This window comes from Deltaproteobacteria bacterium (genome assembly GCA_016709225.1).
GTDB lineage: Bacteria > Myxococcota_A > Polyangia > Nannocystales > Nannocystaceae > Xiheibacterium > Xiheibacterium phototrophicum.
In genome coordinates, this window is record JADJEE010000012.1 from 1,380,391 (window position 1) to 1,438,061 (window position 57,671).

Genomic DNA, 57,671 nt, shown 5'->3' on the forward strand with positions numbered 1-57,671 from the left:
GGCAGGATCCGCTTGAGCACGACGAGCTTCTGGAAGCCCTCGAGGCCGGCGGCCCGCGCGAGGTGGACCTCGGCCATGCCGCCCGAGCCCAGCCGTCGCAACAGCTCGTAGCGGCCGAGCCGATCACCGCCGCCGGGCGCCGGTGGCGGCGCGAGACCTCGTCGGTCGGCTGCGGTGTCGAGCGCCATCGTCCGCCTGCCATCGTAGTGGCGCGGCGACGTGATCTGCAAGCGCTGTGGCGCGCGCACGCCGGGCCGGCCACGAACGCGCGCAAGCCGGCCCTCGCGTGGATCCGATCGCGAAGGGTCGGCTGGTCGCGATCGGTGATAGTCTGACGCCCTTGGCGACGGCGATGCCCGCACCACGCACGTACGCATGGGGTTTCGCGTTGACGGCCGGTGTCCTGTGCGGCGCGTGCCTGCGGTTCACGTCGTTTTCGTGCAGCGACGACGCCGCGTGCAACGCCCACGACGGGGGCGTGTGCGCGGCCGACGGGCGCTGTGCCTATCCCGATGCAGCGTGCCCGGGGGGCCTGCGCTACGACGAGCTCGCGGATCCCGATGTCGCCGGTGAGTGCGTCGTCGGGGACACCGGCAGCTCGAGTGGGGTCGCCAGCAGCGCAACCACCGTGACGACCCTCGACACCACCGCCGACACCGGGCCGCAGGACTCCAGCGGCCCGGCGACCGGCGACGAGAGCAGCAGCGGCGGCGGCCCCAGCTGCGGCGGCGCCGGCGAGGCGTGCTGCGCATCCGGGCCCGCCTGCGGCGAAGGGCTCGAGTGCATGGGCAGCGCCTGCGGCTGCGTGCGCCAGATCGAAGCCGGCGATCGCCACACCTGCGCGGTGCTGGTCGACGGCAGCGTGCAGTGCTGGGGCGCCAACGACGTCGGTCAGCTCGGCGGCAGCGCGGCGCCCTTCGAGACCACGCCGATCGAAGCGCTCGCGGTGCGTCCGACCGATCCGATCCGCCAGATCAGCGCGACCACGCACACGTGCGTGCGCTCCGAGCAGGGCAACGTGCGCTGCTTCGGCGCCAACGACAGCGGCCAGGTCGATCCGGCCCTGCTGCAACCGATCGCGCCGGCAACCCCGGCGGCGATCGTCTCGGCGGATGGGATCGGCACCGGTGCCTCACACACCTGCGCGACCGATGGCCTGTCGCTGTCGTGCTGGGGTGCCAACGGGCAGAACCAACTCACCGGTGGCGCGGCTGGCCCCGGGCCGGTGTCGTTCGGGACCGGGCCGGTCGCGCAGCTCGAGACCGGCGGCGCCTTCGGTTGCATCGTGCAGGGTGGCGCGCTGTCGTGCTGGGGCGCCAACGACTTCGGTCAGCTCGCGACCGACCCCGCGCTGACGCCGACGATCGCAACGCCGACCTCGATGCCGATCGCCGACGTCGCCGACGTCGCGCTCGGTCGCACGCACACCTGCGCGCTCACCCATGCGGGCGCCATCGGTTGCTGGGGTCGCAACAATCTCGGTCAGCTCGGCGACGGCTCGGGCGTCGAGCAGATCACCCCGGTGGCCGTCGCCTGGCCGCCGGAGGCGGGTACGCCCACGGCGATCGCCAGCGGCGACCAGCACACCTGCGCCATCGACGACGCCGCGGCGCTGTGGTGCTGGGGCAGCAACCTCGGCGGCCAGCTCATGCTCGAGCCCGACATGGGCGGCAACGACATGTTCACGCTCACGCCGGTCGCGATCGACGTCGGCGCCGGCGTGTTGGCCGTCAGCGGCGGCCGCGACCACACCTGCGTGCGCACCGACGCCGGCGAGGTGCTCTGCTGGGGCACGAACACCGAGGGACAGATCGGCGACGGCACCACCAACTACGCCTTCGATCCCCAAGCGGTCATGGTGGGCTGTCCGTGAGTTCGCGACGCGAACCGGCGCTCTGTGCGGCTTTCGAGCCTTCGACCCGCGGGGCCGCCATGCCGGCGCGGTTGCGATAACATCCGCGCCGCCAGCAGGACCCCTCGATGTCGACATCCGAAGCATGCACCCGCGGAATCGAGGTGCGGGTTCGATCCCGCTACGTGCCGGAGCAGTCCGATCCGGAGCGCGGCGGTTGGTTGTTCGCGTACACCGTCCACATCGCCAACGCCAGCAGCGAGACCGTGCAGCTGATGAGCCGCCACTGGATCATCACCGACGCCAACGGCGAGGTCGAAGAGGTGCGTGGACCCGGCGTCGTCGGAGCGCAGCCGATCCTCAAGCCCGGCGAGTCGTTCGAGTACACCTCGGCGTGTCCGCTGGGGACGGCCTTCGGGACGATGCACGGCAGCTACCAGATGGTCACCGATCGCGGTGAGCACTTCGACGCCGAGATCGCAGCGTTCTCGCTCAGCACTCCGTACGCGCTGAACTGAAGTCGCGTCTGCGCGCGTGACCAGCCGCGCGGGCGCTGCCCCGCGCGTCTGCGGGTGCTACGATCGGGCTGGGCGCGCGATCGCGACCCGTCAGGCGCGATGCCCGACAACATCATCCCGCTCCTGGTCCCGTTCTTCATCCTCGGCATCATCGTCGAGGCCGCGATCGCGCGCCGACGCGGCGCGCGGGTCTACCACCTGGGCACCATGATGTCGGACCTGAGCGCCGGCATCATCTCGCAGGTCTTCGAGCTGTTCTTCAAGCTGCTGGCGCTGCTCGCCTACGCGTGGCTGTACGAGCACGCGCGCCTGGTCGAGTTCGCGCCCGGGAGCCCGTGGCCGTGGCTGGTGGCGTTCGTGGGCATCGACCTCGCGTTCTACTGGTGGCACCGGCTCAGCCACGTCGTCAACTTCATGTGGGGCGTGCGTCGTGCACCACCACAGCGAGGATTTCAACCTCTCGGTCGCGCTGCGGCAGCCCGCGTTCGAGCTGCTGACCGCGTTCGTGTTCTACGCACCGCTCGCCCTGCTCGGGGTGCCCGCGCACGTGTGGGTCACGATGTACGCCCTCAATCTCTTCTACCAGTTCTGGACCCATACCGAGCTGGTCGGGGATCTCGGTCGCTACGAGGCGGTGTTCAACACGCCGTCGCACCACCGCGTGCACCACGGCATCAACCCAGAGTACCTCGACAAGAACTACGGCGGCATCTTCATCCTCTGGGACCGTCTGTTCGGCACGCTCGCGCCCGAGCAGCAACCCGTCGTGTTCGGCGTGACCAAGCCGCTGCACAGCTACAACCCGCTGTGGGCCAATCTCGAGTACTACGCGCAGGTGCACCGCGATGCCCGGCGATTCCCGCGGTGGTGGGACCGCGTGCGCGTGTGGTGGAAGCACCCCGGGTGGCAGCCCGCCGAGCTGGGCGCCGGCAAGCCACCGCCAGCGGTCGACCGTGCGCACTACGTGAAGTACGCGCCGGCCGCGACGCGACGACTGCAGCGCTACGCGCTGCTGCACTTCTGGCTCGCCTTCGTCGGTAGCGGCATCGTGCTCTCGCTCGCCGAGACGACCACTCGCACGGCGGCGATCGGACCCGGCGTGGTCGTGCTCGCGACCCTCGTGGCGCTGGTCGGTCGGCTCGAGCGCAAGCGTTGGGCCGCGCCCCTCGATGTCGCGCGACAGCTGGCGACCGTGGGCTTGTTGCTGTGGTACGCCCCGCAGGCGATGGCGACCCCCATGGCGTTCGGCCTCGCCGGTGGCGTGGCGGCGACCTTCATCGGGCTGGCGGCGTGGCTGCGACCGGGCGCGGAGGCCGATGACTGAGCAGAGCGAACCCGTGCGGCTGCACGACATCGTGGTCGTCAGCGACCTGCACATCGGCCGCGGCAAGAACCGCGAGTCGGGTCGGTACTACGAGCTCGAGACCTTCTTCTACGACGACGACTTCCGACGCTTCTGCGGCTGGCTGTGCGACGACGCGCGCGCCAACGACCGCCGCTTCAAGCTCATCTTCAACGGCGACGCCTTCGATCTCTTGCGGCTCGATCCGGTGCCGCTCGAGGGCGACACGCCCGAGCGCCGCTCGGGCTTCGCCCCGGTGCTGACGCCGTCGCGCGCCGCCGCCGAGCTCTCGCGCATCCTCGACGGCCACCCCCGCTTCTGCGCCGCCATGGGGCTGGTGCTGCGCGAGGGCCACGAGATCATCATGCTGCCCGGCAACCACGACATCGAGCTGCAGTGGGCGCCGGTGCAACAGGCACTGCGCGAGGCGCTGCTGCAGCACGGCGAACTCGGCAGCGCGCGCGAGGCCACCGAGGCGCTCGCGCGACTGCGCTTCGAGCCGTGGTTCTACCACGAGCCGGGCCGCGCCTGGATCGAGCACGGTTGCCAGTACGATCCGGAGAACGCGTTCCGCTATCCGCTGCGCCGCGGCTTGGTCGATCTTCCCGACGCCGTGCACGAGGCCGAGCTCGACAACCCGCTGGGCAACTTCTTCCAGCGCTACCTCTACAACGCGTTCGGCCACATCACGTTCATCGTGCCGAGCACGCGCGCGAACAGCCGCTATCTCAAGTGGCTCGCGTTCAACAACCCACAGCTGCTGCTCGGGGTCGTGCGCAGCCACTGGCGCTTCTGGTGGCAGGTCGTCAAGCGCGTGCTGAAGTACCCCTCGCGGGCGCGCACCCGCATCGCCGACAACCATGCCCGTGAGCTCGCCGAGCTGGCAGCGCGCAGCGGATTGGGCGAGCGGCTCTACGCGATCGATCGCCTCAAGGACACCCACACCGACCTCGTGCAGGCGATCCGCGGCCTCGGCCTACAGACCTTCAAGCTCGCGGGCGCCTTCTTGCTGGTCAGCATGCTGGTGCTCGGCATCTGGTTCGCCGGCAACCACGCGATCGATCAGGTCCAGCTGGGCCTGCTCGGCAAGGCCACGTTGTTCCTGGCGTTCAGCTTCGTGTTCCTGCTGATGTTGTTCGGCGCGCTGGCGTTCACGGTGTTGCGAGGCGGCCGCACCGTGCCACCCGAGCCCATGCGCCGCGCGGCGGCCGAGCTCGCCACCATCGTCGACGTGCCGGTCGTCAGCTTCGGACACAGCCACGACGAGGTGCTGTGGCGCATCGGCGGCAGCGTCGAGCGCCCCGCGTGGTACTTCAACACCGGCACCTGGATCGCCGTGTTCACCCACGACGTGCTGCTGCCGCGCGAGCGGGTGCAGTTCACGTTCCTGCGCGTGCGCGACCACGAGGGCGAGCTGCTGCACTGGAGTCCGGGTCGACGCGAGCCGCTGCCGGTGATCCTGCTCGACGAGGAAGACCCGCGCCGCGACGTCGCCCGGCCCGGCGCACCGAGCTAGCCGACCCTGCTGGCGCTGGCCGGTCGGCCGTTCTCGTCGCCGTTCGCCCACCGAACGCAGATCGGAGCCCGAACACGGGTTTCCGGCCCGATCTTCGCGCTTTACATCATCGGCAATTGCTGTACCATGGATTACTTCTTTTCCTCGAGGTGAACTCCATGGCGGACTCGACGACGGATCAAGTGTTGGTGCTCGGCTGCGCCAAGGATGCGCGCCACCTGTTGGGTCCTGCGTTGGAACAGCTCGCCGCGCGCGGACTCGCGGTCGAGGTCGTCAGCGGCATCGAGACCCGCGACGACGGCCTGCTCGCGAGCGCGTCGCGTCGTGGCGACGCGGGCTACCTGCTGTTCCCCGACCTCGAGCTCACCAGCGCGCGACTCGAACGTCTCCGCACGCGGTTGCTCGAGGCGGGCGTGCAGCCCCATCGCGTGGTCGTGATGCCGCCCGAGTGGCGCGGTGCGATCGAGATCATCGAGCGTGCGCAACGCATGGGCCTGCGGGTCGGACCGCGCCGCGCGACGCTGGTGACCTCCGTGCCCGATCATCCCGGCGCGCCGTCACCGGCGGTCGAGCTGCCGCACCCCGGCGCGACGGTGGCCGCGTTCGCGGGTTCGCCATCGGGTACGGTGCCGGTCGATCGCGGGCCACACACCGACGCGCATCCGCTGGTGGTCGCCCGCGCGCTGACGCGTCGGCCCGTGCAGCTGGCGGCGTTGGTCGCCGCCGGGGTCGCCTTGCTGGTGACCACGGTCGCGATCGCCAGCGGCCCCAGCCAGACCGCACAGACCGCGGCGCCGCTGCTGAGCCACCTCGCCGAGCACATCCCGACGACGGCCGCCCCCGCCGCGCCCGTCCCCGTGGCGGCATCTGTGGCCGCACCCGTCGCGGCCCCGACGGTGCTGGCCATGCCGGTGCCCGCGCCGCCGACCATGCTGCCGCCACCACCGCCCGCGACCGCGGCGGTGCCCGAGGAGCCGACCATCATCGCCGCCGATGCGCCCGCCGAGCCGGTCATCGACGAGGCCGAGATGCAGGCGATCTACGGCGGACTGGTCGCTCGCAAGTTCCGCGCGCTCGACATCCTGCTGGTGTCGGCCGAGCCACCCAAGAAGAAGGGCAAGCGCATCCTCAAGGGCAGCGCGCGCATGACCTTCGCGCAGGCGAAGGCCTACTGCGACGCGCTCGACGTGGGCGGCGTCGCGCAGTGGCGACTGCCGCGGGTCGGCGAGCTCGGCTCGCTCACCGCCAACTCGATGCTCGCCGACGGCAAGTTCTGGTCGGCGACCGAAGGCGACACCTTCGGCAGCATGCGCGTGGTGTGGAACTCCGATCACGCGCGCATGGGCACGGCACCGCAGCGCTGGAAGGGCGGGCGCGTGGTCTGCGTGCGCACGCTGGCCAAGCCACCGACCCCAGCCGCGGCGCCGTGATCCCTCACGGGTACGCGCAGTAGTTCGGACACAGGTTCACATCGACGAAGTCGTTCACGCAGTTCGCCGCCGAGTTCGGCGTGCAGCGGTTGTTGAACGGCGTGACGGTGCGGCATAGCTGGCCCAGCGGGCAATCGGCGTTGGCGCCGTCGCAGGTGCAGCGACCACTGGTGTTGGCCGGCGCGGGATCGCAGGTCGAGGTTACTGACACGCTCTCGCAGATGTCGTCGGCGTCGCAGCCGACCCCGCAGCCGCCGCAGTTGTCCTCGTCGCTGGAGATGTCGACACAGTCACCGCCGCAACAGCGGGCCGAGTCCGCGGCGCCGCACGAGCTGCCATCGGTGACCGGCGCGAACACGCAGGTGCCACCGCTGCAGCTCGCGGTCTCGCAGGGGTTGTTGCTCGTGCACGACTCGCCGCCACCGCAGACGCCGGCGGCATCGCAGCGCTCGCCGGTGGTGCAGCCGTCGTCGTCGTCGCAGGGGCTGTTGGCGGGCTTGAGCGCGTAGCTGCAGGTGCCATCGCGCTCGCAGGTCCCGCGCGACTCGTGGCAGCTGTCGGGCGGGACGTTGCACTGCATGCCGCCGGTCACGACGCACTGGCCGGCGCCATCGCACTGCGCCGCTGTGACGCAAGGGTCGTCGATCACGCAGCGCAGCCCCGAGGACAGCGGCGTATAGATGCAGCCGTCGTCGCCGCACGCGCCCAGCGGCTCGAAGCACGGTCCCGGCGGATCGTCGCACACCGTGCAGCCGCCGCTACCGGAGCCCTCGATCGCCCCGGTGCTGGTGACCACCGCGGTGGTGCTGGAGCTGCCGTCGGTGTCACCGCCGGTGGCCACGAACGCATGGGAATCACCGTCGGACGCAACCCCGACCGGCACGCACTCGAACCTGCGATCGGCGGCCGGCCCGTAGCGCAGCTGCGATGGGCAGCGACCATCGGGGTAGGCGCAGAAGCCCGAGCTCTGGCACGAGCCCTGGACGCCTTCGACCACGCACTCGAGGTCGCCGGTGCACGGATAGATCGTCTCGCCGAGACATGCCTGGAGCGCGAGTGCCGTGAACACCGCGCCGAGCACCGACCCACGTCGTCGCGCGTGCACCTCGGTCACCATCATCGCCGACCGTCGTGGTTTTTCGAAGCGCTTAAGTTCCGCGCGCATGCGCGGGCCGGCAACGGCCCCCCTCGCAAGACCTTGGCGCCGTCGCAGCCGCGAGCGCCGTGGATGCCGCGCCGTCCGCTGTGGTCACGCACAGCCCGGCACCCCACCGACCTCGACGCAGGTCTGCGGCAGCACGCAGGCGGTGCCACAGCCGCCGCAGTTGGCGGGATCGCTGCCGAGGTCGACGCAGGTGCCCGCGCAGCAGGCCCCGACGTCGCACGCGGTGCCATCGATCGCGGCAAAGTAGCTGCACTGCTGCGAGGCGCCGCAGCTGCCGATCGCACAGGGATTCTCGCTGGGACACACCGCCCCCGGCACGCACGCGCCCGCGCCGTCGCACTGATCGCCGTAGGTGCAGGCGTGGCCGTCCTCGCACGGCGAGCCGCCCTCGCGCGGCGCGTAGTCGCAGCGACCATCGGGGCCACAGCTGCCGATCGCCTCGTGGCACCCCGAGGGCGGATCGTCGCACGGCGGATCGACCGGCACGCACAGCCCGCTGCCGTCGCAGCGACCGACGCCGATGCAGGGATCGTCGGCGCCGCAGCTGCCACCTGCCTCGCGCGGGGGATAGCTGCACTCGCCATCGATGCAGGTACCCATCGCGTCGAGGCACTCGTCAGGCGGCGCATTGCAGACGCCGCAGTCGATGTTCGAGACCGGCGTGGTGGAGTCCGACGACGCATCACCGCCGCGATCGAAGCAGCGATCGGCGAGCCCCTCGCCCGCGGCGGGCCCGTAGCGCAGCCCGTCTTCGCAAGCGTCGTCGGGGTAGGCGCAGTAGCCCGGATCGACGCACTGCCCCGCTCGCGAGCCCAACACGCAGTCGCCCGCCGACGTACAGGGGAACGCGCGCGGCTGCAGGCACGCGGCCACCAGCAGCGTCACGCCACCCACGCCCATCGCCGCTCGGAACCCACGCACGCCGCGTCCTCGCCGACAAGCGTGACACGGTCACGCGCCGGGACCCAAGCCGTGCTGCCGTGGCTGCGTCCGGCGCACGCGCGCTCGTCAGAAGCGCAGCGCGAACGTGACCGACACGCCACGGGCACCCGGCACCACAGCGGCGGCCGCACGCGCGCGCCGCTTCTGCCGTGAGGCCAGCACGCCCCAGCGGATCGCACCCGCCACCAGCAGCGCGCCACCCACCGAGAGCACCGCGATGCCTGCGCGCTGCGGCGGCTTCGCGGCGTCCTTCTCGTCGACGTAGTCGCCCTCGTTCGCGGCCCGGTCGGCGCGTCGGTCCTTGCCCAGTGCGAAGCCGAGCACGCTGGCACCGATGATGGCGGCGACCCCTCCGGTCGCGACCAGGGCACCACCCACCGGGTCGCGGTACCACGGCGCTGGCGGCTTGGCCGGCGGGCGATCGGCCGCGCTCGGCGACGCGGAGCCGTCGAGCTCACCGACCGGATCGCCGGCGTCCGCGCCCTCGAGGCAGCGGGCCCGTGCCTGCCGGGCGCGCTCGACCTCGGCCTTCGATGGCGCCGAGGCCAGGAACTGCTCGTACAGCGGCACCGCGACGTTGCACCGGCCGGCCAGGCGCTCGGCCTGCGCCCGCGCGAACAGGTACTTCGGCACCGGCTCGAGCGCATAGGCGTCGGCGAAGGCTCGACTCGCGACGTCGTAGTCCTTCGCGCCAAAGGCCGCCTCGGCCTTCGCGATCAGCTCGTCGAAGCCCTCGTGCGGTGGCTCGGCGGCCAGCAGCAGCGCGAACCGAAGCGGCAGTGAGGCGATCAACCGCCGGAAGGATACATCGCGTCGACGTCGTCTTGCGCACCGGTGTGCTTCGCGGCGGAGGCGTGCCCGGACTTGCGCTTGCGGGCGCTGGCGGCCCGCCGCTTCGCCTTCGTGCGACCCGCCGCTGCACCGGCCTCCGCGATGCCCGCGTCGGCGACGTGTACGGCCTGCGCCACCTCACTCGGCTCGCTCGGCGCACCGGGCTCCGACGGCTCGCCGACCTGGGGCAGCTCGTCACCGGGCTCGATCTCGATCACATCGTCGGTGGGCTCCACCGCGGGTAGCACCAGCGGCGCCTCGGTCGGTGTGACCGCCCGATCGACCGCCGAGCTCGGCAGCGCCACCGCGCGCGTACCGGCCGGGGCCAGCCGCGGCGGACCGAGTGTCGGGGCCGCAGGGCTCGGATCGGCGACCACCGGGGCCTGGGCCACCGGCGCGGGCGCGACGTCCTGCGCGGCGGCCTCGTCGGCGACCCCGAGCTCGACCGCAGCCCACGCGCCGATCGTCAAGCACGGCACGCCGAGTCCCAGCGCGAGCGCGAGCGCGACCGTGCGGCGCCGGGGCGGCGCAGCGACCCGCGAGAGCTGCCGCGGTGCCATCAACACGTCGGTCGGCGCCGTCAGGTTGGCGACCGCCGCACTGTCGACGCTCTGCGACACGTGCAGGACCGTGGGGTTCGACTCTTCTTCGTCGTCCTCGAAGTTCGGCAGCGGCGCCTCGCCGAACATGTCGTGCATGGTCTCGACCAACACGCGCGACGACAGCGTGAGACCGGCCGTCCGGGCGTAGGCCTCGATGTCGACCTGCAGCGCCTGCGCCGACACGTAGCGCTCGTTCGGCTCGCGGGCCAGCGCACGCATCACGATGCGCTCGAGCTCCGGCGGATACGCCGGATCGACCTCGCGGGGCCGCGCGAACACGCCACGGACGATCCGCGACATCACGTAGTAGTCGTTGGTGCCGGTGAAGAGCGGCCGGCCAGTGGTCATCTCGTAGAGCAGGATGCCGAGCGCGAACACGTCGGTGCGACGATCGAGCGCGAGCCCCTCGCACTGCTCCGGCGCCATGTAGTGCACCTTGCCCTTGAGCACCCCGGTGCGCGTGGCGTGGCGCATCTCGGTGGCCTTGGCGATGCCGAAGTCGACCAGCTTCACGGTGCCGTCGAAGCTGACCATCACATTCGACGGCGACACGTCGCGATGCACCAGGCCGAGGAAACGGCCGGTCGGATCGCGCCGCTCGTGCACGTAGTGGAGGCCCTCTGCGGCCTCGTGCACGATCGTCAACGCAGCCGCCAGCGGCAGCGTGCCGGGGTTGGACGCCCGCAACAGCGCACGCACGTCGCGACCGTGCATGTACTCCATCACGAAGAAGTACTCGCCATCGATCTCGCCGATGTCGATGACGTGCACGACGTTCGGATGATCGAGCGTCGCCGCCAGGCGGGCCTCGCCGAGGAACATCTCCACGAACGACGCGTCGTCGGTCAGGTGCGGCAGCACCAGCTTGAGCACACAGGGCTTCTCGAAGCCGCCGATGCCGACCGCCTTCGCGAGGTAGAGCTCGGCCATGCCGCCCTTGGCGAGTCGGCGGCCCAGGACATAGCGCCCGATGCGACTGCCGGCTGCCAGGGTGCCGCGCGAACGCGACCGCTGCGCCGTCCCCTCCACGACGCCATCATACGTTGTGAGGCCTTCGGGCCTCAACGACCGTGACGGCTCGGATCCGCGCTGGCCGAGGCGCCCGCGCAGCGTGAAGCCGTGTGCACGGTGGATCGCGTGCGGTCAGCCACGCAAGCGACGGCGGGAGATCGGATCGTTGGTCTGTCCGTCCGATCGGCGCCGCTGGAGCACGGCGCGCCCGCGGCACGCCGGCGCACTCACGGGTGGCGGACGGTCAAGCTCACCGAGCCGCCCTTGGGCACGGTGAGCACACCCTTGGCGATCACCGTGGCGCCGTCGCGCACCTGCACGTCGTTGCGACCGCCTGGCACGGGCACGCCCGAGAGCGGCGCGGTGCCGGCGTAGCGCCCGTTCACGAACAAGCTGCCGCGGCCGCCGTCGATGGCGAGCGACACCGTCGCCGGCGACTTGTCGCTGCGCTTCTTCTTGTCCTTGGCGGTGACCGTCTTGTCGGCCTCCCACTTGGCACCGCCCGAGTCCACGCAGAGGTTGCTCGGATCATCGCACGCCATCGCGATGGCGGCGGCATGGTTGGCGGCGATCGCCGGCGTGCCTGCGTACGTGCCGAGCCCGATGAACAGCGACAACGACGGCACCAGCACCAGGAACTTGTTGCGGCTCGGCATGGCTAGAATCTCCCCGAGATCGAGACGCCGTTCAAGGCCGGCGCGACGCGAACTGTCTTCTTCTGCGTAGCTTTTTCGTCGGGGGCGCGGCCTTGTCGCTTCTGCACGACCTTACCGGCGATCATCATCGCAACGCCGCCCAACACCAGTGCACCGCCGACCCCCAGCCCGACGCCGGCGATCAGGTTGCCTCGCTCGCCCTTGGTCGCGACCTGGTCGTAGGCGCTGCCATAGACCTTCGGGTCCTCGGCCCGGTTCTGGTTCACGGCGCCGATGATCAGCCCCACGGCCCCCACACCCAACACGGCGCCCCCGAGCCCCGTGACCGCCGCGCCGCTGAGGAACAGCGCCCGGGCGTTGATGGGCTTGCGCTCTCGCTTGGGCTTCGCGGTCGCGTCGCCTTCGCCCTCGCCCTCGTCGCCGCGCGCGATGTCCTCGGTGACGGTCTGGGCCTTGGCGATCACGTCGTTGGCGCGCGCGATCAGATCGGGCACCGCGCTGGTGTCGATGATGCGGAAGTTCGGATCGGCGGTGGAGTCGAGCGCGAAGTAGAGGAGGTCGAGCGCAATGCGACCGCGCTCGATCGCCGCCTCGGCCATCGCGACGTCGCGATCCTTCTCGGCGGCTGCGATGTACGCATCGGCGGCGTCGAGGTACAGCACCGGATCGCCCCACTCCGACGCGCGAGCGTCGTAGTGCATGCCGGCGGCCGCCGGATCGGCCCCGAGCAGATCGCGACCCATCACCTGCGCCTCGGCACGCTTGCGTGCGCCGTCCTCGGGCGTCACGCGCGGTGCTGCAGACGCGGCCGCGGGCAGCGACGCGATCGGCAGCGCGAGCGCGAGGGCACACGCGAGCGATGCACGTTGCGAGATGATCGATCGAGCCAGCATCGATCCGCACGCTATCGGTGTCGCGGTTGCGTTGTCAAACGCTCCGTCGTCGGCGGCGCGAGCGACCGCCCGCGCGACCCGCAGCTGTGCGCGCGATCGCGGGACGCGATGCTTCGAATTGCGTAGCGACTGCAGAACACTGGCGCGGGGCCGCGCACCGAGGACCACGCCGTACGTGGGTCGAGCCCACGTTGGTTTCTTCGTGCGTCGTGGCGACGCGCGAGCGCTTGGCAGTTTGCCCAGGCATTTCGCCCAGCCGAGCTCGAGCGGCATGCACGAGCTCCGCAGCGGCGGCGCGACGCCGGCGGTCGCCGACGACGAGTTTTTCACCGCACCACCGGCGTGGGGGTTCTGCTATCGTGCGAACGCGAGAGCAGTCGACGATGTCACGCACGTTCGGAGTCCTCCTCGGTTTGGTGTTTGCGGCGACCGCCACCGCGTGCTTTCACGGGGCCGATCGCGAGAAGGACGCGCCGCCCGGGAACCTCGGCGGCCTGTGCCTGGCGCCCGACGGCCACTGCGACGAGGGCGTCTGCAACCAGGACAAGAACTACTGCTTCAGCGCGAAGGATCCCTGCGAAGGCTTCTTCTGCGGCGGCAGTGAGCGCGGCGCCTGCATCCTCGATCAGCAACAGCAGCCGTCGTGCACCTGCAACCCCGGCTTCAACAACGAGACCTTCGCGTTGTACTGCTGCCCCGACGATCCCAACTTCGATCCCGATCCCAACTGCGTCCCCACCGGCCCCGCCAGTGACGCGAGCAGTGGCTGAGCCCGACCGTGCCGCCGTGGTGCTGACCAGCGGCGGCCTCGACTCCACGACGCTGCTCGCCCTCGCCGATGCCGAGGGTCGCCGCATCCACGCGCTGAGCTTTCGCTACGGCCAGCGGCACGCCGTCGAGCTGCAGTGCGCCGCGCGGCAGGCCGAGCGCTTCGCCGCAGTCGCGCACGAGACCGTCGATCTCGCGCACCTCGGGCGTCTGCTCGCGCCCGCGACGTCGCTGGTCGCGAGCAGTGCGCTCGACGTCCCCAAGCACGGCGCGCCGAGCAGCGACACCGCGATCCCGAGCACGTATGTCCCGGCGCGCAATCTCTTGTTCCTCTCCTACGGCCTGGCGTGGGCCGAGGCGCTGGGCGCCGACGAGCTGTGGATCGGCGTGAACGCGCTCGACTACTCCGGCTACCCCGACTGCCGACCGCAGTTCATCGCCGCCTTCGCGACCGTCGCCGCGCTCGCGACCCGCCGCGGTGTCGAAGGGGAGGCGATCGCGATCCGTTCGCCGCTGGCGGCCCTGCGCAAGCACGAGATCATCGCGCTCGGACTGCGACACGGCGTCGACTATGCCGACACCGTGAGCTGCTACGATCCGGTCGTCGACGGCGAGCGGGTCCTGGCCTGCGGTGCCTGCGAGAGCTGCGGCCTGCGCCGTGAGGGCTTCGCACTCGCCGGCGCATCCGACCCGACCCGCTACGTCACATGATGAGCGGCAACAACGTCGCGCCGAGCACCAGCAGCCACCCCAACCCCGCGAGATCGAGCCTCGTGCCCAGGGCCAGCATCGACTCGATGCGGATCATGCGGGTGCCGTAGGCCATCGCGTTGGGTGGCGTCGACACCGGCAGCATGAACGCGAAGCTGGCGGCGATGGTCGCCAGCACGGCGACCGGCAGGGGCGACAGCCCGGCGGCCTGCGCGACCCCCAGGAACACCGGCAGCATCATGCTGGTGACCGCGGTGTTGCTGGTCACCTCGGTCAGCACGAGCATCAACACGACCGCGCACGTCAGCAGCCCGAACGGATGACTGGCGAGGCCGCCGACGTTGGCCAGCACGCCGCGTCCGATCGCCTCGGCCAGCCCGGTTTCGAAGGTGAGCTTGCCGAGCGAGAGCCCACCGCCGAGCAGCAGCAGGGTGCCCCAGTCGAGCCGCTGCGCGTCCTCCCACGAGAGCAGGTGCGGACGCCCCGGATCACTGCGGCCGCTGGGCAGCACGAACAACGCGCTCGCGCACACGATCGCGACGACGCCTTCGTCGAGCACATCGCCGGCCCACGACGCCCACGGGTGCGCCCCGCCGAGCGCCAGCTGCAACAGCGACGGCGTCAGCCAGCCCAGCACTGCGACGCCGAACACCGCGACCGCGCGACGCTCGGCCACGCTCACGGGACCGAGCGCCCGCAGCTGTCGCGCGACCTCGTCGGCGAGGCCCGGCAGCCGAGTCATCGGCGGTCGGAACCGCCGCACCGCCAGCACCGTCGCGGTCGCCATCATCGCCGCCGACAGCGGCAGTGCGAACGCCATCCAGCGCGTGAAGCCGAAGTGCTCGCCGAGCTGCTCCTCGAGCATGCCGATCGCGATGACGTTGGGCCCGGTGCCGATCGGCGTGGCGACCCCACCGATCGAGGCCGCGTAGGCGAGCAGCAGGCACATGCCGCCGCCAAAGTGATCGAGCGCGCGGCGTTGCTGCGGGTCGTCGCCGATGACCTCGCGCATGGTTGCGTGCAGACCCAACGCGACCGGCAGCAGCATCGCGCACGTCGCCGTGTTGGAGATCCACATCGAGAAGGCCCACGCGATGAGACCGATCGCCACCATCGCACGGCTCGGTGAGCCCGCGACCTGCGGCCGCGCGATCAGCCACAGCGCGATGCGGCGGTCGACGCCCTGCCGTGCCAGACCCTCGGCGAGCACGAAGCCACCCAAGAAGAGGTAGATCAGCGGATCCGACAGCGGCGCGAAGGCCTGCTTCGCGGGCGCGACCCCGGTGAGCACCGCGAGCGCGGGGCCCAACAGCGCCGCCACCGGCAGCGGCACCGCCTCGGTGATCCACAGCGCCACCGTCGCGGCTGCGACCGCGGCCAGCGCGTGGGCCGAGGGCGACAGGCCCGGCAGCGGCGCCAGCCACAGCGCCACGAACAACGCAGGCGCGAGCACGCGGCCGAGTGCGCGCCGGCGTCGGTCGAAGCGCGCCTCGGCCTCGGTCATCGCCTCGCGCACCGTCACCCGCGGTACGATGACACACCGCGGCCAGCCGTGGACACTCCGGAGCGCGCACCGCCACGATGACCGCACCCGCTTCGACCGGCCGCCGCTGGCCGCGACGTCTCGCCCTGGTGGCGCTGTGGCTGCTGTGGGTCGCGATCGGTCGTGGCTTCGTGAGCAGCAACGACGGCTCCCACGTCGCGCTCGCACGCGCGCTGGCACTGCGTCACGAGACATCGATCGATCCCGACGTCGCGCTCACGCTATGGGTCGACCGCGCCGAGCGCGATGGCCACCACTACTCCGACCGACCGCCGGGCACCGCGTTCGCGGCCCTGCCCGCGGTGTGGCTGGGCGCGCAGCTCGACCCGGTGCTGCGCGACCGCGCCCTCGCCCACGGCCAGATGGTCGTGCGCCCAGCCGGCGACGCGTTCGCCGAGACCTACGTGGCACGCGCGCGTCGGCACGGTCGCGCGCCCGCGCTGGTGCAGTACCAGGGCACGGCGCTGTTGGTCGTGATGCACGCAGCCGCGATGGGCCTGCTGGGCCTGCTCGCGCTCGAGCGTTGGCTCGTCGATCGCGGCATGTCGAAAGGCGCCCGCGCGTTCGCGATGATCACCGTCGCGCTCGCGACCTCGTGGGGCCCCTACTCGACCACGTTGTTCTCCCACGTCACCAGCGGCACGTTGTGGTGCATCGCGCTGCTCGCCGCCGCCCGCGGCCGCGCGGGCTCGGATCGCTGGGCCGTGATCGCGGGGCTCGCCGGCGCGTGGGCCGTCGCCAGCGACTACGTGCTGGTGGTGCCCATCGGGCTGCAGCTCGCGCTCGCGATGCCCCCGCGCCGCTGGGGCCTGCTGCTGCTGGGCGCGGCGGCGCCTGCGATCGCGACGGCCGCGTATCACCACGCCGCCTTCGGCGCGTGGTGGTCGATCGGCTACGACCACCACGCCGCCTTCGCGTTCGCGCGCGAGCGTGGCAGCACCTTTGCCGGCAACCCCGTCACGGGAGCGTGGACGCTGCTCGGCCTCGGCGAGGGCGCGGGTGTGCTGGCCATCGCACCGGTGATGGCGCTGGGCGTCGCCGCGTTGCCGTCACTGCGGGAGCCGCGGCTGCTGCTTCCGCTGCTGCCGTGGCTGTTGTTGCTCTGCCTGCATCGCACGCCGTCGGGCGGTGCCACCTTGGACCATCGCTACCTCGTGCCCGCGGTGCCGATCGTCGGGCTCGGCCTCGCGGTGGCGTGGCAGCGGTGGATCGCCGAGCCCCAGGCGCACCTGCAGCACCCGTGGCGTGCCCGCGCGGTGCTGTGGCTGTGCCTGCTCGTCGCGGTCGCGTCGTGCGTCCTGGTGTGGTCGCACTTCGTGTCGTGGCGGGGCTGAAGCGCCGCATGCTCGCCCCCACGGCGGATCACGGGTGTATACGTCGGAGGCCCGATCGATGACTGCGCCGAACGAACCCACGCCGGCAACCACGCCGACGCGGCGCATGCCGCCGCTGACGTGGGTGACGACGCTGTACTACGCCGAGGGCTTCCCCTACGCGTTGGTCAACAACGTCGCCGAGGTGCTCTTCAAGGACCTCGGGGCGAGCGTGCAGGCCATCGGACTCACGTCGGCCTTCCACCTGCCGTGGAACCTCAAGTTCCTGTGGGCACCGGTGCTCGATCGCCACGAGACCAAGCGCCGCTTCATCCTCGGCTGCGAGTGGCTGGTCCTGGCGATCACCGTCGCGCTCGCGCTGCTCGGAGCGACCATGCCGATGGCCGTCGCGGCGGTCGTCTTCGTCGCGCTGGCGTTCGTCGCGGCGACCCACGACGTCGCAATCGACGGCTACTACCTCGAGGCGCTCGACCGCGACGAGCAGTCCAAGTACGTCGGTCTGCGTGCGGCCGCCTACCGCGGCGCGGTGCTGGTCGCCAGCGGGCCGATGCTCGTGATCGCGGGCTTCGCGGGCTGGCACGCCGCGTGGTGGTTCGCGGTCGCGGTCGCGGTCGCAATGCTGTTCTTCCACCGCCATGCCCTGCCCGACGTCGAGCGCCGCGGCGTGCCCCTGCGCGTGTGGCTGTCGGCGATGGCGCGGCCGCGGCGGCTGATCATGCTCGCGGTGGTCGCGGCCGCGATCGGCCTCGAGCGCACGTCGGGCCTGCTCGACGCTCCGCTCGCGTGGCTGCGCGAGCGCATCGCCGAGGTGCCGCTGGTCGGCTCGCTCGGACTCGGCGAATGGATCGGCGTCGCGCTGCTGCTGGTCGCAATCCCGACCATGATCTTCCTCGGCCGCGTGCAGGCGTTCCTGCGCCGCCGGAACTCCAGCTACGCACGGGCCTTCGTCGACTTCCTCGAGCACCCGCAGATCCCACGGGCGTTGGCGCTGATCCTGTTGTTCCGCACCGGTGAGTCGTTCCTCATGAAGATGAGGCTGCCGTTCTTGCGCGACGCCTGCGGCCTCTCGCTCGAGGCCTACGGTGTCATCAACGGCACGCTCGGCTTCATCGCCACGATGATCGGGACCTTGCTCGGCGGCTACCTCATCGCCAAGCACGGACTGCGGCGCTGGCTGTGGCCGATGGTGTTCGCGCAGAACCTGCCCAACCTGCTCTACGTCCTGCTCGCGGCGGTCGGGGATCCCTCGCAGGTCGCGATCGAGATGATCGCCAGCGTGGTCATCCTCGAGGACTTCGGCGCCGGACTCGGCACCTCGGTGTTCATGATCTACATCATGCGCTGCTGCGACCCCCGCCACAAAGCCACGCACATGGCCGTGCTCACCGCCGTCATGAGCATCGGCTTCACGGTCGCCGGCATGGGCAGCGGCTACTTGGTCGCGCGCATGGGCTTCACGAACTTCTTCCTGCTCAGCTTCGTGGCCACGATTCCCAGCATGCTGGTGCTGCCGTTCGCGCCCTTCCTCGATCGAGGGCGCGGTGACGAAGCGGCCCACGACGCGCCACCGCGGCCCGCCGACGGCCACCCTACAAACCCGTAGGCGATCCGGCGATGGGTCGGGCATGACGTTCACCGTCGATGCGCTCGGCCTCGAGATGTTGTGCGACAGCCTGAGCGACGGGGTCATCGTGTTCCGCAACGAGTGCGCCGCGATCGTCAGCGAAGGCGCGTGCGAGCTGCTGGCGACCCCCCGCGCGCAACTCCTGGGGGCCGACGCCGATCACGTGCTCGCAATCCTCGGTCTGCCACCGGTGTGGAACCTGCGACTGCGAGCTGGCGACGCGGTCTCGACCGCGCCGGCCCAGGGACGCGCGCTGCGACTGCGGTGGCTGATGCTGCCGGACCCCGAGGGCTCGAGCTACGCGCTGGTCGTGCAAGACATGCGACTGTCCCGGGCGCTGCGGGTCACCGAAGAGGAGCTGGCCCTGCGCGCACACGGCAACGAGTTCGGCCGACCCCGTCACGCACTCGGCGGTGGCGCGGTGTTGCGGTACCTCGCCCGCGAGGTCCGTCGCAGCCACCTCGACTTCGAAGAGCTCTCGGTGTTGGTCGCGGCCGCGGGCAACCCCGAGCGTGCGGCCGCGGTGGCCGACGCGATCGCGCGCCATCTGAGCGGCAGCCAGCGCGTCGGTGCCTGCGATCCGCTCGAGCGCGGCGGGCCGGCCGAGGGCGACGTCACCGTGGTCGACTTCCCGCGCAGCGCGATGCCGGTCGACCACGTGCTCGTGGTGCTGCCGTGCACCGCCAGCAGCGGACGCGACGCGATGGCGTTGCGGCTCGCGAGCGCGTGCTCGGGCCGCGGCACACTGGCCTTCGGCGGTGCGACGCTGCAGATCCGGACCGCGGCCCGTCGCAACGGCGGCGAGCCCCGCGACGGCGCCCGCGCGCTGCTCGAGCGAGCCCTGCGGGAGCTCGCGCGCGCACGGGCGGATCTCGCGGACGCCACGCCCCTGCGGCGCGCCGCGTAGTGCCGTCTCACGGCTGGGACCGGCCGCACGGCCGGGGCCCGCCCGGGACGCGGGCGGGGGCGGATGGTTTCGCGGACACCCGGCGCGGGCGTAAGCTGCGGCTGCCGCCCCCGTTTGGGAGTGCCCCGATGCCTTTCTCGTCCGCCTCGACCCTCACGCTCGCCGCCGCGTTGGCGACCGCGCCCGCGACCGACACGCTCGGGGCCGAGGCGACGGCCGCCGAGCCGACCGAGTCCGCGACGGCGCCCGAGGACGGCACGCCGCGCAAGCGCAACCCCGACGAGTACGGGCCCTTCTTCGAGGCCGAGCCACCGTCCGACACCGCGCACCCGGCCGCGTTGGAGGCCCAGCCCAAGAAGCCGCTGCTGTCGGTGGGCAAGGGCGCATTCTGCTTCGTCGACGGCAGCTGGTGCCGCACGTCGCTGCTGATCTCCGCGGGGGTCGCCGTGGGTCTGCGTGCACCGGCGAGCAACGCCGGCCCCGACGTACCGTACGGCCAGTTCAGCGTGCACGGTGGTGTCGTGGTGCGCCCGTTGATGCTGGCCGGGCGGCGCAGCTGGCATCCGTGGGGCCTGGGCCTGGTCGGCAGCTGGAGTCGCGGCACCGGCTCGGTGACGGTGCAGGGCAACGCCGAGAACCAAGAAGTTCGCGGCACGGTGCGCACCGACGCCACACGCATCGCGGTGCTCAACCAGATCTGGCTCAGCAAGAAGGCCCACGGCATCCACCTCGATCTCTCGGTCGGTACGGTGCGCAGCCAGGTGCTCACCAGCGGCGTCGCGTTGTGGGGTACCCACGCGGAGGTGGGCTTCGGCTTCGGTGGCTGGGCGACGCTGTTCGCCGGCGGCGACTTCCTCGATCGCGACTCCCGCGTGACGCTGGGCGTGCGCGCGCACGGCATCGCAGCCGCGCCACTCATCGCGCTCGCGATCGCCGGCATGGCCCTCGGAGGTGCGCTGTGACGATCACCGCCGCGATCGCCCTGCTGGCCGTGATGGCGCCCGATGTGCAGCGTCCGCGCGCGCTCACCGAGGGCCCGACCGAGGTCCCCGCGCCCGCGGACGCGCCTGCAGTGGCCGAGCCCGCCACCACCGAGCCGACCGCCAACACCGAGCCGGCCACCGCCGAGCCCACCGCCGTCGCCGAAGAGGCCGCGCCGCCGGCCGAAGAGGCCGCGCCGCCGATCGATGCGCCCAAGCGCACCGGCGAGACCTTCGTGGTCTCCGCCGGCAACGCGCAGGACAAGGCGCCCTACTACACCGCGCAGGACCTCGACGCGCTGCGCAAGCGCCACGGTCTCGCGCCGGCCCCGGCGCCCGAGACCCGCAAGGTGCGATGGCACTGCCTCATCGGCGATCCACTGTGCGGCTTCAACGTCGAGGTGCAGGCCATGGGTGCCTTCGCGGCGCGCCTACGTCAGGGCGACGTGCGCGAGAAGTCGGCGCACAAGTGGTCGAGCGGCCGCGCGCAGTACGACGTCTGGTTCAACATCCCCGTGCTGGTGGAGACCCGCGGCAAGACCCGCTACACCCGCATGACGCTGGGCCCCAAGGCCGGCGCGATCTTCAGCGATACCGGTGACACCTGGGGGAACATCGGGCTGGTCGGCCGCTACTGGCTCGGTCGCGGCCGCTTCGCACCGGCGATCGAATTCTCCAGCGCGATGGCGTTCAAGCTCGCGCGGCGATCGACCAAGGACCTCGGCGGCGCCGAGCCCAAGTACGAGATGCAGCGCGGCCCTGTCGGCGTGACCGGCGACATCGGCCTCAGCATCGGTGGGTTCGCGGCCCTGGTGGTCGGCGGCCAGTACGACAGCCCGCTGGCGCGCGAGGACGTGCCCGAGTCGTTCCGCACCCAGGCCGCGGGCATGTTCTTCGTGGGCCTGCGCGGAAACATCCTCTGGGGTGCCCCCGCGGCTGCGGCCGTGCTGACCCACGGCATGACCCAGCGATACGGCCGCGAAGCGCGATAGCGTCGCGCGATCCCCCATGCAGCGACCGTCGACCGGTGCGTCAACGCACGGGTCGACGCCTGCCTTTGTCGCAGCAACCAACCGCATCGGCGATCCTCGGCGTGCGTCGATGGGGCGCGGGACGGGGCGGAACCGCGTCCCACCGCGTCGGGCATCCCACGATCGCGGTGGGTGACAACGCCGTGACCAACGGCGTGGAACAATCGAGGGGGTCGTGCGTCTCAAGGCTTCGCCCATGCCGCGCCACCTGCTCGTCGTCTCCACCCTCGCCGCTTCGACCCTGTGCCTCGCCATCGCTGGCGCCAGTGCCCGATCGGTGGCGCGGTCGAAGCAGCCGCACTTCGAGGAGATCGGGCAGTTCGGCATGGTGGGCGGCGGTGCCGAGCTGCCCTTCGCACTGCAGGATCCCCCCCTGGGTGAGACCCAAGCCCCCGCCGCGACCCCGCCCTCCGCGTCGCTCGCGGGCAGCACCATCGCCGCCTTGAAGGACGGCGCGCTCGTGGTGGACGGTGACAGCGGCAAGCTGCTGCGCACCAACGTGCAGGGCGAGTTGGTGGCGGAGCTCGAGATCGGCCGCGATGCCGGCCAGCTGGTGGTCGATGCGAAGCATCGGCGCGCGTTCGTGAGCGACCGTGCGCACGATCGCGTGGTGGTGGTGTCGCTTGCCAAGGGTGGCCTTGCGCAGACCGACGCGTGGCGTACCGGCGCGGAGCCCTTCGGCCTCGCGCTCTCGCCGGACGGCGCCAGCCTGCTGGTGACCCACGTGGCCGATCAGAAGCTGGTGGCGTTCGACACCACGACCGGCTTCGAGAGCTGGTCGCTCGAGCTGGGCCCCGAGCCCCGCGGGGTTGCGATCGCCCCCGATGGCCACGAGGCGCTCGTCACCTTCCTGACCACTGGCGCGGTCGCCCGCGTGGATCTGGGCGGCAAGGGTCACGCGCCGAAGTTGTCGTTCGTCTCGCTCGACCCCGCCAAGGCGAACACCGCCGGCTTCGACAACGCCTTCGGACAGGCCGCGATCCCGGCCCAGACCGGCAATGCGGGCGGCACCGTCAAGACGCCCGCGTTCAACCCCGACAAGGGCAAGAGCTTCGTTCGCAACGCCTTCGCGCCGATGTACGTCGGGCATGGCCTCGCGGTGGTGCCCCACCAGCTGAGCACGCCGCACCTCGCGAGCGGCGACTTCGAGGTGCCGTCGGGCGGATACGGCGGCGGCAATGGCTTCCAGTCGCCCATCACCCACCGGCTCGCGTTCCTCGACACGCCCGATGCCGGCCAGAGCGGCGACATCCGCACCGCGATGGCGACGACCAACCTCCACCAGCCGCGCGCGATGGCGTACGACGGCAACAGCGACACGCTGTACGTCGCCGCCTACGGCTCCGACGACGTGATGGCGGTGGCCAACGTCTCACAGGCGTCGGTGCACCTCGGCTGGCAGCACCACATCGCGAGCAGCGAAGGCTGCGCCCCCGACGGACTCGCGGTCGACGGCGAGAACGGCGAGGTGCTGGTGTTCTGCTCGCTGACCCGTCAGGTCGTCCGCCTCAAGGGCGACGCCAGCGGCGGCACGGCCCCCAGCATGGTCTCGACCAGCAAGGAGCTCGCGAAGAGCAGCTTCTCGAGCTCGGAGCTGCGCGGCAAGAAGCTGTTCCGCGAGGGTCGCAACGGCATGATCTCGACCTTCGGCGCGATGGCGTGCGCGAGCTGCCACGCCGAGGCCCGCTCCGACGGCCTGACCTGGTTCCTGCAGGGCAACATCCTGCAGACCCCGTTCTTGTCGGGCCGCCTCGAGGGCACCCACCCGTTCAAGTGGGATGGCCAGGACGCCAACCTCCAGGTGAGCCTCACGAGCACGGTGAAGCGACTCGGTGGCTCCGGCATCACCAACCGCGACGCGAAGGATCTGCAGGCGTTCCTCACCGCGCTGCCCAAGCCCCGCACGCCCACCGTCGAGGAGCCCGCAGCGGTCGCCCGCGGCAAGCAGCTGTTCGAGAGCAGCACGACCGGCTGCCTCAACTGCCACGACGGCGCGATGACGACCGACGGCAAGCGCCACGACCTCGCGACCGACCTCCCGGCCGTCGACACCCCGTCGCTGATCGGTCTGGCCGCGAGCGCGCCCTACTATCACGACGGCAGCGCGAGCTCGCTGGAGTCGCTGCTGCGCAACAACGGCAGCATCCACGCCATGGGCAAGACCTCGCGGCTCGACGACGCGCAGATCAGCGACCTGGTCGCCTACCTCGAGACGCTGTAGAACGGGACATGCTCCGTCTGTCGTGCTCGGCCCTGGCACTCGCGCTGGGGCTGCTCTCGTCGTGCCACGACGCGCCCAAGCCGACCCGCTCGCCGACCCACGGTGAGAGCCCCGACGGCGGCGCGCGAACCAACCGCCCGGGTGATCCGAACCACCGCGTGAAGACGGTCCGCACCCGTCGCGCGGGCATGGCCCACTCGGGCGCGATCGACATGGTCGCGCTGTCACCCGACGGCATGGGTGCGCTCAGCCGTGACGCCGTCGGCGGGGTCCGACTTTGGCCGGCACTGGACGGCTCGCAGGAGCCCATCGCGATGCCGTCACGCGCACCGCAGGCGATGTCGCTCGCGCGGCTCGGCGACGGCTGGCGGGTGTTGATGGTCGACGCCTCGGGCGGGGCCAAGCTCTACGACGTCGCCGCCAACGGCAAGGTCGTGCCCCACGCCGAGCTGCCGCCGTTCGAGCCACTCATCGAGGGGCACGTGCTGCCGGGCGGCAAGCACGTGCTCGCGCTGTTCCGCGACCACTCGCTGCGCCTGCTCGACGGCGACGCCAAGGAGGTCGCGCGGCTCGAGGAGCGCAAGTTCCGGCCGATGCAGCTGCGCATCTCGAGCGATGGCAAGCGCGCCCTCGCGGTCATCGAAGAGCGCACGTCCAACACCACCAAGCTCGAGCTGCAGCCGATCGCGATCACGACCGGCGCCAAGCCGACGATCCGCCGTGGTGGCACGCCCCGGCTGTTCACGGCCCAGCTGAACCTCCACTCGAGCGGGCTCGCGTTCGCGGCCGACGGCAGCAAGGCCGCGGTGGTCGACAAGTGGAACGGTGCGCAGTGGGACGTGGTGGTGATCGATCTGCTCGCCGATACGCCGGAGCAGCGCTTCGCCGCCGCCGCTCAGGCCCACACGGTGCCCGCGCTCGGCTTCGTGGGGAAGACCGAGCTGCTCGCCGCCGCCAACGACGGCGGCGTCGCGTGGCTGATCGACCTCGAAGGCAAGTCGCTGCACGTCCGCAGCGCTCCTCCGCAGGACTTCAACGGCAACGTGCGCGCGCAGAGCTTCGCGTCGAACCGCCACATCGCCGGCCACGGCAGTTGGCTGTACGTCGCCGACACCAAGTCCGGCCGACACCAGTTCCTCGGCTACCGCAGCCTCACCGCCAACGCCATCGCGATCTCCCCGAGCTCGCGATCGGTGGCGACGGTGTATCCCCAGGGCCCGATCTGGGTCGAGCCGCTCGCGGGCAAGGGCGACGAGTCGGTGTCGATCGCCACCGATCCGACCAGCGGCGTGTTCCGAGTGCGCTTCGCGACCGACGACCGGCTGCTGGTCGTCGACGGCATGGGCGGCGTGCAGCTGATCGACTGGCACACCGGCGACGTCATCGCCACCGCGGGCGTGAACGGCTCGGTGCGCTCGGTCCAGCTCGATGCCCAACAGGGCCTGCTGCTGATCGATCGCCAGAGCGTCGTGAACGACAGTCGCGTGTTCGAGCTCGACGACAGGTTGGGATTCCGCGGCCCGTACATCATCGCCGACACGTCGTACCGTACCGGCCTGCTGCGCGGCGGCGCACCGGGCCACGCGGGCGCGGTGATGTGGTCGCTCGACAGCGGCAACCACGTCCGCTTCTACACCCTCGCGGAGCTGCGCTCCGACCTCAGCGTCGACGAGATCAAGCAGAAGGCCATCGATCTCAAGCCCGGCCAGATCGCGCCGCTCGCAATCGACGCGAAGGGTCGCCAGTACGGCGTGCGCTGGAACGGCAGCCGCATGGAGGTGTTCGTCGACAACGGCGAGCACGTGCGCAGCAAGGCGATCGGCGACGGCTCGGTCAACGAGCTATGGCCGACTGCCGATGGCAAGCGCTTCTTCGCGGTGCACCAACGCACCGGTGGCATCGGCATCACGGTCTACGACAGCGACTCGCTCAAGGAACTGTGGTCGCTCACGACCGGGGCGTTCCACAACGAGGTCAACTGGTCGCCGCAGGGCGACCTGGTGGCGATCGCCTCGCCGACCGGCGCGGTCGTGCGCGACGGCGCGACCGGCGAGTCGGCCTACGACCGCTGTGGTCTCGACTTCGAAGTGCTCGGCACCGCGCCGAACACCGCGTTCTCGACCGCGAATCAGCGCAGCATCTGCGAGCCGTAGCCACCGGCGGCAACCTCCGCGGCCTGCGACGAGCTGCGGCCGAGCCGCCGGCGAGCTTGCGCACGTGCGAGCGCCAAAGCCCCGTCGGCCCGCGGTTTCCTGCGCCCGAACCGCCTGGTGTCGCGCCGCCGTCACCAGGCTGTCACGTGGACCGCGGCAAACCGTGCTACGGGTGATGCCACGGCATGACCGCACAGATCCTCATCGTGGACGACGAGGCTGACCTGGTCTCGACGGTTGCCTACAACCTCGAGCGCGAGGGCTTCCGCACCACGCGCGCCGGCACCGGTGAAGCGGCGCTCGCACTGGCCAGCGCGAGCCCGGCACCGGATCTCGTGCTGCTCGACCTGATGCTCCCCGACATCGCGGGCACCGAGGTTTGCCGACGCCTCAAGCAGTCGGAATCGACCCGTGACATCCCGGTGCTGATGCTGACCGCGAAGGCCGACCAGGTCGATCGCGTGGTCGGCTTCGAGCTCGGCGCCGATGACTACGTCACCAAGCCGTTCAGCGTGCGGGAGCTGACCCTGCGCGTGAAGGCGATCCTCCGCCGCACCGAGGGTGCCACCGAGCCCGGCGCGCGGCTGCGTTTCGGACGGCTGCAGATCGACGTCGAAGGCCACCGCGTGTGGATCGACGACGAGGAGATCGTGCTGACGGCGCTCGAGTTTCGTCTGCTGATCGCGCTGGCCCAGCGCAAGGGTCGCGTGCAGACCCGAGACGCGCTGCTGACCCACGTCTGGGAGATGAACGGCGACATCACCACGCGCACGGTCGACACCCACGTGCGTCGGCTGCGAAAGAAGCTGGGTGACGTCGCCGATTGCATCGAGACGCTGCGCGGCGTCGGCTATCGCTTCCGGCCCCAACCCAACGCGGGGGACTGACCTCGTGCGCATGCGTGCGCGACGATGGATGCCGACGCTGACCGTCCTCGCGGGCGCGCAGCTGGTCGTCACACTGGTGTTGGGCCTGCTGCTGACGTCGATGGTGCCCGACGCCCGCGCGCTGCTGTGGACGGTGCTCGTGCTGGCATGGATCACCAGCGTCGTGCTCTCGGCAGTCGGGTTGGCGTGGAGCGAACGCGAGCTCTCGCGCACGTTGCAGGGTCTGGTCGCGAGCGCGCAGACCCGCGACCCCAGAAGTGGCGGCCCAATGCCCGACGACACCGCGATGGCCGGACTCGCCGGCTCCGTGCATCGCATGGCGGGCGAGCTCGACACCGCGCTGCGCTCGCTGTCGGCCGAGCGCGACCGCTTCGAAGCCGTGCTCGAGACCATGGCCCCCGCCGTGTTCGCGCTCGACGCCGAGCGCCGCATCACCAGCGCCAATCGCAGCGCGCGCGCGCTGTTCGACCTGCGCGACGGCTGGGAGGGGCGAGCGCTGCTCGAGCGCGTGCGGGTGCCGGCGCTGCACGAGCTACTCGATCGGGTCGCCGCCGGTGGCGAGCCCGAAACCACCGAGTTCGAGCTCCCCGGCAGCCATCGCAACGTGCAGAGCCGCGCCAGTCGCCTCGCCGACGGCGGCATCGTGGTGGTCGCCGACGACGTCACCGACATCCGTCGCCTCGAGCGCGTGCGTCGGGACTTCGTCGCGAACGTCTCGCACGAGCTACGCACGCCGATCGCGGTGATCCGCGCCAACGCCGAGACCTTGCTCGACGGCGCGCTCGAGAGCCCCGATGCGGCGCGCCGCTTCGTCGAGGCGCTGTACCGTCACGCCGATCGACTCACGCGCCTGATCAGCGACCTGCTCGACATCTCGCGCATCGAGGCGGGTAAGCGGGTGCTGGCACTGGAGTCGCTCGAGCTGCACGAGCTGGCCGCCGACGTGGTGCTCGCGCTCGAGGAGGACGCGCTCGCCAAGCAGATCACGCTGTCGGATCACGTCGACGAGGCGGTCTGGGTGCGCGCCGACGCAAAGGCGTTGGAGCAGGTACTGGTCAACCTGGTCGACAACGCGGTCAAGTACACGCCGGTGGGCGGCCACGTCGAGGTGGCCGCCGTCTGCGACCGCGGGCAGATCCGCATCGAGGTCCGCGACGACGGTCCCGGCATCGAGCCGCAGCACGCCGCACGGGTCTTCGAGCGGTTCTACCGGGTCGACAGCGGCCGCTCGCGAGAAGCCGGCGGCACCGGGCTCGGACTCTCGATCGTGAAGCACCTGGTCGAGGCGATGGGCGGCTCGGCCGGCGTCGAGCCCCGGTCGCCCCGCGGATCGATCTTCTGGATCGCGCTGCCCAAGGCCAGCCCAGCTTCCGACGCCGAGTCGGCGGCGTGACCGGCGTCCGCCGATCGCGACCACCGGAAGACGGCGACACGGAGCCGATGCGCGCGCGGCCGATTGCCTGCTAGGCTCTGTCGATGGTGTCGAAGCCGGTCGAGCACACGGCCCGCACGTACGAGCAAGAGCTCGCAGCGCTGCGTCAGAGCCTGCTGCTCATGGCCGGACGCGTCGAAGAGATGATCGCGCGTGCCGGCCGAGCACTGGCCGAGCGCGACGCCGAGCTCGCACGATCCACCATCGAGCTCGACCGCGCCGTCAACCGCGCCGAGGTCGACATCGACGAGATGTGTCTGCTGATCCTGGCGAAGCGGCAGCCGATGGCGTCGGACCTACGCTTCGTCACGCTCGCGATGAAGATGGTCACCGACCTCGAGCGCATCGCCGATCTGGCGGTCAACATCTGCGAGCGCGCGATCGATCTCAGCCGCGGCAACCCGGTGGTGGTGCATCGCGACGTACCGCGCATGACCGCGCTGGTCGAGTCGATGGTGAAGGACGCGATCGATGCCTTCGTCGGCGGCAGCTCGACCAAGGCCCGCGAAGTCATCGAGCGCGACGACGAGGTCGACGAACTCTACCACCGGGTGTTCGACGAGCTGCTGGCGTCGATGCGGGCCGACCCGAACACCGTGCACGAGTTCATCCACGTGCAGTCGGTCGCGAAGTGGCTGGAGCGCATCGCCGACCACTCGACCAACCTCGCCGAGCTCGTGATCTTCATGATCGAGGGCCGCGACGTGCGTCACCCCGGCAAGCGCGCGCCGGGCTGATCGCGCCCTGACGCCGACGGTCGATCCCACAGCACGAAGCCGATCATCGCCGCCACCGTGAGTGCGCCGGCGAGCCAGTACATCACGCGGTAGTCGCTGAGCTCGAGCACGAGGCCGAACAGCGGCCCGCCGACGACGAGTCCGAGATCGAACAGCGCGGTGAAGGTCGAGAGCGCCGCGCCGCGCTCGGCCGGGAGCGCACGATCGACCACCATCGCGCTCAGGATCGGGAACGCGTAGCCGTGGCCGATGCCGCCGAAGACCCCCGCCAGCACCACGTCGAGGTTGCTGTCGGCCTCGGCCAGCAGCGCCACCGCAATCGCCGTGCACGCCAGCGCCGGCAGCAGGGTCGGTCGCGCACCGAAGCGATCCGGCAGGCGCCCGAAGCCGAGCCGCAGCACGATCGCCGCCACCGTGTAGGCACCGAAGAACGCCCCCACCGAGCCGACGCCGCGCGCACCCACGAAGGTCTTGAGGAACGCGAAGTACGACGCGACCGCCAACGCGAAGCCGAAGCCCACCAACCACAACGGACGCAGGGGCGCCGCGAACACGGCCCGCAGGAATGGCCGCGCCGGTGCATCGCTGGGATGACGGGGCGGGCGCGAGTCGGGCAGCGCGAAGCAGGCCACCGTGCCCACGCCAGCGGCCACCAACGTGGCGAAGAAGAGCGCATCGTAGTCCGCGACCTCGAGCAGTGCGTCGCCCAGCCAGCCGGCCAGCGACAGCGGGATCATGCCGGAGATGCCGAACAGCGCGATGCCCTCGGTACGCCGCGCCGCCGGCACGACGTCGGCGGCGATCGTGAACAGCACCGAGAACAGCATCGCTTCGGCGATCCCGTGCAACACCCGCAGCGCGAACAGGGCCGGCCCGATGCTGTGGATGCCGAGGTAGGCCGCGCAGGTCAGCACGTTGACGATGCTGCCGACGCGGGCCACACCACGACGGCCACGCTCGTCCATCAGCGCGCCGATGAAGGGCCGTGCGCCGATGGCCGCAATCGCCATCGTCGCCACGATCACGCCGATGTCGAGCTCGCTGGCCCCGAGCGCCTGCAGATGTCCCGGCAGATGCACGTAGCTGTGGAACGCCAGCGAGTGCGCGAAGTTGGCGGCGAAGCCGAGCACGAACGCGGGCGTCGCCAGACGCGGAGTGGCCACCGGTGCGGGATTGTAGTGGCGCGCGCTGCCCGTTGCGCGCGCCTGGCGTAGACTCTGTCGCGCCGCCATGTCCGCCCCCTCCGACAAGCCCCTCGTCGCGCCGCGGGCTGCCGATCAGACCGTCCGCGCGGCGCTCCGCGAGACGCTGCGCGGGGCCCGACCGCTGACGGCGCTCGAGCTGTCGAGCCTGATCGGCATCGCCAGCAAGCAGGTCGGTGATCACCTCGAGCACCTGCGCAAGTCGCTGGCGGGGTCCGACGAGCAGCTGGTGGTCGCGCCGGCGCGCTGCAACGGCTGCGACTACGTGTTCGAGCAACGCGACCGCATGTCGCGACCGAGTCGGTGCCCGCGCTGCAAGAGCGAGCGCATCGAGCCGCCGCGCTTCCGCATCGAGACGCGCTGACATCGACGCTGGCAAAGTTGCATGACCGTCGAAATGACGACCGCGCGGGGTCGTCACGGTGAGTCCGCGGGCCTCCATGGCAGCCGGCGGGGTCCCGCGGGTGACGACGCGGCCGCCGCGATTGCGCCGCCCCCACGCCCGCGCTACGGAGCGAAGGTCGAGCCGGCCATGGGCCGGCGACCGCGATGAACGAAGCGCTGCTCATCACGCTCGGGTCCGTGCTGCTCGGGGCGGTGCTCGCAGCCGCGGCCCCGCGCGACAGCATGTGGCTGGGCGCGCTACGGACCTTCGCGATCACGGCGGTCGCGACCCTCGCGGCGCTGCAGCTGCTGCCCGAGGCGGTCGAGCAGCTGGGCGCCGTCGCGCTGCTGCTCTTCGTCGGTGCACTCGCGCTGCCACCGGCGTTCGCCGCCCTGCTCCGTCGACGGCTGCGGCGCGGGTCGGGTGCTGCCGTCACCGCCCACGGCGTCGGCGAGGAGCTCGGCTACCTCGGCTTCGTCGCCCATCAGTTCGTCGAGGGTCTCGCACTCGGCACCTACACGGGACCGCTGCACGCCGACCATGATCACGTCGAGCTGGTGCTCGCCGTCGCGGCGCACACCGTGCCCCTGACGGCGCTCTTCATCGGCACCGTGTTGGCCCGCCGCGGTCGACCGCCGGCGCTGCGCCGGGTGCTGGCGCTGGTGTTGGCCTCGGCGCTCGGGTTTGCGATCGCGGGCTGGGTCAGCACGCGGGTCACCGCCACCGTCGCGCCCGTACTCGCGGCGCTGGTGGCCGGCTTCCTCTCGCACGTGCTGCTGCACCACGACCTCGCGCCGCCGCGCCGCACGGTGTCGGTGCGCGTACTCGACGTGATCGCAGTCGCGATCGGCGTGGCGCTGCCGCTCTTCTCGGTGCACTCCCACGATCCCGGCGGCGGCGTCCACGTCCGGCTGCAACATGCGTGGCTCGAGCTGGCGCTGGAAACCGCGCCGATGCTGCTGCTGGGCCTCGTGCTCGGTGCGGTGCTACAGCTGACGGGATCGCGGATCCCAGCGCGCTGGCTCAATCGCGGCACGCCCCTGCGGCAGGCGATCCGCGGCGTCGCGGTCGGGGCTCCGCTGCCGCTGTGTGCGTGCGGCGTGCTGCCGATCGCCGCCGGCCTGAAGGCCCGCGGTGCACCGGTCGCGCTGGTGGTCGCGTTTCTCATCAGCACGCCGGAGCTGGGGCCCGAGACCTTGACGTTGACGCTGCGCTTCGTGGGCTGGCCGTTCGCGCTGGTGCGGCTGTTCGCTGCGCTGGCCCTGGCGATCCTCGCAGGTGTGGTGTTCGCGAGGCTGGTGGGCCGCGCCCACGTCGGCGGCGAGGTGACCTCGGCGGAGCTGGTGGCCGCGACCGAGCCGCAGGGCTCGACGTGGCGCAAGGCCTGGCGCTGCTTCGACGAGCTGCTGCTGCACACCGCGCCGTGGACGGTGGTGGGCCTGCTCGCCGCTGCGTTCATCGACATCGGTGTGCCGACCGATGGCCTCGCGGGGCTCGCCGATACCGGTCTCGACGTGCTGGTCATCGCCGTGGTCGCGCTGCCGACCTACGTCTGCGCGGCCTCGGCAACGCCGATGGCCGCGGTGTTGCTGCTCAAGGGCGTCTCACCCGGCGCGGTGTTGGTGGGCTTGATGCTGGGACCAGCGACCAACGTCGCGACCATTGCGGTGCTCGGGCGCGCCTACGGCCGACGCGTCACGGCGCTCGGTGTGCTGGCGATCGCGCTGGCGAGTACGGCCATGGGTGGACTCGTGAACCTGCTCGACGTGCCGGTGTTTCCACCGCAGGCGTTGCTCGCAGCGCACGGCCACGGGTGGATCGCGTGGGCCTCACTCGCGGTGCTCGGCGCGCTCCTGCTGGTGCAGCTGTGGCGCGCGGGGGTGCAACCGTGGCTGGAGGTTCTCGACGCCGGCGCCCACTCGCACGGGCACACCCACGACCACGGGCACCACGACCACGGGCACGCGCACGCGCACGAACACGAACACGAACACGAACACGAACACGAACACGAACACGGGCACCACCACGGGCGTCAGGCGTCGTCGTCGTCGTCGTCGTCGTGATCGGCACCGCCTTTGTGGTGCTCTTCGGTCGCGTGGACCAGCGCGTTCTCGACCAGCTCCAGCACGTGGCGATCGGCCAGCGCATAGTAGATGTGCCGACCGTCTCGCCGGCGCGTCACGAGGCCCTCGGCGCGGAGCAAGCGGAGGCGATGCGACACCGTCGAGACGCGTTCGCCGGTGCTGGCCGCGATCTCGCTGACGCAAGCCTCGCCGGGCACCAGAAGATCGAGCGTTCGCAGCCGCGCCTCGTCGCCGAGCGCGCGGAACAGGCGGACCGCGCGTTCGACCGCCTCGGGCTCGCGAACCGGGGGTTGGCGTCGGCCGTGCTCGTGATCGGCACACGTCGACGTATCGGAGGCTCGTGGTGCGGTCGACATCCGTCGGTGGTCGAAGCGCCGCGGCAGCGGCTCCTCGCGACCATAGCCGCACCGGGCCTCGCGAAGCAACCGGCCCGCTCGCCCGCACGTCGTGCGCAATCCGTGGGCCGCGTCAGCGCTGGCCGTAGTTGGCGGGTGAGCTCTCCTCGTTGCGATCCGTGGCGGGCGCCGGCGTGGGCGACAGCGCCGAGATCGCGGCGCGCAGCTCGGCATCCACCTCGAGGTCGAGTGCCGCGAGACAACGCGCGAGCTGGGCCTCGTCGCGGGCCCCGATGATCGGTGCGGTGACGGCGGGATGCGCCGCGACCCAGGCGATCGCGAGCGCCACGGGATCCAGCCCGCGTGCGTGCGCGAACGCGACGAAGCGCTCCGCGACCTCGTAGTTCTCCGGCGCACCGTAACGCTCGCGGTACATCGCGACATCGACCAGGCGACCGTGCTCGGGCCGATGCTCACGGCCGTACTTGCCGCTCAACAAGCCCCCGCCCAGCGGGCTGTAGGTCAGCGCACCGAGGCCGAGCGCGCTGCACATCGGCAGGATCTCGACCTCGGCCTGACGCTTGACCAGGTTGTACATCGGCTGCACGCACGCGATCGGCTGCCAGCCCCATCGCTCGGCCAGACCGATCGCTCGCGCGGCCTGCCAGGCGGCGAAGTTGCTCACGGCGGGATAGAGGATCTTGCCGCTGGCGACGAGCTGCTCGACCGCGCGCAGCGTCTCGTCGAGCGGCGTCACGTCATCGAAGCGATGCAGGAAGTAGATGTCGATGCGATCGGTGCCGAGCCGGCGCAGGCTGGCCTCGACCGCACGCACGAGATGGTATCGCGAGGTCCCGCGCGCGTTGCCGTCGTCGCTGGTCGGGAAGTACGCCTTGCTGGTGATGACCACGCGATCCCGACACGGTCGTACGAGGTCACCGAGGATCTCCTCGGCACGACCGCCGTTGTAGACATCGGCGCAATCGAAGAGGTTGACCCCGCGATCGCGCGCCATGCCGAAGAGCCGCGCCGCCAGCGTGGCGTCGACGTCACCGCCGAACGCCATCGTGCCGTAGGCCAGCGGTGCGATGCGCACCCCTGTGCTGCCGAGGAAGACTGCCGAACCCGCCATCGCGCGCATGTTGGCCGAGCGGACACCCGCGCGCGCCCTCCCGCGAGAGAATTTTCGCGCCGCACGGCGCGACGGGCCGCGGCAAGGCGGCGAACGATCGCGCGATCATCGAGCGCGTCTATGGCTGACATCCGGCGGACGCCGCGAGTTCACGGGGCAGTGGCCGCGAACCCCCTTGAAAGCCCACACGCACCCGTGTAGATAGGACGCTGACCCGAGCGCAGCAATCCGCGTGAGCCACAGTGCGAAGATTTCTTCGCATGGCGAGTGGGAGCAGCACGAGGGCCAGGGGGGACGGATCGCGTGACGCGCCATCAGGCGGTGCTTTTTCGGCAGATCCTGCTCGTCTTCGACATCGCGGTCAGCGCGGGCGCCTTCATGGCGGCACTGCTGCTGCGGCGCTGGCTCGGCGACGCAGAGATCAAGGCCCTGAGCGGGCTCGTCGAGGTCCTTCCGGTCAACGCCGACGACTACTACCAGCTGGTGTGGTTGCTGCTGCCGATGTGGGGACTCGCGCTGTCGTGGACGAAGACCAACGACTTCCGCGTGTCGTACTGGCGGATGTTCGTCCGCTACGGCCGCGCGGTCGGGGTCGGCATCGCGTTGTTCGTGGTCGCGGCGTTCCTCTACAAGGTCGCCTTCATCGCCCGCAGCTTCGTCGCGCTGCTGGCCGTGATGCAGCTGGGTGCGCTCATCGTGGGTCGCATCCTGCTGCTCGAAGCCGTGGCGGCGATCCGGCGCACCGACGTCGACGGGCATCGCGTGCTCGTGGTGGGGTGCGGGCCGCATGCGCTGTCGTTCGCGGCCTCGCTCAAGCGCAGCTCGCCGTGGAACAACCGCTTCGTCGGTCACGTGACGGTGCCGGGCGAGACCTGCGAGCCCGAGGCCGAACCCATCATGGGCGACGTCGAGCACCTCGCGTCGATCCTCGACGGCGAGGCGGTCGACGAGGTGGTGTTCGCGGTCCCGGGCCAGGACGCCGATCGCTTCTCTCGGGCCCTCGCGGCGTGTGACGAGCGCGGCGTCGACGTGCTGTTGACCATGCCCAGCGTGCTGCCCCCCAGCAGCGCCAAGATCGAGGTCGCGAACGTCACCGGCTTCGATCTACCGATGCTCGGCATGACCCGCGTGCCGACCTCGCAGGGTCGTCTGCTGGTCAAGCGCCTGCTCGACATCCTCGGCGCCTCCGTCGGTCTGCTGTTGGCGTCGCCGGTGATGATCGGGGCTGCGCTCGCCATCAAGCTCACCTCCAAGGGCCCGGTGTTCTTCAAGCAGGTTCGTGCCGGCCGTCACGGCCGCAAGTTCACGATGCTGAAGTTCCGCTCGATGGTGGTCGACGCGGAGGCACTCAAGGCCAAGCTCGCGCACCTCAACGAGATGGGTGGGCCGGTCTTCAAGATCAAGAAGGACCCCCGCATCACGCCGATCGGTCGGCTGATCCGATCGACCAGCGTCGACGAGCTGCCGCAGCTCATCAACGTCTTGCTCGGCGACATGAGCCTCGTGGGCCCGCGCCCGCCGCTGCCGTCCGAAGTCTGTCAGTACGAACCGTGGCAGCGTCGACGCCTGTCGGTGAAGCCGGGGCTCACGGGGCTGTGGCAGGTCTCGGGTCGCAACCAGGTCGACTTCGAGCAGTGGATGGCGCTCGATCTCGAGTACATCGACAACTGGTCGTTGTGGCTCGATCTGAAGATCATCTTCCGCACGGTGCCCGCGGTCCTGCGGGGCTCCGGCGCGAGCTGATCCGCCGGCGGTCGCGCGTCTCGGCCCGGGTTGGGCGCCTTCGCGCTCGACGTGGCCCGTGGTGCGCCGGGGCGATTCCGTGATCTCGCTGCGATCCCGAGCGGATGCCATGGGCGACGGCGTGGGTGGATGGGTGGTCTGTTTGCAGATCGACCTACCACGTCACACACCAACCAATGCGTGCTGATGCGGGTCCGACGACGCTTGGTGGAGCTCGGCGACGATGCCCAACGCGGCGGATGGCTGCGTGCCGCGGTCGCAGCGGTGCTGCTGCTCAACCTGCTCGACGCCGTGTTCACGCTGATCTGGGTGCATTCCGGGATCGCGACCGAGGCCAACCTTCTGCTGCAGGACCTGGTCGAGCGCAACGCGGTGGCGTTCGCCCTGAGCAAGTCGCTGCTGGTGTCGCTGGGGCTGCTGCTGCTGTGGCGGCAGCGCGCACGCAGGCTCGCGACCTTCGGCATCGCGCTCGCGTTCGTCACGTACAACGCGTTGCTGCTCTACCACCTCGGCATCGCCGTGCTGGCCGTCGAACGCTCGCTCGCCTGAGAGCTCAGGCCTCGCACGCGAGGCAGTGAGCGCTCGCCGCCTCGCATTGATCGTCGGCGCGACGGCACGAGACATCGTAGCGGATGTCGTCGGGGTGGCGATCCGCGAGGCTGCACACGCGGTCGCGAAGCTCGCAGGTCGTCTCTGCGAGGCCGCAGAGACGCTCGCAGCGCGGGGCGGGCGATTCGTCCGCGCGCGCCTCGGCACGACGAGCTCGGCGCGATCGTCGGCGCCGCGCTTCGCGTTCGACGGTGGTCACCCGCTCGGGTGCTTGGCTCGCAGTGGCCGTCGGCGCTGCCTCGAGTGCGTCCGGCTCGGGCTCCTCGTCCGGGCCCGGCGGCGACTCGACCGGTGCGCCGCCCGCATCGTCGATCTCGGTGGGCGCATCCTCGGCGGCGGGTGGCGTCCCGACGTTGGCCGGTGCGTCGTTGCGCGCGACCACCACGACGCCAGCCGCCGAGAGCTCGGCCTCGTTGGCAGCGAGCGCCTGCGCGATGGCGTCGAGATCGTCCGCAACGGGTTCGCGCGCCGACGTGCCGGACGATGCAGTCACCTTGCACGCGGCCACGAGGGCCGCGAGCACGATGCCGGAGAGTCGGCCCAGCTCAGCTCGAGCACGCATTGCAGGCCTCCGTCGCATGCTGGCAATCATCACGGCCCTCGCTGCACGCATCCACGTAGCGCGACTCGTCACCGTGCTCCTCGGCGAGCTCGCAGATGCGATCCGAGAGATCGCAGATCGACGCCGAGAGATCGCAGACCCGGCTGCAGCGCGCTGCGGGGGCGTCCTCGGGCAGCGTCGAGGCGGCCTCCCCCTTGCCCTGGTCGGCGCGGGCGGACTCGAGCTCGGCGCGGTACCCCGCGACACGTTGCTGCAGCACGCCGAGCTCGTCCTGGGGCGCGGTGGCAGCGGCTCCGCCCGGCGCACCGTCGGCCGCGGGCGCGCTCTCTCGCGCCTTGTGGCACGCCAGCAACGGAACGAGGGTGGACACCAACAGGATGGTCGTGCGCGGGCGCATGGGAATCGGGCCGCAAGCATCCCCCGGTCGCGCGCCGGGAGCAAATCGGCGACACGACGGGAGCTTTGCGCGGAGGATGCCACGTTCGAACGGGCAACCGAGGTCCCGCCTGACAGCAATCGCGATCGGAGCGATGATCCAGTGAAAGCGGCGCAGGTGCTGGCGTCGTTCGAAGGACGAACATGCAGCGACACATGCGGCTCTCCATCGGCTCGATTCTCGCTCTGTCCCTGGGCTGTGGCTCGGCCTCCGCGACCGGATCGGGTGCGGGCGGCAACGCGTTGTCGCTCCAGGGCGGTAGCGACGAGGCTCCGGCGGTCTTCACCGCCCGTCAGCACCCGCCGCGGGTTCGCCCCGCGCCCTCGCCGGTCGACGTCGCGAGCCTGCCGCGACTGGTCAACCGCACCTCGCAGTGCTTCCGCGACTTCGCCGATGACGAACAGCCGGCCATCGCGAAGCCGCGACCACGTAGCAAGGGCAAGTCGCGCGCCGCATCCTCGACGACCAAGAAGAGCGGCTTCGTGCCGTTCAGCCCCGGCGGTGGTGGCAGCACGCCGGCCTCGGGCGCGACCCCGTCGGCCCCGGCGAAGCCGAAGGCGCCGCCGACGGGACGCGCGAGCAAGGCGGCGAAGGTGGCCGATGCAGCGCCGGCCGAGGATGCCGCGGGTGCGTCGTTCGAGGAGGCCGAGGCCCGCGACATCGCTTCGCCGGCGCCCGCAATGGCGCCCATGACCGACGCCGATCAAGGCAACGCCGTCACGGCGACCCGCAGCAACAAGCGCCGCGACCGACGTCAGAAGGAGTCGAGCCGTCGCTCGCAGGCGCTGGCGGCGAACACCGCCACGCCGGCGCCGGAACCCGCCGCGGAGCCGATCGCCATCGCACCGGCGGACGCGTTCGACGACTGGGGCCGCGCCACCTACCTCTCCAACGACGACAGCATGAGTCTGTCGTCGGCCCAGCGGGTGATCTTCGCCATCGACCGCTTCCTGCCGCTGCCGCTGCAGCACATCCGTCCCCACGAGCTGCTGAACTACTTCTCGTTCGCGACCGCCCCGGTGGCCGAGACCGACGACTTCTCGGTGGCCGCGGAGATCGCCGCAGATCCGGACAAGCCCGGCATCTACAACCTCGCGCTCGCAGTGGCCGGGCGCCCGCTCGATCGCGAGAGCCGCCGCAACACCGCGCTGACCTTCGTCATCGATCGCTCCGGCTCGATGGCCGATGAGGGTCGCATGGAGTTCCTCAAGCAGGGCCTGCGTCGCATGCTCGACGAGCTCAAGACCGGCGACATGGTCCACCTGGTGTTGTTCGACGATCAGGTGTGCTCGCCGATCGAGAACTTCGTCGTCGGCCGCGACTCGCGAAGCCAGCTCGAGGCTGCGATCGCGCAGATCCAGCCCCGAGGCTCGACCGACATCAACCTCGGCCTGCAGTCCGGCTACGCGATCGCCGACCGCACGTTCGTCACCAACGCCAGCAACCGCGTGGTGCTCGTCACCGATGCGATCGCCAACACCGGCGTCACCGACGAGGAGGCCATCTCACTCATCGGCCACCACTACGACACCCGGCGTATCCGCCTGTCCGGCATCGGCGTGGGCACCGACTTCAACGACTCGCTGCTCGACAAGCTCACCGAGCGCGGCCACGGTGCCTACGTCTTCCTCGGCTCGCCGGCCGAGGTCGACGCGGTGTTCGGCGCCCGCTTCGTCTCGCTGATCGAGACCGTCGCCAACGACGTGCACTTCCAGCTGCACCTGCCGCCGTCGCTGCGCATGAACGTGTTCTACGGCGAGGAGTCCTCCAGCGTGAAGGAGGACATCCAGGCCATCCACTACTTCGCCAACACCTCACAGCTGTTTCTCTCCGACCTGATGGCGCGCGGCGGCAAGCTGCGCACGCAGGACTCGGTGATGCTCACGGTCGAGTACGAAGATCCGGAGACCGGCGACGCCATGGTCGAGGAGTTCGCCTTCAACCTCGGCGAGATCAGCAACACCGAGGGTGCTCGCAACGTCCGCAAGGGGCGCTTGCTCATCCACTTCATCGACGGGCTCGCCGCGATGGCGGCACGGCCGCTCCCGAACAGCTGGTCCAACGCCCGCGAGTCGTGGCAGGACCCCGATGCCTTCGCCAGCTGCGACGCCGGCCGCAACGAGCTGCGTCAGATGTCGAGCGGGCTCGAGGGTGACGCCGAGGTGCAGCGCGTCACCGGGCTGTGGGACCGCTACTGCTCGCGGTTCCAGCGAACCAGCCAGGCGGTCCGTCGCGCCTCGCCCGAGCAGGGCTGGCCGGCGGCGACCGGTCGCTGAGATTCGTCCGCGGGTGGCCGCCGGTGGCCGCGTGGCCCGGGCTCGTCGCGGGGCCACGGCCACACGAAAAGCGAGACTTGGGGGTGAGCGCAAGCCCACCCCCAAGTCTCTCGTGCGTGCGGGGGTGGTGGAGAGGAAGTTCAGATGCCGCCGAGCGGATCGTCGGAGCCGTCGACCTCGAGCTTGGCGCGCGGCACTTCGGCGCGCACGACGAAGAGCACGGAGGCCTCGCCTTCGATCAGCTCGACGGGCTCGGCCATGCTCGCGGTCAGCCGCTTGCGCTCGACGACCTTGGCACCGTCGCGCTCGTAGGTGAGCGCGACCGACACCGCGCCGTCGTCGGTGGGCTCGATCGCGATCGCGACCGCGTGGCGGTGCTCGCCGACGGTCGTCGCGAGGCGATGGGTCTCGTTCCAGCGCAGGTGCTCGCCGACGAGATCGATGTCGGCACCGGCGGCATCGTGGAGATGGATCTCGACGCGGGCGCTGGTGGGGGCGACGGACTCGGCGGCGTCGGCCGAGCGCGGCAGGGCGGTGAGCACGAGGGCGGCGGCGAGGATCGAACGAAGCGGCGCGAAGGGCGAGGCGACGTGCTGCATGGTGGGGTCGACGTGGCCGCCGCGGGATTGATTGCCGGGCCCCGTTCTCGCGCCCTCACGACACCGCGACCATGGCTCGGAATGGCTCCGAAACCCCTGCACGCCCACGAATCCAGCGATTGGGGACTTCCGCCGCGACAGCGTCGTCGCACTGCGCGGACGCGCCACCGGTGGGCCGAAGGCCGGGCGTTGCCGCCCGCGAGATCACCGGTGGGGCCGTGGTGGGCGCGGCCACAGCCGCGAGGTCCGCCGCTGGTACTCGGCGTACTCCGGGTACTTCGCACGGGTGATCGACTCTGTGAACGACGTCGAGCCGATGAACAGCAGCGTGAGCAGGACCGGGCCCACCAGGCCGACGTTCAGCCACGAACCGCTGGCCGCCACACCGAACAGGTACATCGTCCACCACATCGCCTGCTCGCAGAAGTAGTTGGGGTGACGCGACCACGCGAACAGGCCGGTGCTCAGGAAGCGCGGGTGCACCGGGCCGCCCTCGGCCTGGCGTCGACGCTTGTCCTGGTGGAACGCCCACTGCTGTTCGTCGGCGACGGTCTCGCCGACGAGGAACGCCGCGAACAGCAGCGCGGCCACGGCATCGAGCACACCGAGCGGTCGTGTCGATCGAGCAGCGACCCACGCCGGTAGCGAGATGAGCAGCAACAACGCGTGCTGATAGCAGGCGATGAAGACGAGGTTGAACACCGCGAACGAGGTGGGCGACATGCGACGTCGCAGCTCGGCCCACCGATAGTCCTCGCCACCGCGGGCGTAGCCGCCCTTGCGCGCGAAGTTGAAGGTCAGTCGCAGCCCCCAGGCCAGGGCCGCGAAGAACATCAGGCGACCGCGGGCCGTGTCACCGCTGCCGGACCACGCGAACCACCCGACGTAGACCACCGGCGTGATCGACCACAGCCGGTCGACCCATGAGTACTCGCGGGTCACGACCGACAGCAGCCAGGAGAGGGCCGCAAACGCGGCGCACAACCAGATCGCGAGCTCGAGCGCCGACGACACGCCGGCAAAGGTAGCCGATCAGTCGTCGCCCTTCGACCGCGACGGCAGCAACCCCGGGCCCACCGTCAGCACCAGCATGATGCCCATCACGAGCTTGTCGTTCTGATCGATCCATGCCTGCGCCTTCGCGACCGCCTCGACCACTACCGGCAGCTCGAGCGCGAACGAGAAGCCCACGCCCACCGCCATCAGCGCGCCGCCCAGCACCAGCACGCCGACCGCGACCGGCGCGCCGCGAAATGCCCGCGCCAACGGATGCAACACCGGCAGCATCAGCCCGGGCGCCGACATCATGCCGATACCGGAGAAGCCGATCGTGAACACGAAGAACCACAGCGCGTTGGTGAAGAAGGGCGCGTTGGCCGGAAAGGTCGGGTCGACCGGCCCCAGCGAGACGTCGAGCACCTGTGCGATCACCGTGGTCGCGAACGAGAGGCCCAGGGCGAGCGCCAGCTTGGGTGCGGTCGCGACGCGCATCCACAGCGCACCGACACTCCCGCGCGGCATGTGGGCCTCGGCTGCGGCCGCACCACCGACCGCGAAGCCCGCGAGCGCGAACGGCAACAGCCGCGCGGACGCGGGCAGCAGCGCGGCGATCGGCGGGAAGCGTGCCGCGATCGCGGCCGCCGCCAGCAAGGCGCACAGGAGAGAGATCGCCGTGGCGGCGGCCGGGGCGGGTTGCTGCGATCGCGTCATGGTCGGGGCTCGCTCCGAGCAATCGGCGTGCCGCCGGTCGCGGCCCACCGATTGCCACGATCGCACCGACACCCGTGCGCGTCGAGGGTCGGCCCCATGCCCCACTTGGGCAGCGACGACGGCTCGGCTCGGGCGCGTCGCCGACGAATGTGCGCCGATCCGCCGGCACCCGCGGGTACCCTCGAGATCGACCACGCGATGAACGCACGCACCCCATCGATCGCGCTGCTGTGTTCGCTGGCCTGCAGCGGCGCTGCGCCGCCCGCCGCCACGGGATCGAGTGGTGCGGCCGACGCGACGGCCGCACCCACGGGTGCGACGACGGCGGGCAGCTCCGAAGCCGGCGACGATGGCAGTGGGGGCAGTGGGGGCAGCGACGACGGCGCAGCGCTCGAGCGCTACTGCGACGAGCCGGTCGCCGAGGTCGAGGCGCGCATCGACGCGTGGCTGGCCCAGCTCGAGGTCGACGAGAAGGTCGCCATGATGCACGGTCACGGCCTGCTCCCGGTCGACGGCACGTGGCGGGTGGACGGCCACGATGTGCTGGCGATCCCGGGCCTGCGCATGCTCGACGGCCCGCGCGGTGTCAGCCAGGTCTCGGGCGAGGACGCGGTCGCGTTCCCGGTCGGCATCGCCCGCGGCGCGACCTGGGACCCCGCGCTCGAGGCCGAGGTCGGGGCCGCGATCGCCCGCGAGACCCGCTCGGTCGGCGCCGACGTGCTGCTCGCACCGACCATCAACCTGCTGCGCCACCCCCGTTGGGGCCGCGCGCAGGAGACCTACGGCGAGGACACCTTTCACGTCGGCGCGATGGCGATCGGCTTCATCGACGGTGCGCAGTCGGAGCACGTCATCGCCACCGCGAAGCACTTCGCCGCCAACAGCATCGAAGACACGCGCTTCGACGTCGACGTGACGCTCGATGAGCGCACGCTGCACGAGGTGTTCCTGCCGCACTTCCGCCGCGCCGTCGTCGAGGCCAACGTCGGCGCGGTGATGAGCGCGTACAACTCCGTCAACGGCCAGCACTGCGACGTGAACCCGACGCTGCTGCGGGACATCCTGCGCGACGAGTGGCACTTCGCGGGCCTCGTGATGTCCGACTGGATCCAGGGCACCCACGGCGACGTCGAAGCGCTGCGTGCAGGGCTCGACGTCGAGATGCCGAGCGGCGCGCACTTTGGTCGGCTCACGCAGGCCATCGCCGGCGGCGAGCTCGACGAAGCCGAGCTCGATGCATCGCTGCGCCGGGTGCTGCGGGCGCAGCTGTGCGAGCGCCTCGACAGCGATCCAGCAGTCCTCGACCCCGGCGCGCGCAATACCGCAGCCCACCTCGCGCTGGCCGAGGAGGTCGCTCGCCGCAGCATCGTGCTCGCGCGCAACGAAGGTGTGCTGCCGCTCGATCGCACCAGCATGGGTGAGCTGGTCGTGATGGGGCCGCTCGCCGACGTCGAGAACCTCGGCGATCGCGGCAGCAGTGCCGTGCAGGTCGGCGAAGTCGTGACCGTACTGGAGGGCATCGTCGATCGTGCGGGCCCCGTCGGCGTGACGCATCTGGGCGCGACCACCCTCGGGCCCGACGAGCTGGCCGCGATCGCGGCCGCCGACGCGGTCGTCCTCGTGGTCGGTCTCGATGCCGACAGCGAGGGCGAGGGGTTGATCGCCGCCGGCGATCGCGACTCGCTGGCGCTGCCGCCCGAGCACCTGCAGCTGGTCCACGAGGTCGCCGCGCTGGGCCGCCCGACCATCGTCGTGCTCGAAGGTGGAGGTCCGATCCTCGTGTCGGATTTCATCGACGAGGTCGATGCGCTGCTGTTCGCGTGGTACCCCGGCGTCCGCGGCGGCTTTGCGATCGCCGACCTGTTGTTCGGCGACGCCGAGCCCAGCGGTCGCCTGCCTGCGGTGGTGCCGGACGCCGAGGGCGATCTGCCGCCGTTCGACAACGTCTCGCTGGCCGTCGACTACGGCTACCTGCACGGCTACCGCTGGCTCGACGCGATGGCGACCCCGGCCGCGCTGCCGTTCGGCTTCGGGCTCTCGTATACCCAGGTCAGCTACGACGCGATCCGCGTGGCGCACGAGGTCGTCGGACGCGACGACGTCATCATCGTCGAGGTCGACGTGAGCAACACCGGTACGCGCGCGGCGATCGAGACCGTGCAGCTGTACGCGTCGATGCCCGACACGGCGTGGCTGCGCGCACCAAAGGACCTGCGGGCGTTCGCGCAGATCGAGCTGGCCGCCGGCAGCAGCGGCACCGCTAACCTCGAGCTGCCGGTCGCCTCGCTGGCGATCCGTGACCCCGACGCACACGCGTGGATCGTCGAGCCCGGCGCCGTCCAGCTGCGCGCAGGGCCGTCGTCGGCCTCGCTGCCGCTCGTGGCCGAAGTGACCATCATGCCCTGAGGGGCCGCCGGAGACCGCGGCATGAAACCCAGCGCGCGGCGTGTGGGTCCATGCAGGCCCGAGCGACGCGCCCGCCGACGGCTGGTCGCGACGACTCGCGGGAGGGAAGCCACGCCATGGACACGTCGCTGGAGATTCGCGGACTGACGAAGACCTACGCCAACGGCGTGCGTGCGCTGCAGGGCGTCGACCTCGACGTGCCGGCCGGGATGTTCGGGCTGCTCGGCCCCAACGGCGCCGGCAAGTCGACGCTGATGCGTACCATCGCGACGCTACAGGACCCGGATGCAGGCTCGATCCGCCTCGGCAACCTCGACGTGCTGCGGGATCGCGACGCGCTGCGGCGCGTGCTGGGCTACCTGCCACAGGACTTCGGCGTCTACCCGCACCTCGACCCGCTCAGCTTGCTCGACCACTTCGCGACGCTCAAGGGCATCCGCGATCGCGGTGCCCGCCGCGAGGTCGTCGAGGCGTTGCTGCAGCGGGTCAATCTCTGGTCGGTTCGCAAGAAGCGACTCGGTGGCTTCTCGGGCGGCATGAAGCAGCGATTCGGCATCGCGCAGGCGCTGCTCGGATCACCACGCCTCGTGATCGTCGACGAGCCCACCGCCGGCCTCGACCCCGAGGAGCGCACCCGCTTCTTGAACCTGCTGTCGGAGATCGGGGAGCACGTGGTGGTGGTGCTCTCGACCCACATCGTCGACGACGTCGCCGACCTGTGCCCGCAGATGGCCATCATCGCCGGCGGCAAGGTGTTGCACCGCGGCCGCCCGTCGGAGGCCATCGAAGGCCTGCACGGCAAGACCTGGCGGAAAGTCATCGACAAGGCCGACCTCGACGCGCACCGCGAGCGCCACACCGTGATCTCGACGCGCCTGGTCGCGGGGCGCACGGTGATCCACGTCTTCGCCCCCGACGATCCCGGGGATGCCTTCGAGCGCGTCGAGCCCGATCTCGAGGACGTCTACTTCACGACCCTTCGCGGCGCGGCTTGAGCACGGAGTCCCACGGCATGGCATACGAGTTCTTTCGCTTCGAGGTCTACTCTCGGCTGCGCCAGCCCGGCGTGTGGCTGTTCTCCGCGCTGTTCGCCCTGGCCGCGTTCGCGTCGGCGTCGAGCGAGGCCGTCACCGTCGGTGGCGGTGTCGGGGGGACGGCGATCGACGCCCCGTTCGTCATCACGCAGATGCTGGGCATCTTCAGCGTGATCGGCGTGGTGATCGCGACCGCGTTCGTCGCGACCTGCGTGGTACGAGACTTCGAGCAGCGCACGTGGTCGGCGTTCTTCACCAGCCCGATCCGCAAGCGCGACCTGCTGCTGGGTCGCTTCTTCGGCTCGCTCGTGATGGTGTGGCTGGTATTCGTCGCGACCGCGGTCGGCATCGCGCTCGGCACCGCGATGCCGTGGCTCGACCCCGAACGACTGGTCGGCTTCCAGCCCGGCGCATACGCGTATGCGCTGGTGGTGCTGGTGTTCCCCAACCTGTTCGTGATGGGCGCGGTGTTCTTCGCGATCGGCACGCTCACGCGCCGCGTGCTGTGGGCCTACGTCGGGGTCGCCGGCTTCTTCGTGTTCTACGTCGTCTCGCAGAACCTCATGTCGGGGCTCGAGAACGATACCTTGGCGGCGTTCGCCGATCCGTTCGGCATGGGCGCGGTGGCGACGCACACACGCTACTGGACGTTGGCCGAGCGCAACACGCTGTCCCCGCGACCGGCCCCTTGGTCCTCGCCAATCGAGCGCTGTGGATCGGCATCGGAATCGTCGCGCTCGCGATCACCCAGCGCTTCTTTCGCATGCAGACCCCTGCCGAGGGCGGGGCGCGCCGCGCCGACGACCCCGGCGACGTCGCACGGATCGCACGCGACCGCCCGCTGCCGCGGGTGATGCCCGAGCACGGCCCTGCCCTCGCGTGGTCGCAGCTGCTGCACCAGGCCCGCGTGGAGCTGCTGGGCGTGGTGCGCAGCACCGCGTTCGTCGTCATCGCGCTGTTCGCCGGCCTCAACCTGCTGGGCTCGATCTACTTCACCGTCGACGATCTCTACGGCACCCCCGTGCATCCCGTCACGCGCCTGATGGTGCGCGCGATCGAGAACAGCAACGGCCTGTTCCTGCTGATCGTGGTCATCTTCTACGCCGGTGAGCTGGCGTGGAAGGAGCGGCGCCTCGGACTCGCCGAGGTCTACGACGCACTACCGCTGCCGAACTGGGTCCCCGTGGTCGCGAAGTTCATCGCACTGTGCGGCGCGCTCGCCATCATCCAGGGCGTCGCCGTGCTCACCGCGATGTGCGTGCAGCTGCTGCGTGGCTGGACGGAGCTCGAGCCCGGCCTGTACCTCGAAGGCGTGTTCCTCATCCAGCTCTCGCAGTGGATGCTGCTCGCAGCGCTCGCGCTGTTCATGCAGTCGCTGGCCAACAACAAGTACGTCGGGTTCTTGCTGGTCGCCGGCGTGTTCGTGTTGCAGCAGGTGATGCCCGCGCTGGACCTCGAGCGCGCGCTGTATCGCTACGGGTCGTCTCCGTCGGCGCCCTACTCCGACATGAACGGCTTCGGTCACTTCCTCACCGGCGTGTTCTGGTACCGCGTGTACTGGAGCTGCGGCGCCGCGGCGATGCTCGGCCTCGGCATCCTGCTGTGGCCCCGTGGCACCGACGCCCGCTGGGCGCAACGCTGGCGAGCGGCTCGGCGTGGCTTCCGCGGGCGGGTCGCTGCGGCGATGCTGACGTTGCTCGCTGGCTTCGCGGCGACCGGCGCGTACATCTTCTACAACACGGACGTGCTCAACCACTTCGAGCCGTCGGACCAGCGCGAGCAGCGTCAGGTCAGCTACGAGCAGCGCTACAAGCACCTCGAAGCTGCCGCCCAGCCACGCATCACCGACGTCGACCTCGTCGTCGAGCTGTATCCCGAGGCCCGACGCTTCGATGTCCACGGCACCCTCACGCTGCGCAATCGCACCCGCGAGGCGATCGCAGACCTCCACGTGTTCGTGCCGCCCGAGCTTCAGCTGCGTCGACTCGAGGCCGCGGGTGTCAGCGCGGCCGAGCACGACCCCGTGCTCGGCTACCACCGGCTCGCATTGGCCTCGCCGCTGGTGCCCGACGCCACCATGACGCTGGCGTTCGAGCTCGGCTTCGACGAGCCTGGCTTCGTCGAGCGGGGCTCGAACACCGAGGTGGTCTACAACGGATCGTTCCTCCACTCCCCGGCGTTCGTGCCTCGCATCGGCTACGAACGCGACAACGAGCTCAGCGATGCCAACGAGCGCCGCAAGCGGCAGCTGCCGACCCGAGCGCGTACGGCCGACCTCGACGACGCCAGCGCTCGCGCCCGCAACTACGTATCCGGCGAGGCCGACTGGATCAACTTCGCGGCGACGATCGGCACCAGCGAGGACCAACTCGCGCTCGCACCGGGCTACCTGCAGCGCGAGTGGCACGAGCACGGTCGGCACTACTTCCGCTACGAGATGGACGCGCCGATCCTCGACTTCTATGCGGTGCTGTCGGGCCGCTGGGAGGTGTTGCGCGATCGCTGGAACGACGTCGCCATCGAGGTCTACCACCACCCCGGTCACGGCATGAATGCGCCACGCATGGTCGAGGCGACGAAGGCCGCGCTCGACTACTTCACCGCGAACTTCAGCCCCTACCAGCACCGGCAGCTGCGTATCGTCGAGTTCCCGGCCTACGCCACCTACGCGCAGTCGTTCCCCAACACCATCCCGTACTCGGAGTCGATCGGGTTCATCGCCGACCTGCGCGACCCCTCGGACATCGACTACGTGTTCTATGTGACGGCCCATGAGGTCGCACACCAGTGGTGGGCGCACCAGGTCATCGGCGCTGCGGCGCAGGGCAGCACCCTGCTCGCCGAGACCCTGTCGCAGTACTCCGCGCTGATGGTGATGGAGAAGACCTATGGGCGCGAGCACATGCGTCGGTTCTTGGCGTTCGAGCTCGATCGCTACCTCGCCGGCCGCGGCAACGAGCCACTGCGCGAGCTGCCGCTGATGCGGGTCGAGGACCAGCCCTACATCCACTACAACAAGGGCAGCCTGGTGATGTACGCGCTGCGCGAGTACATCGGCGAAGACGCGGTCAACGGCGTGCTGGCGGGGTTCCTGCGCGACTACGCGTTCGCGGGCCCGCCCTATCCGACCGCCCGCGACCTCGTCGATCGCTTTCGCGCCGCGACGCCCGAGCAGTATGCGTACCTCATCGAGGACCTGTTCGAGACCATCACGTTGTTCGACAACCGCACCAAGGCGGCGCGCGCACGCGCACTGCCCGAAGGTGGCTTCGAGATCGAACTCGAGGTCGAGACCCGCAAGCTCCGCGCCGGCGACGACGGCAGCGAGACGCCGATTGCCATCGCCGACTTCCTCGAGATCGGCGCGCTCGGCGAACGGACGATCGACGGGCGCACCGAAGAATACCCCATCGCGCTGCAGTGGCAGCGTTTCGATCGTGACACCTCGACAGTGACCTTCCGCGTGCCGGCGCAGGCCGGCCGGCCGCTGCGCGCCGGCATCGATCCACGGGCACTGCTGGTCGACCGCGAGCCGTCGGACAACCTCCGTTCGGTCGAATTCGTCGACTGACGAACTTGCGCGGACGATCGACCTCGCGCACGCTCGGGCGTCGATGGACGCGACTCGCTCGGACGAGATCGTGGCGCTGCACCGGCGGGCGGTGGCCGCTGCCCGTGCGGCCGTGCCTGCCCCGCAGCCGCCCTACCACGCGTTGCTGCGGGTGGCCACCGGCGGGCGGGTGCGCGACGTGCTGCTCGGCCGTCGCAGCGTCACCGTCGGCGAGTTCGCGATGGTCGACTGGGAGCGCTCGCCGCTCGCGGAGGTGTTCTTCTCGCACCGCGAGGGCGACGAGTACCAGATCGACGTCGATCGTCGCACGCTCGTCGGCGTGGTGCAGATGCGGCACCTGGTGACCTTCGACGAAGGCGACCCGGTCGCGATCGAGTGCGAGCAGGAGACCCTGCGGCGCGGGTCGACGGGCTGGACGTGCACGCCCACGCCCGAGCTGCGGCTCCAGCCGCGACGGCGTCGTGAGCACTCGGTCGGCGATCCGGTGCTGCTCGATCCGGTGCAGCGCGCGGCGGTCGAGCTCCCGGCCGGACGCTCCGTGCTCGTGCTGGGCGAGGCCGGCTTCGGCAAGACCACGGTCGCGCTGCATCGCGTGGCGGCGCTGACAAAGGCCGCGACCGCGGCGGGCCAGCGCTTCCGCGCGTTGGTGGTGGTGCCCAACGAGCCGCTGCGGCGCCTGTCGGCGCTGACACTCGCGCGTCTGGGCTGCGAAGGTCTCGAGATCGCGACCTTCGAGCAGTGGGCGCTCGCGCAGGCACGGCGCGTGTTCACCGACCTGCCGCCACGGCTGTCGAAGGCAGCTGCGCCCGTCATCTCGCGGTTCAAGCGACACCCTGGCCTGCGTGCCGTGCTGCCGGAGATCGTCGCGGGCACGCCCGCGATGAAGCTGGTCGAACGCGGTGACCATGAGCGATTCGGCAGTCGCGAGGCCCTGCTGCACCTGTTCGGCGATCGCGACCTCATGCAGCGCGTCGTCGCCGACGCCGGCGGGGCCCTGCCGGCCGGCGCCGCCGCGACCGTCGTCGCGCACACGCGGCTACAGTTCACGCCGACCACGGAGCAGCGCTACGCCCACGTCAGCGCGGACCGTCTGCAGACCCTCGACGGCTTGGCGATCGACGACGGCACGCCGATGCAAGACGCCAACACCATCGACGTGGAGGACTGCGCGGTGTTGTTCGAGCTCCAGCACCTCGGCATGCCCGGCCTCGCCGGCCTCGCCGGCCGCCGCGATCGCTACGACCATGTCGTCGTCGACGAAACCCAGGAGCTCGCCGCGCTCGAGCTCGCGATGCTCGGGCGCGCGGTCGCCAGCGGCGGCGCGCTGACGGTCGCAGGCGACGAGGCGCAGCAGATCGACGACGGCGTCCGCTTCGATGGCTGGGCCGGCGTCATGCGGGAGCTCGCACGCCCGCAGTACGAGCGCGTCGAGCTGGCCTCGAGCTACCGCTGCCCGCCCGAGGTCGAGGTGCTCGCGCGCAACGTCGTCGGACGCTCGCAGGGCGCGAGCGCGAGCACCCGCGACGACGCCGCGCCGGTGCGGTGGTCGGCGTGCGCCGGTCAGTGTCACGTGGTCGTACGCTTGGTCGATGCGCTGATGGAGCTGCGCGAGCGCGACCGCCGGGCCCGCATCGCGATCGTTTGCCGCCACCACGAGTCCGCCCAGCGCATGCACGCGCAGCTCGAGCGCGGCTTCTCGTCGCGGCTGGCACTCGACGGCGACCTCGACTTCCTGCCCGGTGTGCTGGTCACCGCGGTCGAGGAGGTGCGTGGTCTCGAGTTCGACTACGTGATCGTTCCGGATGCCAGCCCCGGCAGCTATCCCGACGACGCCGCCGCCCGTCGGGCGCTCTACGTGGCCACGACGCGCACGATGCATCAGCTGTGGTTGCTGACCCCGAGCCTGTGGTCGCCGCTGCTGCGCGCCCTCGCGCCGGCACCGACGGCCTGAGTTCTCGCTTTCGCGCGTCGCTGGCCGTCTGGCCGCCGTCGCGGCAGCGCTCGGTTGTCGCAGGGCTCGCGGTGCGGTGTCCGCGTGGCCCGTTCGCGCTACCGTGCGCGCTCGAATGAACCGTCGCGTGCGTGGAGTCCTCTTCGTCGACTACGTGCGCATGATCCGTGGGCACAAGGCCATCGATTGGTCGAAGTATCTGCTCGACGAGGACGCCGCGATGCTGGTGCGCCCGATCGACCCCGAGGGTTGGTACCCGATGTCGACCTTCGAACGGCTTGGCATCGGCATCATCCGCGAGATCGGCGGTGGTCAGCTCGCCGCCGTGCACATGTGGGGTCGCTTCCAGGTCGAGTTCGTGCGTGCGGCCCACCCGACCCTCATCGCCACCAACGATCCGAGGGGCACCTTCATGCGCTTCCAGTCGCTGCAGCGCAGCTTCTTCGACTACGACGCGGTGACGGTCGACGAGGTGCTCGACGACTGCGCGCAGGTCTCGGTGCAGTACGGCATGGCGGCCGAGGCCGAAGAGGCAGCGTGCACGCAGAGCATGGGTTTCTGCGAGCGCATGGTCGAGCTCGCCGGTGGTACCAACGTCGTCTCGCAGTTCGACGCGACCAGCTGGCGCGGCGCCCCGCGCACGGTGATCTCGCTGCGCTGGCGCGAGCCAGACGCCTGAGACCGACGACGCTAGCGCATCGCGTCGAGCATCAACATCGCGCCGAACGAGATGCCGGCGGCGAGCGGGATCGTCAGCACCCATGCAATGAGGATGTTGCCGGCCACGCCCCATCGCACCGCCGACAGCCGACGGCTGGCGCCGACCCCCATGATGCAGGCATTGATGACGTGCGTGGTCGAGACCGGCACACCCGAGTGACTCGCGAAGAGAATCGTCAACGCTCCGCTGGTCTCCGCGGCGAAGCCCTGCAGCGGCGAGATGCGGATGATCTTGCTGCCCATGGTCTTGATGATGCGCTTGCCGCCGGCCATGGTGCCGAGACCGATCGCGAGCGCACACGCGAACTTCACCCAGGTCGGCACGCCCTCGCCGTGCGGCAGCACCCAGTCGGGCAGCGCGGCATGACCGGCCGCGACGTACGAGAGCAGCGCCAGCGTGATGATGCCCATCGCCTTCTGGGCGTCGTTGCTGCCGTGCGAGTAGGCCATCGCGCAGGCCGAGACCAGCTGCAGGCGCCGGGCCTGACGATCGACGAGCGCCGGTCGCCGGCGTCGAACGAGCCATAGCAGCGCGACCATGAAGAAGAACGCGAACACGAACCCCAGCAGCGGCGACACCACCAACGGCACCGCGACCTTCTTGACGAGCGCGTTCCAGTGGAAGGCGTTGACACCCGCATGCCCGACCACGGCGCCGGCGAGGCCGCCGATCAGCGCGTGGGAAGAGCTCGACGGGATGCCCCACCACCACGTCAGCAGGTTCCACACGATGGCCCCGATGAGCGCAGCGAGCACGACCAGCTGATCGGCGTCCTGGGCGTCGGCGAAGCCCGAGGCGATGGTGTGTGCGACCGCGGTGCCGGCGATCCCACCGGCAAAGTTCAGCACACCGGCGATGATGACCGCGGTCCGCACCGGCAAGACCCCGGTCGAGACCACCGTCGCGATCGCGTTGGCCGCGTCGTGGAAGCCGTTGATGAAGTCGAAGATCAGCGCCGTGATGACGACGCCGATGAGCAGGCTAACCATGCTTCACCGCGAGCGTGGCGAGCACCATGGCGACACGCTCGCAGCGGTCGACCGCGTTCTCCAGGTCTTCGAGCACCTCGCGCTCGCGCAGCAGGACCTTCACGTCGACGTCGTCGGAGCGGTACAGCTTGCTGATCGCGCCGCGAAAGATGCGGTCGGCATCCTTCTCGAGGCCGCGCACCGCCCGGGTGTCGGTCATCAGCGGCTCGAATCGTCGCAGTCGCAGGTTCGGCAACGTCCGCGCCAGCTGCTCGGCCGCGGTCCCGAGCATGTCGATGAGCGCGAGCATCTCCTCGCTCGGCCGCGGCACGCCCAGGAGGTCGCAGGCACGTGCGGCGCCGTTGGCGAGATCGGTCACATCGTCGATGACCTGTGAGAGCTGATGGATGTCCTCGCGATCGAGCGGCGTGACGAAGGTCTTGGCGAGCAGCTCCTCGATCTCGTGCACGAGCGCATCGCCCTCGTGCTCGAGCTTCTGCAGCGACGCCGCCAGCATCGCAGGCGTGCATGCCGGGTCGCGGAACTCCGCGAGCGCACGCGCGGCTCGCAGGGCGACGTCCATCTGGCGCTCGATCAGCTCGTAGAATCGATCTTCGCGCGGGAGGATCAGACGGATGAGGTCTTGGAGTGCCATCGGAAGAGACGGCGCTACACGTAGCACGACGGCCCGAGACCGCGTGTGACGCTGGTGTGACACTGCTCCGCGGCGGCCACGCCCATGTCACCTGGACGCAACGTGCGTCGCACCGCCGCGGGGGCCGGACGGGTGATCAGGGTCGAGCCCGCTCGCACGCGCGGAGCCCCTCGAAGCGCTCGAACGCGGCGCCACCCGCCGCTGCGAGCCGGCCCGCGAGCTCACGCGTCTCGTAGGCACGCACGAGCCGCTCGAGCGGGGCCGCGGTCACTTCGTGATCGGTGAGCGCCAGCTGTGCCGCGGCGGCTCGCTCGCGTGCGCGAAGATACTGCGCATATGCGCTCGAAGCCGCGAGCGTACGGGCGATCTCCTCGCGATCGTGCCGGTACACCGTCGCGAACTCGGGGTGCCAGGGATCGTCGAGCACCGGCCAACGCGCGAGCAGCTCTCCGGCCGCGGCACGGAACGCGGCGTCCTCGTCGAGCTGCGCCTGCTCCACCGCCGTCGATGCCGCGTCGATCGCCAGCGCGGCCTCGGCGAGGCGCGCCTCGGCCGCGCCACGACCGTCGAGACCGACGCGACGCAGCAGTGCCTCGATCACCGCGTCCTCCTCCGGCAGATCGACGTGCGCGAGCGGCCCACCGCTCGGTGCGTGGCGACGCAGCCATCGCTCCGAGGTCGTGGTCGGCACGTCGGCGGCCGTCGACGCGATGCGCACGCGCGTGTGCGCATCGAGCAGGCCAATCACGCCGTCGTGATCGTAGTCGAGCACGTCGAGCGTGAGCGGCTCGCCGTCGCGCCCACGCCCGCGCAGCGCCTCGAGGAAGTGCATCGCGTAGCCCTCCTGCTCCGCCCGCTCGGGGTTGGGATCGCAGCCCGCCGCCTCGAGGTCCCACGGCGCGGCGAACAATCCGCAGTGCAGCTGCGGCGACGGCCCGCTGGCTTCGTCGGCGTCGTCGAAGACGAGCTCGGCGAAGCCGCCCGAGAAGCACGTCGTCACGACCAGCCGCACCGGTCGACGCGCGTCCTCCAGCACCGACGCGACCTGTTCAGGCGTGACGTCGGACCCGGCCCACAGCGCCACCGTGTTGGCGCGGGCCTGCGCACCGACGTCGCCGTGACCTGCGACGAACACGAGCAGTGGATCGCCGGATCGCGAGGTCGCGAGGTCGAGCGCGTCGAGCACGTGCGCGGCGGTTGCGGGCGCGTCGACGGGGATGTTCGGCGCGCGGTACTCTGCGTTGCGCCCGCCACGGGGCGCGAAGAGATCGGCGAGCGCACTGCCCAACGGATCGCGCTCACCACCGGGGCGCTGGACCTGCACCACGGCCGCGTCGGCGCCCGCGGCGAACAACACCACGCCACGCTCGCCCAGCACCTCGCGCGCGAGCCCGACGTCTTGCTCGATCTGCACCTGCGTGGCCTCGGGCCACGCGCCCGCACCGACGGCGATCCATCGCGCCTGCGCGATGCGATCGCCGAGGGCCCCGGAGAGCGTCGATCCGCGCGACGTGGGCATCGACGTCGCCGGCGGGCTCGTCGACGGAAGCGACGCCGCGGCGACCGGGGCGAGCGCGTCGTCGACGAGCGGGGCCTCGCGATGCCGCGCATGCACCAGTGCGAGCGCACCCGCGCCGGCCACCGCGACGCCGAGCAAGAGGAACTGGCCGCGGCCCACGCGAGGATGGTACCCGCAAGGCCCCGGGATCGGGCACTACTCGACCACGGTCACGCGGCTCGACGCGCTGTGCCCGAAGCGCTCGGGCTCGTACATCTCCTCGGCCTTGACCGGCGGCAGCAGGAACTCGCCGATGGTGGTCGCGCGCGCGGTGTAGCTGTGGGTGTAGACCCCGGCCGGCAGCTGATCGGCGAACAGCAGCATGCGATCGTCGCGCAGATCGGTGTGGCTGAAGGTGTACCACCAGCCCCACCACCAGCCGTCGTAGGACCACGGGCGCTTCGCAAAGCTGCTGCTGCTGCTCGACGACGCCGCCACCGAGGTGACGAACTTCGGATTCTGGCCCTCGAACCCGGCCGGCAGCGCGTCGTCGACGACCACGTAGTTGGCGCGATCGCTGACCACGAGATTGATGGTCACCTTCACGTTGGTGCCGGCCTTCACCACCCACGCGCCATCGGCGGTCTGCTTCACGGCCTCGGCATCGACCTTGCCGTCGTTGCCCGGCAAGGCCTCGTAGGTGCGGTAGACGGTGAAGCCCTGGTCGACCGCGGGCAGCTTCAGGCTCGCGGGCGCGTAGCGCAGACCGACGCGATAGTAGAGCTTTCCGACGCCGTCCTTGCCGATCGTCAGCTGCTGACGCGCGCCGGCATCCTTGAGCGTCTTCATCGCGATCTTCTGCTCGGTCTGCACCATGCTGCGACCGTGGAAGCCCTGCTCGCCGGTGAAGAGCTCGTCGAGCCACACCCGGGCGGTGAAGTCCGGCTCGTCCTTCTCGACGACCTCGAAGTAGCGACTCGCCGCGACCAACGCCCACGCGTTGGCGTGGGTCGACAGCCAGCGACCGCCGCGCTTGGGATCGCGGTCGTCCATGATGCCCGCGATGATCTTGGGCAAGCGGGCGTCGGCGGCATCGATCTCGAGCAGCGCCATCAGTGCGATCGCGTCGGTCTGCACGTTGGAGTGCATGAGCAGGCGAAGACCGTCGGAGGCGGCCTCGCTGCGCGACTCGGCGAAGTGGATGGTGCGCGCGCTCTCGACCACGCCATCGCGCAGCTCCTCGAGCACCGCATCGCGCGCGCTGGTGCGGCCGTAGCGATGCGCGGCCGACATCAGCAGCACGCGGGCATACAGCGGCATCTCCCCGCGATGCGGCCACACGGTGTCGAACAGCGCGTCCCCCCGCTTCTCGCCCGAGAGCAGCCACAGCCCGAACGCCCGCGAGGTCCAGTCATAGTAGTCACCCCAGCGAGTGCGATAGCCGTACTGCACGAAGTTCTCGACGTACTGCAGCGCGCGATCGAGCTTCGCCTGATCGACGGCATAGCCCTGCCGCTTGCCCTCGAGCAACGCGAACGTGGCCCACACGGTGAGGTACGGCCAGCTCTCGTCGGCACGCCAGTAGCCGAAGCCGCCGTCGTAGAGCTGATGCGTGAACAGCCGATCGATGCCCTCGCGTGCGAGCTGCTTGCGACGAATCTCGTCGCCGAGCCCGGCAATCGGGAACGCATCGAGGATGTCGCTCAGCGCGAAGATCGGCAGGATGCGGCTCGCGGTCTGCTCGGCGCACTCGTAGGGGTAGTCGACCAAGTACTCGACCGCGTCCTCGAGCCCCGACATCGCGGTCGAGCTGAAGCTGAGCTCGAGGCCGCCGAAATCGGCCAATGCATCGGCGGGCGGAACCACCGTGCGCTGGACCGAGCCGTCGGTCATGCCGTAGTCGGCGAAGGCTTGCGCCGTGGCCGGGAAGTGCACCGGGATCGTGATCTCGGTGGCGTCACGACCGCGGTTGCTCATCGCCGCAAACTGCAGCCGCATCTGGCCCACGCGCTGCGCGGCCATCGGGAAGCGGACCTCGCGGGACTCGCCGGCCGGGATGTCGACGAACTGCTCCTTCGCGCCCGCGAAGGCGACGTTCAGCCCGCGGGTGCCGACTAGCACCTTCTGCGCCTCGCCGCTCTGGTTGTCGACCATCACCGAGCCCTCGAAGGCGTCGCCGAAGTTGGCGAAGCGTGGCAACGAGGGGCGAATCATCACGGCCTTGCGCACGCGCACCGAGCTGTCGCCGCTGCCGAAGCGATCGGCCGCCTTGGGATCCACCGCCACCGCCATGATGCGGAAGGTGGTGAGGTTCTCGGGCATCGGGATGTCGACCCGCGCGGTACCCGATTCGTCGGTGAGGATCTCGGCGTCGAAGAACGCCGTGGTCGCGAACATCGTGCGCAGCGATACCGACTGCGCCATCGCGACGTTGGTGTCGAAGGCGGGGATGGCATCGTCCGTCTCGGCGGCGCGCCGCCGCGACGACGAACTCTTGGCCTTCTCCTCCATCGGCTTGGGCGCAGCCGCCGGAGCCGGCATCGGCACGCTCCCCGATGGCGCGTCGGCGTGCTCCTTGTCGACACCGCCACCGCCTCGACCGATGGTGCCGATGCCGGAGAGCCCGATCGTGCCCTCGCCGGTGCCGCCGCCACCACGGCCAGTGCCGACGAGGCCCAAGCCGGCGCTCGACAGCTGCTCGGCGC

General features: G+C 70.7%; 49 protein-coding genes (2 of these 49 only partly in view). 28 read left to right on the forward strand and 21 right to left on the reverse strand.

The window, feature by feature from the left end; all coding sequences use genetic code 11:
* Positions 1-188 carry the start of a serine/threonine protein kinase gene (locus IPH07_30675; protein MBK6921801.1) on the reverse strand. 1,486 nt of this gene lie to the left of the window's left edge, so only the first 188 of its 1,674 coding nucleotides appear in the window; it begins with the start codon at positions 186-188; the stop codon falls past the left edge of the window.
* A 200-nt stretch (positions 189-388) separates the two neighbouring features.
* Between IPH07_30675 and IPH07_30680 the strand changes: the two genes are divergently transcribed.
* Both IPH07_30680 and apaG read left to right on the forward strand, forming a co-directional pair.
* Positions 389-1,873 (forward strand): hypothetical protein, encoded by a 1,485-nt coding sequence (locus IPH07_30680; protein ID MBK6921802.1) that lies wholly within the window; start codon positions 389-391, stop codon positions 1,871-1,873.
* Positions 1,874-1,980: 107 nt separating this feature from the next.
* Complete coding sequence (apaG, locus tag IPH07_30685) at positions 1,981-2,370, forward strand: Co2+/Mg2+ efflux protein ApaG (GenBank protein ID MBK6921803.1); 390 nt, start codon at positions 1,981-1,983, stop codon at positions 2,368-2,370.
* Positions 2,371-2,460: 90 nt separating this feature from the next.
* On the opposite strand, the gene IPH07_30690 is transcribed toward apaG, so the two are convergent.
* Positions 2,461-2,772, reverse strand: a complete 312-nt coding sequence (locus tag IPH07_30690; protein MBK6921804.1) for a hypothetical protein — start codon at positions 2,770-2,772, stop codon at positions 2,461-2,463.
* 28 nt (positions 2,773-2,800) lie between these two features.
* On the opposite strand from IPH07_30690, the gene IPH07_30695 reads away from it, so the two are divergent.
* From IPH07_30695 to IPH07_30705, 3 genes are all read left to right on the forward strand, one after another.
* Entirely contained in the window at positions 2,801-3,694 is an 894-nt protein-coding gene (locus tag IPH07_30695) for a sterol desaturase family protein (GenBank protein MBK6921805.1), read from the forward strand.
* On the forward strand, positions 3,687-5,228 hold the full coding sequence (locus IPH07_30700) for a metallophosphoesterase (protein MBK6921806.1): 1,542 nt from the start codon (positions 3,687-3,689) through the stop codon (positions 5,226-5,228). Before IPH07_30695 ends, IPH07_30700 begins: the two co-directional genes overlap by 8 nt.
* A gap of 158 nt (positions 5,229-5,386) precedes the next feature.
* A complete protein-coding gene (locus tag IPH07_30705; protein MBK6921807.1) occupies positions 5,387-6,658 on the forward strand; it encodes a DUF1566 domain-containing protein in 1,272 nt (423 codons plus the stop codon).
* A gap of 4 nt (positions 6,659-6,662) precedes the next feature.
* On the opposite strand, the gene IPH07_30710 is transcribed toward IPH07_30705, so the two are convergent.
* From IPH07_30710 to IPH07_30735, 6 genes are all read right to left on the reverse strand, one after another.
* Positions 6,663-7,778 carry a hypothetical protein gene (locus tag IPH07_30710; protein ID MBK6921808.1) on the reverse strand — a complete coding sequence of 372 codons (1,116 nt, stop codon included), beginning with the start codon at positions 7,776-7,778 and terminating at the stop codon, positions 6,663-6,665.
* Positions 7,779-7,907: 129 nt separating this feature from the next.
* On the reverse strand, positions 7,908-8,744 hold the full coding sequence (locus tag IPH07_30715) for a hypothetical protein (protein ID MBK6921809.1): 837 nt from the start codon (positions 8,742-8,744) through the stop codon (positions 7,908-7,910).
* An 87-nt stretch (positions 8,745-8,831) separates the two neighbouring features.
* On the reverse strand, positions 8,832-9,557 hold the full coding sequence (locus tag IPH07_30720; protein MBK6921810.1) for a hypothetical protein: 726 nt from the start codon (positions 9,555-9,557) through the stop codon (positions 8,832-8,834).
* On the reverse strand, positions 9,554-11,227 hold the full coding sequence (locus IPH07_30725) for a protein kinase (GenBank protein ID MBK6921811.1): 1,674 nt from the start codon (positions 11,225-11,227) through the stop codon (positions 9,554-9,556). The genes IPH07_30720 and IPH07_30725 overlap by 4 nt, the downstream gene beginning before the upstream one ends.
* A 209-nt stretch (positions 11,228-11,436) precedes the next feature.
* On the reverse strand, positions 11,437-11,865 hold the full coding sequence (locus IPH07_30730; GenBank protein ID MBK6921812.1) for a hypothetical protein: 429 nt from the start codon (positions 11,863-11,865) through the stop codon (positions 11,437-11,439).
* Positions 11,866-11,867: 2 nt separating this feature from the next.
* Complete coding sequence (locus IPH07_30735) at positions 11,868-12,758, reverse strand: hypothetical protein (GenBank protein MBK6921813.1); 891 nt, start codon at positions 12,756-12,758, stop codon at positions 11,868-11,870.
* A gap of 383 nt (positions 12,759-13,141) precedes the next feature.
* Here IPH07_30735 and IPH07_30740 point away from each other — a divergent pair, with 383 nt between their 5' ends.
* Together IPH07_30740 and queC are read left to right on the forward strand one after the other, a co-directional pair.
* Positions 13,142-13,528 (forward strand): hypothetical protein, encoded by a 387-nt coding sequence (locus IPH07_30740; protein ID MBK6921814.1) that lies wholly within the window; start codon positions 13,142-13,144, stop codon positions 13,526-13,528.
* Positions 13,521-14,237: a 7-cyano-7-deazaguanine synthase QueC gene (gene queC, locus IPH07_30745; protein ID MBK6921815.1), complete on the forward strand. Its 717-nt coding sequence runs from the start codon at positions 13,521-13,523 to the stop codon at positions 14,235-14,237. Before IPH07_30740 ends, queC begins: the two co-directional genes overlap by 8 nt.
* On the opposite strand, the gene IPH07_30750 is transcribed toward queC, so the two are convergent.
* On the reverse strand, positions 14,230-15,759 hold the full coding sequence (locus tag IPH07_30750) for a DASS family sodium-coupled anion symporter (protein MBK6921816.1): 1,530 nt from the start codon (positions 15,757-15,759) through the stop codon (positions 14,230-14,232). The two genes, queC and IPH07_30750, sit on opposite strands and share 8 nt — an antisense overlap.
* Positions 15,760-15,818: 59 nt before the next feature.
* Between IPH07_30750 and IPH07_30755 the strand changes: the two genes are divergently transcribed.
* The 10 genes from IPH07_30755 to phoU all read left to right on the forward strand — a co-directional run bounded on the left by IPH07_30755 (position 15,819) and on the right by phoU (position 29,086).
* Positions 15,819-17,114: a hypothetical protein gene (locus tag IPH07_30755; GenBank protein ID MBK6921817.1), complete on the forward strand. Its 1,296-nt coding sequence runs from the start codon at positions 15,819-15,821 to the stop codon at positions 17,112-17,114.
* A gap of 58 nt (positions 17,115-17,172) precedes the next feature.
* Entirely contained in the window at positions 17,173-18,717 is a 1,545-nt protein-coding gene (locus tag IPH07_30760) for an MFS transporter (GenBank protein ID MBK6921818.1), read from the forward strand.
* 22 nt (positions 18,718-18,739) lie between these two features.
* Positions 18,740-19,645: a hypothetical protein gene (locus tag IPH07_30765; protein MBK6921819.1), complete on the forward strand. Its 906-nt coding sequence runs from the start codon at positions 18,740-18,742 to the stop codon at positions 19,643-19,645.
* Between the two features lie 128 nt (positions 19,646-19,773).
* Positions 19,774-20,607, forward strand: coding sequence for a hypothetical protein (locus IPH07_30770; GenBank protein ID MBK6921820.1), 834 nt, complete (start codon positions 19,774-19,776; stop codon positions 20,605-20,607).
* Entirely contained in the window at positions 20,604-21,617 is a 1,014-nt protein-coding gene (locus tag IPH07_30775) for a hypothetical protein (protein MBK6921821.1), read from the forward strand. The genes IPH07_30770 and IPH07_30775 overlap by 4 nt, the downstream gene beginning before the upstream one ends.
* Before the next feature lie 235 nt (positions 21,618-21,852).
* Positions 21,853-23,877 (forward strand): c-type cytochrome, encoded by a 2,025-nt coding sequence (locus IPH07_30780; protein MBK6921822.1) that lies wholly within the window; start codon positions 21,853-21,855, stop codon positions 23,875-23,877.
* An 8-nt stretch (positions 23,878-23,885) separates the two neighbouring features.
* Positions 23,886-26,030 carry a hypothetical protein gene (locus IPH07_30785; protein ID MBK6921823.1) on the forward strand — a complete coding sequence of 715 codons (2,145 nt, stop codon included), beginning with the start codon at positions 23,886-23,888 and terminating at the stop codon, positions 26,028-26,030.
* Between the two features lie 185 nt (positions 26,031-26,215).
* Positions 26,216-26,917 carry a response regulator transcription factor gene (locus IPH07_30790; protein MBK6921824.1) on the forward strand — a complete coding sequence of 234 codons (702 nt, stop codon included), beginning with the start codon at positions 26,216-26,218 and terminating at the stop codon, positions 26,915-26,917.
* Positions 26,918-26,927: 10 nt separating this feature from the next.
* On the forward strand, positions 26,928-28,310 hold the full coding sequence (locus tag IPH07_30795) for a PAS domain-containing protein (GenBank protein ID MBK6921825.1): 1,383 nt from the start codon (positions 26,928-26,930) through the stop codon (positions 28,308-28,310).
* 83 nt (positions 28,311-28,393) lie between these two features.
* Positions 28,394-29,086 carry a phosphate signaling complex protein PhoU gene (gene phoU / locus IPH07_30800; GenBank protein MBK6921826.1) on the forward strand — a complete coding sequence of 231 codons (693 nt, stop codon included), beginning with the start codon at positions 28,394-28,396 and terminating at the stop codon, positions 29,084-29,086.
* Here phoU and IPH07_30805 read toward each other — a convergent pair.
* Positions 29,059-30,249, reverse strand: a complete 1,191-nt coding sequence (locus tag IPH07_30805; GenBank protein ID MBK6921827.1) for an MFS transporter — start codon at positions 30,247-30,249, stop codon at positions 29,059-29,061. The genes phoU and IPH07_30805 overlap by 28 nt on opposite strands.
* Positions 30,250-30,316: 67 nt before the next feature.
* Between IPH07_30805 and IPH07_30810 the strand changes: the two genes are divergently transcribed.
* Both IPH07_30810 and IPH07_30815 read left to right on the forward strand, forming a co-directional pair.
* Complete coding sequence (locus tag IPH07_30810) at positions 30,317-30,652, forward strand: transcriptional regulator (protein ID MBK6921828.1); 336 nt, start codon at positions 30,317-30,319, stop codon at positions 30,650-30,652.
* Between the two features lie 185 nt (positions 30,653-30,837).
* A complete protein-coding gene (locus IPH07_30815; GenBank protein ID MBK6921829.1) occupies positions 30,838-32,739 on the forward strand; it encodes a permease in 1,902 nt (633 codons plus the stop codon).
* Here the strand turns inward: IPH07_30815 and IPH07_30820 are convergent.
* Together IPH07_30820 and IPH07_30825 are read right to left on the reverse strand one after the other, a co-directional pair.
* Entirely contained in the window at positions 32,709-33,116 is a 408-nt protein-coding gene (locus IPH07_30820; protein MBK6921830.1) for a winged helix-turn-helix transcriptional regulator, read from the reverse strand. The two genes, IPH07_30815 and IPH07_30820, sit on opposite strands and share 31 nt — an antisense overlap.
* A gap of 112 nt (positions 33,117-33,228) precedes the next feature.
* Entirely contained in the window at positions 33,229-34,227 is a 999-nt protein-coding gene (locus tag IPH07_30825; GenBank protein MBK6921831.1) for an aldo/keto reductase, read from the reverse strand.
* Between the two features lie 303 nt (positions 34,228-34,530).
* On the opposite strand from IPH07_30825, the gene IPH07_30830 reads away from it, so the two are divergent.
* Positions 34,531-35,970, forward strand: coding sequence for a sugar transferase (locus tag IPH07_30830; GenBank protein ID MBK6921832.1), 1,440 nt, complete (start codon positions 34,531-34,533; stop codon positions 35,968-35,970).
* A gap of 186 nt (positions 35,971-36,156) precedes the next feature.
* Complete coding sequence (locus IPH07_30835) at positions 36,157-36,519, forward strand: hypothetical protein (GenBank protein MBK6921833.1); 363 nt, start codon at positions 36,157-36,159, stop codon at positions 36,517-36,519.
* A 4-nt stretch (positions 36,520-36,523) separates the two neighbouring features.
* Here IPH07_30835 and IPH07_30840 read toward each other — a convergent pair whose 3' ends face one another.
* Together IPH07_30840 and IPH07_30845 are read right to left on the reverse strand one after the other, a co-directional pair.
* Entirely contained in the window at positions 36,524-37,141 is a 618-nt protein-coding gene (locus IPH07_30840; GenBank protein MBK6921834.1) for a hypothetical protein, read from the reverse strand.
* Complete coding sequence (locus IPH07_30845; protein ID MBK6921835.1) at positions 37,125-37,511, reverse strand: hypothetical protein; 387 nt, start codon at positions 37,509-37,511, stop codon at positions 37,125-37,127. Before IPH07_30845 ends, IPH07_30840 begins: the two co-directional genes overlap by 17 nt.
* A gap of 221 nt (positions 37,512-37,732) precedes the next feature.
* Here IPH07_30845 and IPH07_30850 point away from each other — a divergent pair, with 221 nt between their 5' ends.
* On the forward strand, positions 37,733-39,853 hold the full coding sequence (locus IPH07_30850) for a VWA domain-containing protein (GenBank protein MBK6921836.1): 2,121 nt from the start codon (positions 37,733-37,735) through the stop codon (positions 39,851-39,853).
* A 140-nt stretch (positions 39,854-39,993) separates the two neighbouring features.
* Here IPH07_30850 and IPH07_30855 read toward each other — a convergent pair whose 3' ends face one another.
* The 3 genes from IPH07_30855 to IPH07_30865 form a co-directional block, all read right to left on the reverse strand.
* Positions 39,994-40,452: a hypothetical protein gene (locus tag IPH07_30855; GenBank protein MBK6921837.1), complete on the reverse strand. Its 459-nt coding sequence runs from the start codon at positions 40,450-40,452 to the stop codon at positions 39,994-39,996.
* Between the two features lie 204 nt (positions 40,453-40,656).
* Positions 40,657-41,466, reverse strand: coding sequence for a DUF1295 domain-containing protein (locus tag IPH07_30860; GenBank protein ID MBK6921838.1), 810 nt, complete (start codon positions 41,464-41,466; stop codon positions 40,657-40,659).
* Between the two features lie 18 nt (positions 41,467-41,484).
* Positions 41,485-42,162 carry a hypothetical protein gene (locus IPH07_30865; GenBank protein MBK6921839.1) on the reverse strand — a complete coding sequence of 226 codons (678 nt, stop codon included), beginning with the start codon at positions 42,160-42,162 and terminating at the stop codon, positions 41,485-41,487.
* A 198-nt stretch (positions 42,163-42,360) separates the two neighbouring features.
* On the opposite strand from IPH07_30865, the gene IPH07_30870 reads away from it, so the two are divergent.
* The 6 genes from IPH07_30870 (at position 42,361) to IPH07_30895 (ending at position 51,803) form a co-directional block, all read left to right on the forward strand.
* Positions 42,361-44,568: a glycoside hydrolase family 3 C-terminal domain-containing protein gene (locus tag IPH07_30870; GenBank protein MBK6921840.1), complete on the forward strand. Its 2,208-nt coding sequence runs from the start codon at positions 42,361-42,363 to the stop codon at positions 44,566-44,568.
* Positions 44,569-44,684: 116 nt separating this feature from the next.
* Positions 44,685-45,563, forward strand: coding sequence for an ABC transporter ATP-binding protein (locus tag IPH07_30875; protein ID MBK6921841.1), 879 nt, complete (start codon positions 44,685-44,687; stop codon positions 45,561-45,563).
* Positions 45,560-46,456 (forward strand): ABC transporter permease subunit, encoded by an 897-nt coding sequence (locus tag IPH07_30880; protein ID MBK6921842.1) that lies wholly within the window; start codon positions 45,560-45,562, stop codon positions 46,454-46,456. Before IPH07_30875 ends, IPH07_30880 begins: the two co-directional genes overlap by 4 nt.
* Positions 46,366-49,173 carry a hypothetical protein gene (locus tag IPH07_30885; protein MBK6921843.1) on the forward strand — a complete coding sequence of 936 codons (2,808 nt, stop codon included), beginning with the start codon at positions 46,366-46,368 and terminating at the stop codon, positions 49,171-49,173. The genes IPH07_30880 and IPH07_30885 overlap by 91 nt, the downstream gene beginning before the upstream one ends.
* Before the next feature lie 43 nt (positions 49,174-49,216).
* Positions 49,217-51,124, forward strand: coding sequence for an AAA family ATPase (locus IPH07_30890; protein ID MBK6921844.1), 1,908 nt, complete (start codon positions 49,217-49,219; stop codon positions 51,122-51,124).
* 127 nt (positions 51,125-51,251) lie between these two features.
* On the forward strand, positions 51,252-51,803 hold the full coding sequence (locus tag IPH07_30895) for a hypothetical protein (GenBank protein MBK6921845.1): 552 nt from the start codon (positions 51,252-51,254) through the stop codon (positions 51,801-51,803).
* Positions 51,804-51,814: 11 nt separating this feature from the next.
* On the opposite strand, the gene IPH07_30900 is transcribed toward IPH07_30895, so the two are convergent.
* The 4 genes from IPH07_30900 to IPH07_30915 form a co-directional block, all read right to left on the reverse strand.
* Positions 51,815-52,834, reverse strand: coding sequence for an inorganic phosphate transporter (locus IPH07_30900; protein MBK6921846.1), 1,020 nt, complete (start codon positions 52,832-52,834; stop codon positions 51,815-51,817).
* Entirely contained in the window at positions 52,827-53,468 is a 642-nt protein-coding gene (locus IPH07_30905; protein ID MBK6921847.1) for a DUF47 family protein, read from the reverse strand. Before IPH07_30905 ends, IPH07_30900 begins: the two co-directional genes overlap by 8 nt.
* A 136-nt stretch (positions 53,469-53,604) precedes the next feature.
* Positions 53,605-55,146 (reverse strand): hypothetical protein, encoded by a 1,542-nt coding sequence (locus IPH07_30910; GenBank protein ID MBK6921848.1) that lies wholly within the window; start codon positions 55,144-55,146, stop codon positions 53,605-53,607.
* Between the two features lie 36 nt (positions 55,147-55,182).
* Positions 55,183-57,671, reverse strand: partial view of an Ig-like domain-containing protein gene (locus tag IPH07_30915; protein MBK6921849.1) — the 3' end only. Its footprint extends 3,661 nt past the window's final position; the window shows 2,489 of its 6,150 coding nt (coding positions 3,662-6,150); its start codon lies beyond the right edge, outside the window; the stop codon is at positions 55,183-55,185.

Coding starts and splice junctions, on each gene's coding strand:
- apaG (MBK6921803.1), top strand. CDS start 1,981: ATGTCGACATCCGAAGCATGCACCCGCGGAATCGAGGTGCGGGTTCGA.
- IPH07_30700 (MBK6921806.1), top strand. CDS start 3,687: ATGACTGAGCAGAGCGAACCCGTGCGGCTGCACGACATCGTGGTCGTC.
- IPH07_30705 (MBK6921807.1), top strand. CDS start 5,387: ATGGCGGACTCGACGACGGATCAAGTGTTGGTGCTCGGCTGCGCCAAG.
- IPH07_30710 (MBK6921808.1), bottom strand. CDS start 7,778: ATGATGGTGACCGAGGTGCACGCGCGACGACGTGGGTCGGTGCTCGGC.
- IPH07_30730 (MBK6921812.1), bottom strand. CDS start 11,865: ATGCCGAGCCGCAACAAGTTCCTGGTGCTGGTGCCGTCGTTGTCGCTG.
- IPH07_30735 (MBK6921813.1), bottom strand. CDS start 12,758: ATGCTGGCTCGATCGATCATCTCGCAACGTGCATCGCTCGCGTGTGCC.
- IPH07_30740 (MBK6921814.1), top strand. CDS start 13,142: ATGTCACGCACGTTCGGAGTCCTCCTCGGTTTGGTGTTTGCGGCGACC.
- IPH07_30755 (MBK6921817.1), top strand. CDS start 15,819: ATGACCGCACCCGCTTCGACCGGCCGCCGCTGGCCGCGACGTCTCGCC.
- IPH07_30760 (MBK6921818.1), top strand. CDS start 17,173: ATGACTGCGCCGAACGAACCCACGCCGGCAACCACGCCGACGCGGCGC.
- IPH07_30765 (MBK6921819.1), top strand. CDS start 18,740: ATGACGTTCACCGTCGATGCGCTCGGCCTCGAGATGTTGTGCGACAGC.
- IPH07_30770 (MBK6921820.1), top strand. CDS start 19,774: ATGCCTTTCTCGTCCGCCTCGACCCTCACGCTCGCCGCCGCGTTGGCG.
- IPH07_30780 (MBK6921822.1), top strand. CDS start 21,853: ATGCCGCGCCACCTGCTCGTCGTCTCCACCCTCGCCGCTTCGACCCTG.
- IPH07_30785 (MBK6921823.1), top strand. CDS start 23,886: ATGCTCCGTCTGTCGTGCTCGGCCCTGGCACTCGCGCTGGGGCTGCTC.
- IPH07_30790 (MBK6921824.1), top strand. CDS start 26,216: ATGACCGCACAGATCCTCATCGTGGACGACGAGGCTGACCTGGTCTCG.
- IPH07_30795 (MBK6921825.1), top strand. CDS start 26,928: ATGCGTGCGCGACGATGGATGCCGACGCTGACCGTCCTCGCGGGCGCG.
- phoU (MBK6921826.1), top strand. CDS start 28,394: ATGGTGTCGAAGCCGGTCGAGCACACGGCCCGCACGTACGAGCAAGAG.
- IPH07_30810 (MBK6921828.1), top strand. CDS start 30,317: ATGTCCGCCCCCTCCGACAAGCCCCTCGTCGCGCCGCGGGCTGCCGAT.
- IPH07_30815 (MBK6921829.1), top strand. CDS start 30,838: ATGAACGAAGCGCTGCTCATCACGCTCGGGTCCGTGCTGCTCGGGGCG.
- IPH07_30820 (MBK6921830.1), bottom strand. CDS start 33,116: ATGTCGACCGCACCACGAGCCTCCGATACGTCGACGTGTGCCGATCAC.
- IPH07_30825 (MBK6921831.1), bottom strand. CDS start 34,227: ATGGCGGGTTCGGCAGTCTTCCTCGGCAGCACAGGGGTGCGCATCGCA.
- IPH07_30835 (MBK6921833.1), top strand. CDS start 36,157: ATGCGGGTCCGACGACGCTTGGTGGAGCTCGGCGACGATGCCCAACGC.
- IPH07_30840 (MBK6921834.1), bottom strand. CDS start 37,141: ATGCGTGCTCGAGCTGAGCTGGGCCGACTCTCCGGCATCGTGCTCGCG.
- IPH07_30850 (MBK6921836.1), top strand. CDS start 37,733: ATGCGGCTCTCCATCGGCTCGATTCTCGCTCTGTCCCTGGGCTGTGGC.
- IPH07_30855 (MBK6921837.1), bottom strand. CDS start 40,452: ATGCAGCACGTCGCCTCGCCCTTCGCGCCGCTTCGTTCGATCCTCGCC.
- IPH07_30865 (MBK6921839.1), bottom strand. CDS start 42,162: ATGACGCGATCGCAGCAACCCGCCCCGGCCGCCGCCACGGCGATCTCT.
- IPH07_30870 (MBK6921840.1), top strand. CDS start 42,361: ATGAACGCACGCACCCCATCGATCGCGCTGCTGTGTTCGCTGGCCTGC.
- IPH07_30875 (MBK6921841.1), top strand. CDS start 44,685: ATGGACACGTCGCTGGAGATTCGCGGACTGACGAAGACCTACGCCAAC.
- IPH07_30885 (MBK6921843.1), top strand. CDS start 46,366: ATGCAGACCCCTGCCGAGGGCGGGGCGCGCCGCGCCGACGACCCCGGC.
- IPH07_30890 (MBK6921844.1), top strand. CDS start 49,217: ATGGACGCGACTCGCTCGGACGAGATCGTGGCGCTGCACCGGCGGGCG.
- IPH07_30900 (MBK6921846.1), bottom strand. CDS start 52,834: ATGGTTAGCCTGCTCATCGGCGTCGTCATCACGGCGCTGATCTTCGAC.
- IPH07_30905 (MBK6921847.1), bottom strand. CDS start 53,468: ATGGCACTCCAAGACCTCATCCGTCTGATCCTCCCGCGCGAAGATCGA.